This window comes from Paenibacillus ihumii (genome assembly GCF_001403875.1).
GTDB classification, from domain to species: Bacteria; Bacillota; Bacilli; order Paenibacillales; family Paenibacillaceae; genus Fontibacillus; species Fontibacillus ihumii.
Map to the genome: position 1 here is coordinate 3,230,454 of NZ_LN884299.1, position 56,978 is coordinate 3,287,431.

Sequence of the window (56,978 nt, forward strand, 5' to 3'; positions counted from 1 at the left end):
TTTAAACCTAGGTATTTCGCAATCCCGGACACGTGTCCCTGGATAATTGCATCGATCACTTCTGGCCGCTTCAGCCTAGCCGCATCGCTGGCCACATCAATGAACAGGTTCTCGGTAAGCACTGCCGGCATTTTACTCTCCCGGACCATGTGCAGGTTCTTGGACTTTTTACCACGATCGATCACACCAAACGGTTTAAGTGCAGTGAGGATCTCGCCATGCAGCACGTTTTGAAATGAAGTACTCGCTGTTGTTGCCGAAGAGTAACGGAACGTCTCGAAGCCTCCAGCACCGCCGCCGGCATTGCAATGGATGGAGACCAGGAGGTCGGCGCCAGCTTTGTTGGCTAAGTCGGTACGCTCCTTAAGCGTCAAATATACATCTGTACTCCGGGATAGTTGCACCTGAACGCCGTCATATTGCGATTCTAGCTGCTGCTTGATGCCGAGGGACACTGCAAGTACGATGTCCTTCTCTTGTAATCCGTATCCTACCGCCCCCGGGTCCTTACCACCATGGCCAGCATCGATAAATACTTTCTTCATTGTTCTCCACCTTTCCGGGCCTGCTTAATCGCCTGGTGACCAAAGACGGCAAATGCGCCGGCCAAGATGCCCTGGATCACTGTTTCCACGCCCCAACCCAGCAGCCCTACGGCAAATACAACAGCAAGTACCACAACAGCATAGATGATGCTCCAATCGGGTACCCGCGGGGTTTGCTTAAGCACGTACCCCAGCACCCAGCATGCAGCAACTACAATCAGCAACCTCGGGTCAATCAGTTCAAAGATCATGTTCCATTCCATTCAAAATCATTCCTCTCATTTTTTTATTTAAGTCCACCGGCGATAACAAAAGCGGCAATCGCCAAGATGAAAGCTCCTGCAAAGGTTCGCCAGAGCCATTTTTGACCATCTTCGATACGATTTAATCTCTCATGTGCAGATTTAGCAGATGATAGAGCTTTTACCGCAGTTTCGTTCGCCGATATTGCCCTATCTAGTTTTTCATTCATGTTGTCCACAGTAGTTTCTACCCTCGTGATTCGCTGTAACATTTCGGCTTGTACTCCATCCATCCCCCTACCCCCAATCCATTAAAATAGCCCCCGGGTATCCGAGGGCAAAATAAAAACGCCTTGCGGCGCTGCCTCTATGCATATTCAATGTCAGTAATCTGCTGGTACTGCTGCGACGTTATCATTTTGGCAACAACAAACGTTTTTAAGTTCTCAGGTGTATATGCTGGATGGCCGTTGTCGTAAAATCGCTTGATCGATGCAAACCACATTACTCAGCACCTCCCTTCAAGGTCGCTACTTCCAGCAGCAGATTGCCGACCGTGTCTTCCAGCGTGGCGATCGTTGCTTTATCAGCGGCATTTTCTAGGAGTAGGTTGCCCAGGTCGGATTCTAAAGCCGTTACCTTGTCAGCAATTTCGTTATCCGGAATCTGTACAGGCAGAACTTCGTAATTATAAAACATCTCTCCTGTACTAAGATTTATCATCAGCACAGGGTACATTCCTTCTGGCGTCTCGGATATTGGCAGACTCTCCACGTGTAGCCCGTTTTCTTCTATCTGTTCTGGGTACGGATTGTGAATAATAGCTTTAACTTTTGCTATGTCGCCGACCAAATCATGATAAATAGCGAACATATTACATCCCTCCTATTAGGCATATTGTATCCTTCCTGAGATTGATACTCTTGTACCTATCCACTGACTATGTCTATTGCTAAACACAACTTTTAATTGAAGCTGTTCGTTCCAATTAAAGGGGGTTGTTATGTTAATAGGACTAGACCTTATACTGCTACTGTATACATATAGCTGTAAAACCTTGGTTTCTAAGTTTAAAAAAAACGCCATCGTATACGTTGTCCGGCCTGTCTTGCCCATAAGCTGTATAAATTGATTATTACTATCCACAAGGGCTAGGGTTGCAAATGTTTGATATATATCCTCATGTTCTATCGTTTGAAATGTGTTGATAATTGATTCGGTGGCATCCGAGGAAAATGATATATACCTAACTCCTCTCGGTAATGTTAATAAATCTATGGTGCTGAAGGAATTGGGAGGTAAATCTCTCAGTTGATTATGGTATGATAACTCGGCTAGTCCTCCGGGCGAGACGTTACCGCTAACTCCAAAAATATCGATCCCCGATCGGATATTGCTGGAAATTAAGTCGGGGTCCCCGATTACATACCCACTTCCGTTATGGTGCCCTGCCGGGATAGCTTTATTTACCGTGGATGGTGTAATGATTTGTGCCCCGTTGTTGGCCATAGTCCCAGTGATAATCCCGCTTTCAGTTCCAATCGTCTTTCCTTTTAATACGTCCGCTGCTACGGCTGTTCCATACTCCCCCCCTTCACCCTGTAAGATAAAAGCCGTTCCACTGTACACGAGAGTGTAAACAGAATTAGACTTCAAGTTGCCAGCTGCTACCGCATTACCATTCCCTTTAAGTATGTTCCTAGCGCCAAGTCCGTTGACGTTTAGGGTAGCCGCCCCTGTATTGGCCGCATTAATTCGAACTGTAACCCGAAGACCTTCTACAAGAGCAGTCGGGGCCGGGGTTGGTTTGACCGAGTATGCATTCCCGCTGTTGGTTGTTACGCCATATCCCCCGGTCAGCACTCTATTGTCTACATACTCAGTCGTTGCAAATCCCTCATCCTGCACCGACTGCATGAAATCTTGCCATTGCTGTTGGTATTCAGCCGTTTTAGTATTGAGCCACGCCTGGAACTGGTTAAATATTGACGTGGTATCCGCCTGATCTATTAGAGCTGTAACGATCCCGCACACTTGGTTATTCAAACGCTCATCTGTGATGTTTTCGGGTTTAATTATCGAAGTGTTCGCCAGAACCCGTATTTGGGCCAGACTCAGGTCGTAGATATTACCGGATCTCACCAAAGCCGGAGCGGCTGGGGACGTTGCCGGGAGACCCTGCACCACAAGCGCCCGGATCGCCCGTACAGGCGCCGAAGTGTCAAGACGAAGAATCACCCGGTCAATCCGGTCCTGCGTGGTAGCGGGCTGAATCGGCAGCGAGAGGGGCTCGTCGTATACGCTGTACATATACCCATTAATCCAGCCATACCCGAGTTCTACGTTTACATTAGCGTCCTGCCCGCTTGCCGTAACCTTAAGACGAGTTCCACCGAGGAAAACGCCGTTACCTATGAATCGCGCGAAATACTCGGCAAACTCTCTGGCCGGATATTCGCGCATATCGTCGGCTGTACTATCAAAAAAACCTGATTTCTGCGGCAATATCATTCACTCCTTTTTACATTGTTCTCTAGCTTATTCATTGCTGTTTTAATAGTGGGGATTTCATCACCCAAAACAATCTCTAAACTGCTCGCCGGTTCATAAATTTCCTTGACCTCAGTGATCCGGCTGTCCATTGTTAGGCCCCATTTTTTATTTTGCAAAGTGACCCGGTCGCCCAAATCCCAATCCTTTTGATAGACAAAGCTGCCGGTATCCAGCACCTGCCCATTGTAGGTTGTTATGCGTTTCAACTCCGCAAGCTTCTGCTCCCCCATCTCGACCAACTCCAGAATGTCTTCCGCCGAGCTGCAGTCCAGAAATGCTTCCCTGCGATTAAGTCCTGTGCCGCCGCCGACCATTTGGATTAGGCGATCTTCTTCCTCGCCTTTTCCTCCAGCGTAACCAACGTTTTTATATTGCAGATAAGAGTCCATATACTGCTGAGATTTAATGTTGTCGAACTCGTGCGAGAAGATTACTGGAGGTAGCGCAGACTGACCCGCAGTTAGGTTTCGCCCTTCATAAACATCGAATATCCACTTTTTTGCGGCATAGTCCAGACGTACAAACCAACCTATGTCGCACCACTCCGCAATCTCCTGTATCACAACGTCAAGCGGCTCGAATCGCGTCTGCCAAGGCGTCTGCTTTCCCCTCTGCTGATCTGGAGCAATAGAAAAGACCGGGATATTCCGATCTAGATAAATACTATTCGTTAGGTGGTTAGCAATATAGTGCTTCATGACGGTTTCGGCTGGGCCTCGGATACGATCGTATGCATCCGTCACCGTTATTCTACGATTTAGGACACCGCCCAAGGTAGGCCCCTTAACCACCAGTGTCTCTATGCCTTGTTCATCCTGGACAATCTCCCGTTGAATGATGATTCCTGACTTCTCGGGATCCTTACCAACTACAATAATCCGGTCAATCTGCAGAGCGTCAACATTTTGTTTGCCGAGCGCTATATGCATTTCCCATTCACCGGCACGGTAAAAACGCCGCGTGAACTGCAAACTCTCATAGTCGTCGATCTCTCCAAGGAGATTAAATTGGGTATCCAGCACGCGAACCGATGGAGCTGCCATAGTCATCCCCCCAAATACTTGTTATACCAATAGATAGTAACCGTAGCAGCTTGTTGTTCCGACTCGTATTCAGAACCATACTTTAGCATGTTCCGTCCGGGTTTTAGCTGGAAGAAGGTGCTGCCTAAGTCGATCCAGTTAAATACATTCGTCCGGGTTCCGTCATCATTGAGTACCTCGACACGTTTATTACCAAAGGCAGTACTGATGATCAACGTATCTTCTGCTGTTAAGGTATAATTGACTTTGATGTATTCCCCGGTCGTCTCGTTCTCCACAATAGGATTTGTTGCTGGCCCCTTGTAGTGGATCTCGACCGGGGTCTCAACATCTCCAGAGTTTATAAATGTGCCGCGATAAGCAGAAAATGCAAACTGAGTCGGGAGGCGAAGTGCAAAGTTCAACCCTCCCGCCTCGAATCTTAACCCCTTTACTGTCTGATTTTCGTCACGCCAGTATGGATCGTTTGCGATAAAATTAACCACAAAGAGATTGGCATGGACATGTCTTTCTCCAAAGTTGACCCCCTCTTCGGGGATCGCAGGTATGGCATAGTTACGGGCATCATTGGAATAAATCAGCCTGCCGGGCCCCAACTTTGGATTTAAAATTCTAGCCAACTCCCGGCGACGCTCGTATAGCTCCAATTGACTCTTCGCATTAATAAATCCTTGCAACGGAATTAGTCTATCTTCCAGCTGCACGTCAACAAAACTACTACCATCCTGATATGGCGATCTGGTGCTTTTTATCTCCGCCGATACGTTAGAAGTACCATCAATTTTTTGCAGCACAAACGGCCCGGAGCTGTCGAATAACACCGTTTCGCCCCGGGCATTTACAAACGTAACTCTTTGCAATTCGACACCTCCTAGAAACCTGCTAATCTTTGAGCTGTTTTTGTGGCTGCTGCTGAAACCGCAGACGGCGATGTAACTGGAGAGTTGAAATTATTGGTCACAGAAACCACCGTTCCTCTGACCGATGGCGTAGAATCTCCTTTACTAACAGACGTGACAGTTCCATGGATAACAGGAGTTGAAGAATTCGATCCGCCGCCCCCTCCTGATGATGATCCGGATGACCCGCTGCCACCCCCTCCTACAGCTGGCGGTGATGCTGCCAGGGCAAGGGCTGCTGATCTAGCGGCGTCGATTTGTGCAATTACTCCCGCGATCATGGATGATATCTCGTCTACCTTCGGTTTAAATCCTGCCACTAACTTTTCACCCAATGTTTGCCCTGCAGCCTGATAACCTTCGCCAAACTCATCGAGGAGCACCAAAATTTCCTCTTGCTGATTCTGGATGATCATTTTCTCAGCTTCCGCCTGTAGGCTCTTGGCTTCTAGGAGCTTGTTGTAGTGCGCCTGTGTATCGGCGAGTTGCTGGTCTAGCGACGCCTTTTGCGCAGCGTATATGGCGTTAATGTTTGCCTGCTGGGCCTCGTATTCCTGGGCCATGATCTCCTTCTTGGCAATAAGCTGTTCCTTGATGGCCTGGGTTTCTTCGTCAAGCTTCTTCTTTAGGGCGCTTTGTTCTTCCTTTAGCGCCTCTTTCTTATCTTCAAGCTCCTGCTGTCGGTGTCGCTCGTTCATTTCAGCAATAACCTTATTCAGTTCGTCTTGGAGTTGCTTGCGGTTAAAGTCGTCATGCTCGTACTCAATTTTAGCCGATAGCCGATCAATCTTTTTTTGATCCTCTGCATCGAGCTCCTCGCGGCTCCGCTGCTTTTCAGCCTGATTGAGGGCGTCAAGCTCCTTTTGAATCGCTTCAATCTGAGCATTGTAAACAGCATTGATGCGCTCGATCTCGGCGTCCGCCGCCTTCTGTGCGGCTAAAACGCGAGCATTATAGACAGTCTTGATTGCGTCGAGTTGCGACCTCTTCCATTCTTCGTTTGCCTGCTGCTCTGCCTTTAGGCGCTCCTCCTCGGCTTTCCTTTCCGCCTGGTACTTAGCTTTAAGAGCATCTTGTACGGCCTTGGAAAAATTATTAATGTTATCGACCTGTGCCTTCTGTTCCTCTGCTGCTAATTTGAGAGTTTCGAGGTGATATTCCTTCTGTAGCTTCAGCCGTTCATTCGTAGCCTTGCGAATCTCTTCGGTGATTTCTCGTTCAATAGCTCTTTTTTCTGCAGCCGAATAACGATTGTCAGCCAGGATCTTCTCCAGATAGTTTTTATTGCTCCAGATTTGATCGTTCAGCAGCTTATCTTCGGCCTTAAAACGATCCTGCATATCATCCTTGATCTGGTTAATGTACTCTTTATGAAGCAAGATTTGTTCCTGTGTCAGGCCCTCTTCTAGCTTTAAACGTTCCTCGGCAGACAGTCCTTCACGTGCAAGCATGTCCTCATATGCGGCCTGCAGTTGCTGCTTCGCATACTCAAATCCATCCTTTCGCAGCTCTTTTTCACGCTCAGCTATCTGCTTCTTAACATCGTATATTTTTTCCTCGATGGCCATACGCTCATCCGCCGTTTTCACGTGAGCTTTTTGGATAGCCTGCAAAGTCTCCAGCTCGGATTCGAGGGTCATCTTGTCAAGCCGCTTTTTATGTTCAAGTTGCTTGTAAGCTTCGTCCAACGCTTCGTTGGAGTAACTTTTAGATTTAGTTGTAGTAGACTTTTTACCGCTGCTTTTACCCTTTCCTTTATTACCTCCACCGACAGATGGAATAATGATCGGCTCGAACTTGAAGTCTTCCGGTTTCATGTCTAGCAACGCCTGCAGGCTTGCCGCCTCTCCGCGTAAACGAGTTAATTCATCGTTCATTCGCGCTAGGGCAGATTCGGCAATCCCGGAAGATCCCGCTATTTTCTGGATAGATTCCGCGATCTTTATTGCCGACTCCTGCTTGGCAATCGCTGTTTGCTTCTCTTGCAATGCCTCCTGGGCCTTAACTTGTATACTCGCCCATTCCAATTGAATTTCTTGCTGTTTTACAAGTATCAACCCTTCAATTGCCTCCACATTTAACCCGGTAGCTGTAACAAACTGCGGAAATTGACGAGCTAATTCCTTATGCGCTGCTGTCCATTCATCCGATCCCTGCTTGGCAGACTTATATGTCTTTAATAAGTCGTTTACACCTCTTACTTCCTGTTGCCTTACCGCTATTTGTTTTGCTTGATCATTTATCTCTGCTGCGGTTGCTTTTTGTGCATCCTTGATAGCTTCAGTCAGATCATTATGTCTATCAACAAGATCATCCAGAGAGGCGGCAGCCATCTTTCCATTTTCATCTAAATATTGAAGCTCTACACCAAAATATCGAGCCTCTTCTTGTAGCTTTTTAAAAGAAACTCCCAGTTCTTCGGCTGTTAGAATAAGTGCTCTATTAAAGCGCCCTGTTCGTCCCTCATTGGATTCAGCTGCGATTTCAATGAACTTTTGGTATGTCTCAGTCAGTTCTTCGAGTTTATTTATTTCTTCTTGAGTTTGATTGATTTGATCACGGGTAATGCCGTTTTGTTGGATTTCCTGATACCTTAGATTAGCTTCTGCCAGTTCCTCGGTTGCCCTTTTAGCATCTTCCATTGTGGATTTGATTTGAACAAATATATCAATAAGCCCAGCTGCAGCCACGGCCGCTAATCCTATTGGAGTGCCGGCGAGAAACTTTATTTCGGTTCCTAACAACTTAACCACTGGAATGAGGGATGATATGCTGGTTGTTAGCTGTCCGGCAACAATCAGTAATGGCCCGGCAGCAGCTGCCATTCCCAAAATCGTAATGATCGTACGCTGCATCTCTGGGTCAAGATTCGCGAACCACTGGGCCCCAGCCTCAATACTTTCGAATAAAGGCTCCAAGGCGTCTAAAGCTGCCATCAACGCTGGTACAAGAGCATCCCCTAACGTAATGGCCGCGTCAACAATCCGGTTACCGAGTATCTGCAGTTGGGATGCTGTTGTCTCATAGCGTTGGCTGGCTTCGTTGGTCAGCGCCGTGTTTTCTTCCCAGGCCCTTGTTCCAAGTTCCATGGAGTTGCGGAAAAGATCGCCTGCATTAGAAGCACGAAGTAGTGCGTCTCGAACTCGAATCTCGGACAATTGAAGATCGTCCAAGACAGCAAAGGTGTTCTCGCCCGCCGCTGACATCTTGCCTAAACCTTCAATAAACGAGATCAAGGCACCAGCTGCATCCTGCTGGAAAGCTGTTTTAAACTGATCTGCCGACATACCGGCTACTGATGCAAAGGTATTTAGACTTCCGCTGCCAGTCATAACCGCTTGGGACATTTCGATCATTACACGGCTAAACGCCGAACCCCCGGCCTCTGCTTCAATACCTACAGAGGACAATGAGCCAGCAAGGGCGAGTATTTGAGCTTCGGTTAATCCAATCTGCTTCCCGGCCCCGGCAAGCCGTAGCCCCATCTCAACGATCTCGGCCTCCGTTGTAGCGAGGTTATTACCAAGGTCAACGATGGTTGCGCCTAGCCTGTCAAAGTTCTCCTGCGGCATCTGTGTAATGTTTGCAAGCCGCGCTAGAGCTGTGGCCGCCTGTTCGGAGCTCATATTCGTTGCTACACCCAAGTCGCTCATCGTCCGAGTAAAGCCCATGATAGCTTCATTCTTAATACCCAACTGCCCCGCTGCCTCAGCTACACCTGCAATGGCTGTCGCCGTCTGCGGAATTTCCTTTGACATATCTCGGATTTCTTGGCTAAATCGTTGAAACTCTTCTTCTGTTGCATCAACGGTCTTTCTGACGCCTGCAAAGGCACTTTCAAAGTCGATAGAGGCCTTAGTCGAAGCGACGCCAACTCCCAAAATTGGAGCCGTAAGGGTCATTGTTAACGCCTGGCCAGCGGCGTTCATCTGTCTGCCTGCCGCTTCCATTTTCTTAGCTGCTTCATCTACCGCTTTTGATGCTTTTTCCCATGCTGTAGTTTGCTTATTCAGTGCTTCTGTCGTGGTGTTAAGCTCATGGTGCAATTTATTGTATTGTGCAACCGCTTTGTTTAGCTTGATTTCAAGATTCTGTGTTTCCCTCGCATCTGCGCCCTTGGCGGCGGCTGTGGCCTCGTGTTGTTGCTTTAGTTTGGCAACCCGCTGCCCTTGAATCTCTAGTTGTTTACTTAACGAGTCGGCCTTTGTCTTTAAACCTTCCTGTTCCTTGGCGTATTCTCCAAGTTTGCTTGACGCTGCCGCAAATTCAGATTGCACAACCTTCATTTGCCTGCCCAACGCGGCCATGGACTGCTCTACTCCGGTATCATCGACCGTAATTTTCGTGACTAGATTCGATACTTCGATTTCGTCTGACATTTGTTCCTCACCTCCCGATTAGATGTACTGATCTATCCAAGCCTGCGCCCGAGTTTTTTCTGGTGATTCCGTTTCCTCCCAACCGTTCACGCGCTTGTGGATCGCCCACAACGAAAACAACTTGCGGGGCGTACTAGACCAAAAAACCGCCTCGCTCATTCCGAGCAGGACGGTTCCCATATAATAAAGCCAATCCCATTCCCAACCGGAGTCATCTAAACTATCAGGTTGTTGGGTCTGCTGGTTTGTAGTCTGAACAGCGCTTGAATCCGGCAAGGACAACGAAACTGCTTTGATTATTTTTTCGATTACTTCGAATCGATTAGTCACATCAATCAGATGATCTGCAGCGGCGACGCTTAACGTATCGTCCTCATGCCTCAATCCGAAATATAGCACCTTGGCCGTGTCGTCAAACGCATCAAGACGCACGCTTTTAATCGCCTTCGCAAACGATCCGTAAACCTGCTCTAACTCATATACCGCGTCCAGATCATAAACAAGATGACGGCGCTTATCTAAATCTATTGGTACTTTTTCAACCTTCACAACTTCACCCCCGGAATATAAAAAGAGAGAAGGCATATTGCCCTCTCTCTCGGATTTCCTATGGTGTAGGAATAGTGTCTGGTACATCGTCTGGAACAGCACTGAACCACGAAGTAATTAAGTCTGCGCTATCTGGATTGCTGCTATCCGCCCGGAATCTCCAGTTACCGTCATGAATACGTTTAAGGAATTTCGCCTGAATTGTTGGAGTCTGGAATGTAATTTCACCTTGTTTTGTTGTGGCTTCGTCAGTTGGCAATTGAAATTTGCCTTTTAAGAGCCAAATGTAGCGGATACTTCCGTCATTATAGGTACGCTTATACCCTAACGCTACCTCCGGCGCTTGGTCGTCTGCGTTGTCGATCAACATACCCTTATCATTCAGTCTCGCTCCTAACAAAATAGCATAGTCCTCAAAACTGATGTCTGGAACACCTATTTCTACAGTGATCTCTCCTAGGGCGTTAGCTGTTACTACCGGACCGTCATTGGCAAAGAGTGTTGCAGAGTTAATCGTTGGTGTAACATTGGCCGTGATTGCCAGGGCAAGCAATTTAGGTGTATCATACTCAACACCCGATTTATCATCTTTAATGAGTTTTGCATAATATACATCCTGCAATCCGACAGGAACTTTTACGACATCTGCCAAATCAATCAACCTCCAAAATGAGTTTTTGAATAACGTAAAACTTTGTGATAAATACCTTTTTCATTCTCGTTGAAATCCCGAGCTGCCCGCCGAAAAAAACCGAGCTCGTACATCGTCTCATTCACAGCTTGAGCGATTGGAAAGGTATTCCCGTTTGACCACACATCTACCTGAAAATGAATCTCGCTGCTAATAGATCTATCATTCGCAAACTTATTCTCATAGTTTGTGAGTTCGAAATAAGTTACGTAGGGCATTGAGATATCAGGAGATTGCTCTGGATAAACTTTTACATTTCCCTTCTCGTCTCTCCCCAACAAAGAAGCAAGCGCCGCATTGGATCGCAGCGCCTGGGTAATGGTTGATTTAAGATCAATCATCATCCTTGTTGCATCCCCTTTCTCTGGACACTTGCAAGGAGTTGAGCCACGCGAGCCTTATTTTCGTGAAAACTCGGATAGATGAAGGGTTGCGCTGGTGAATGTTTTGTCCCGAACTCTTCAAAATGCGCTCGCCAGGCGGTTTTTTTGCCAGGGCCAATGGAAACAACCCGCAGTCCATCAACCCGACGCACCGGACTGACTCGGATATCATCTCGCATATGCAAGTGATCGATCTTACTGACAGCGACTCTTTCCCGCTGCCCTTCTGCAAAAATTTCACCAGCTTCGCGCATTCCTTGGTTCTCCAGGCGAGAAATACCCGAGGCTAGTTTGCGCCGGATATCCGCAAGCATCTGATCGCCGCCCTGCAACTCTACCCCGCTAGCCATTAGATACCTCTGCAACGGCCAAACATGCGCAGACATTGGTTGATATACAAAACCCCGCTAGCCATTAGATACCTCTGCAACCATCAGGTGCGTCTCTGTGCGGTCATCATATACGTCATCAAGCACAGTCTTGATTTCATATATCCGATTATCCCTCTTATCAACCAGGCGCATATCCGATTTTATCCCTTCGCGGTAACGGATCTTATAGCGGACGGTTATTTCCGACTGCGCAGCATCCGCAGCAAAAAATTCTCGACCCCGTTGTAACGGCTCGCGATTGGCCCATATATCAAATGGAAAGACATCTTCCCACTCTTTAGGGTTAGGGATTGGATAGCCAGCATCATCCTCCGTTCGCCCTTTCTTTTGTATGGCGATCTTACGATTAAGGTCATTCGCCTGCAGCCGCTTCGCCATTCTCATCACCCGGTTTCGTCTGCTTGCTTGATGTTTTCTTCGATCCAGCCGCCGCTCTACCTTCCTGTTTTGGCTCGTCATCCCTTTTCTCTTCAACAACAGAGATAAAACCTTGTTTGAGAAGCTGCTCTGCCCGCTCTTCATTTGGTGGCACATGCGCTTCTCCCTGCCGGCAGTGTCGATGTCCATTGAACCGATCGCGGAAGTCTTTTTCAACCACGTATTTAGCCATGGTAATCACCTCAAATCCCGGTTTTTAATTGCAAGATTATACCTGTTAGCGACCGTTCTACTCGCTCGACTTCCTTCTCATCTCTTGCGCGTTCGCGGTGTACACGTAAGCAAACCGCAAGATTATACAAATTCGAGTCTTCTCCAGGCTTCGGTTTCTTGACCCCTGCATTCGCAAGATACCCCTCTGCGGCACCGACCAAAAGAGCGAGGACATCATCATCCTCGCTCCCGTCGATTCTCAAGTATGCTTTTGTTAATTCAAGTAAGCTCATTGATCATCACCTAGGTTCCGGCGACATTAACTGTCGCTGTTCCTACAACACCGTTAATTGCAGTAGCTGTAATAGTGGTTGCTCCTGGTCCTGCTGCAGTTATTTTCCCTTCTTCGTTGACAATAGCGACTGACTTGTCAGCGCTAGACCATGTAACCGATTGATCTGCCGTTTCTGGCAATACCGCCGCTTTTAAATAACGGATAACACCAATTTCGCTTAAATTATTGTTTTTTGGCGATATTTCCACAGATATCGGTTCACCCTCTGTCTCATCTATCTGTTCTACTGGCTCTAGCTCTGGTTCGGTTGTGGTAGCAATAGGTTCCGATAGTTCACTCTCACCTGTGCTATTTACAGCGGATACTTGATATGTGTACTCGGTGTTCGGCGCCAGATCTGAATCTTTAAAAACTTTCTCTGTCAATCCACTTTTGATTTTCTCTCCGTTTCGATAAACGTTATACGTTATCATGCTATGCCTCCTTTGGCCCTGAGCTCAAGGATAGTCCCAGGACAAGGTTATTTCAGTATCAGTCCTAGAATCTACCTTGAGATTTACGGGCTTGTTAGGGAATATCATTTGTTTTTACTTTAGCGATTCGGAAAGCGGATTTAAGTTTAATTTGGTGGTCAACCCATGCGGTCAGAACGAAATCCCAGATGCCCGTGCGAACGTTCTTGTCACGGTCATAAATGATGTTCGGATCGTAGTTAAAGTGCGAATAGCGGAAGTCACCGACAACCGGATCCACAGCAAGGTCACAGAACTCTACTGGTTTGCCGAGTACCTGCTCTGGCTGTGCACCATACAGCGTCGCATTACCGTTTGCCAGCACCTCGATGATCTCCATGTAGTCAGCGTAGGTCATGGCGATCTTGGCGTTTTCGCGATAGTCTTCGTGAAGATCGGCGATTGCCCTCTTGATTGCTTTGTACTTGGCTTTCGCGCGTTCTGCGTCGCCACCAGTATATTCGACGGTTACTGCTGTAATCGGATTCGTCGTGCGGTAAAAGCTCATGTGTTCCTCACCAGTTTTCGGCGTCTTGGCGAACGCGACTTTTTTCTCTTTGGCGGCAAGACCAGACTGCAGCGCCGCTTCGACCGTTTGAACCAAATTCGTGTCAGTCGCCGCGAGAATTGTCTCCGATACCGGTGCGAAGACCTTGAACTTGTGTCGACCGAAGCTCACGACATCGCCCGTCATTTCAAGTTCTTTTGCCGTCTCTGTGTCTGCGATGAAGTCATCGTCATCGAGTGCAAAATCGACCTTCGGAATTTCGAGATTCGTCACGCTGGTGAAGGTAGAAACGTCTCGCAGAGGGTTCTTCACAAACGGCTCATGCAACAGTTCGTGGGTCATCGTGGACGGAAGAATCTTTTCGCCGCCCGTACTGTTGTTGTCGCCGAGAGCAGCTTTTACGTCATCGGCAACACCCTCACCTCGCATTGTCGAACGAATTAGGCTAGCTTTTGCAGAAACAACCTTCGCCTTTGGATCGGCAGAATTTTTAATAGGGTTCTTATTCAGGCTAGCCATTTGTTCGGCTTCCATTTCGTCATGCTCTTTTTGGAGAATATCGAACCGCGCCTGCAGCCCCGCCGCTTTTGTTTCCATGGCCTTGATATCCTCGATTTTGGCTTCCGGATCAGAAGCTTTCGCCAAGATGTCCTGCTTTGCAGCGGCCAGCGCTTGGCCGATTGTTACCAAATCATTTTTAATATCGAACAGTGTTTTTGCCATGAGTAATTCCTCCAATAATTGATTTTATATTTTGAATTTCTAAAGCAGCCGTTTCTCGGATGCTTTGCAGGTACTTCTCAGCTTCAGCCGCCACTTCCGGCGTTTGAGCTTCAGGTGGCTGGGTATTGCTTGCAGGTGCCTCCAACAACGCCGCAGGCACATTGCGGTACTTAGCAAACAGGTCCTTGCTGATACATGCCGCCGCTTGGTTCGCTTCCCCTACTACTTCACAGAAGCCGTAGTCATAGCACTCCTGAGCAGAGAGCCACGTTTCGGCATCAAGCAGCTCGGTAAGCTTGGTTTCATCCAGCTTGTCGCCTGCTCGGTCGAGATACGTTTGCTTCATGCTTCCGCCAATACGGTCAAGGTCATCTGCAACTTTTCTCAACTCGGCCGCATTCCCCCAGGTGAACGTCCACGGATTGTGAATCATCATCATCGCGTTTCGTGGCATGTGGATTTCGTCACCGGCCATAGCAATCACCGAGGCGATCGATGCGGCCAGACCATCCACATGGACAATGACGCGAGCTTTGTGGCGCTTCAGGATGTTATAAATCGCCACACCTTCGAACACCGATCCGCCTGGGCTGTTGATATACAGCTGCAAAGTATGGATGTCGCCGAGTGCGTCGAGGTCCCGTCTGAAGCCGTTAGCGCTGGTGTCTGACTCATCCCATTCCCATGATGTAATGTCGCCGTAGATGTATAGCTCGCCTTCGCCTTCCCGGGCGGCCGCCTTAAAGCTCCAGTACGGCTTTTTTTCGCCTTTATTAGCACTGTTTTTCATGTCTTGTTCACCCCCTTTCCTCGGTTCTTCCTTTCGGCCACCGGCATGTCGATCGGGTAAAGATCGCCGCTGATATAGAGCTTGTCGCCGCCCGGCTCCGGAGGTAGTTCCTCCCAAGCTCGCACCTCATTCGGCTTAACAGCTCCAGACCGCATGAGCTTGAAGTAAAACTCGCCGCGGGTCTTCATATCCCCACGCAAAAGAGCGTTCACGTTGAACTTGTAATAAAGTCCACGCAAACGCTCTTCGCGGGTAAGCAATTTTCGGTTGAATTCTTGCTCGTACTGTCGGACGATCGGAATCATCGTGTTCGTCACATAATTGAGAGACAGCTGCTCCATGGTGGAGTAACTGACCCCGTCCGTTTCCCCTAGCAAGAAAAGAGGGATGTTGTAGACCATGGCTACTCGGGATTTGGTGATCTTCTCGACCTCAAACACCTTGGAGTCAATAAAATTCCGCTCGATGGGATCGATCTCCACACCATTCTCCTGAATGAGTACGCCGCCGTTTTCCTTGTAAAACTGCTGGAAGTTGGCATATATTTCTTTCTTTTTATCCTCACTGACGTTGGTCGCCATTTTCAAAATGAACGATGCTTTGATTGATGTATCCAATTGATCGAGCGTGAACTTCCGAACTTCCTTGTCGAATTCAATCGTGTTCGAGAGTACGTCAATCGGGTTGATTCCCTTGTAACCCGGTCCGTGAATGTGCTTCACATGAATAATATCCATATTGTGCACGTAATACTGTCCTTTGGGGCCGTATACGCAGTACCAGAGCTCGTTTGTATCCTGCTCCACCACCGGTTCAACGTATGCAGGATCCAGGATGAGCAGGGAACTTACCTGGTAGCGTGCATCGTACATTTTCAAGGCGTAGGCGTTGCCGCTGGTGTTCCGGATAGTCTCCATCGTTCGAATGAAGTCAAAGCCAGTCATGTTGTTGTTAGGGGCATTGGCTATCAGGTCCGCTGTCGGCGAATTGACCGGCTCGAATTCCTTGTAAAGCTTCAGTGGCAGCGATGCCATAGAGTTAGAGAGTCGCGTCACAGCTGCGAATATCGTCTCATTCGATGCCAACGTGCTACCGGGCTTACCTTGAAAGATTGACCTTCCTCTGAAAAACCATTTTTCGAAACCAGTGGCAGCCGACTTGAAACCATTTCGGACAATGTTCCATGCCATCTTGATTCGTTGTGTTAGCTTCAAGTTTCCATCACCCCCTTTGCAGAAGATCATTTATGCTGACAAACTCGACGTTTCCGGTCGGTACCGGAATAGCCATTTTCTTCATCACTTCGGTGTGAGCATTCAAAAAGGCCGCGAACCCGTCGATTTTACGGTAGCGGCCTTGTTTTGTAGGCATCCAGTTTTTCTTTGAATCCTCCACCAATTTAACGTTATTCATGTACCACCTGAATAACTCGTCATTGTTATAGACCACACGACCGTCAATCAAGAGTTCCTTAGCATCCTTAAGTGCGGGGCTAAGCGTCATAGGGCCTTGTCGAACAACAAGCGTATTAAATCCATAGGCCTTGAGGTCTTCTACAAGTCTGTAAGCATTCGCAGGGTCATAGCCAATTAATTCGATGTTGAACCTCTGGGACTGTTCAACAAACCAGTCGTAAACCATCTCATACTTGACGTACCTACCAGGACATATCGTGAGATACCCAGCTTCCTCCCACTCACGATAAGAAATACCTTCGTTATCCAAATCAACTTTTCGTCGAGGCACCCATGAATGAGAAATTACTGCAACCCGTCCATCATCCAATGGAAATTCCAAGCAGGCAGATGTGAAGTCCTCTGTTTCCGACAGGTCAAAACTGCCGATACACATCTTTCCTTCGAGCTCTTTATGATCGATATGGCCATTATTTTTTCGGATGATGTCCAAATCTACGAATGATTGCTCATCGGACTGTACGAATCTATTCAACCGTTTAGTGATGAAATCATTACGTTCTGCTGGGACATGCTTCCGATCCTCCCACTCCTTCAGCATATCTTCCATCTTGATGGTTACACCAAGGTTTGGATTTGCTTTTACCCAGTTGGAAGGATCTTCGACATCATCCTCTGGATCAATCTCTGCCATGAAGTAAAACGCTTGTTCAGCCGAGATAAGACCATCAAGCACATCTGCAGCTTTGTCATAATAATCCATCAGGGGCCCATCAAGTTGATAACCCGCGGTTGTGATGTACAAGATCATTGGTTGAGTACGGGCGCCAGTGGAGTTTTTAATAACGTTGATCAGCTTGTACGTTTTGTATTCGTGAATCTCATCGAATGCGCCCATGCTGCAGTTCTTACCATCGAGCTTTTTACTGTCGGTTGCGAGCGGCAAGATTTTAGACATTGTCCGACGGTACCGGATTTCGTGCAAAGTCTCGTCAAAGTGCTTTCTTAGCAACGGCGACGCCTTTATCATAGCCTTACACTCATCGAACATATCTCTTGCCTGTTCTTTAGAGTTGGCCAACTGATAGACCCTTGCGCCGTTTTCTCCATCCTTAGAAGCAGCATACAACGACAACCCGGACACCATAGACGTCTTACCGTTTTTACGACCCATAAATATAAGCCCCTCGCGGAAGCGACGGAGTCCGGTATCCTTATGAACCCATCCATAAAGGGAGCCAATAATAAAATGCTGCCATGGCTGAAGCTCTAACCTATCAAAGTCACCCATGGATGGCTTACAGAAGCTTTCGATGAATTCGATTGGTCTATACGCCTTTTTCTCATCAAAAACATACGGAAACGAGGCTGTTCCTTGCCTGTTTAGGTCTTTTAAATGACGTTGACAGGCCTGTTTAACCTTTTTTGAAGTTACTATTTTTCCGTTAACAACATCTAGCGCATATTGCGTAGTTTGCAATTTAGGAGGCTCAGAAAGCGGTAAAATCGTCACCTTGATCGCTACCTCCCTGATCGACCACACCGGACACTTTTCTATCTGAGGCAGGAGTCAATTTCAGTTCGGCTTGGAGTTTCCGCTGATGCTCAATAATCTTGATGATAGCGTCCACAGACTTGTTTTGACGGTATATTTCTTGGGTTCCGTTCTTGAATAACTCCACGACTCCTCGCGCTCTTATGTCGTCGATATGCTGCTGTTTGAGTTGTTCGAGTAAGGCTATATTATCCGTGATCATTATCGTACGATCCGATAGGTTATCATCTATCTCCAATTCCCTGATAATGATTTCAAACAGCCTTTTCGCCGCCCGATGCTTGATCTCTTTTTTTGGTTTATGTTCCACTGACACCCCCCCCTCATATAGAAAAATGTCTGCGCGCCGAAAACGAAGGGCCCACGCCGGTCCCAAAACGCTCTGAGGCTCAAAATTCGAGGGAGGGGGGCATGCGTTCGTATTTTAGCATAAAACCCTACCCCTCGACGTCAGAATGCCTCAGAGACCCCTTTGCGGCCGTCTAGCGACGCCCTCTCTTTTTGTTACCATCTCTCTGGGTTCGGCTTCGCCTCAAGGATGGTCGCTCGCCGCTTTCTCTTCGCTTCCATAGGCTGCCTGCTGCCCTTCTCCGGGTGCTTCTTATTGTGGCAGGTCGGACAGATGCTCTCGAGGTTGTCCCCGTCCAGGGCGAGCTCTGGATGCGTCTCCAGCGGCTTGATGTGGTGAACTGTATTAGCTGTGGTGACCTTCCCTTTACGTAAGCAAGGCTGGCACAGGTAATGGTCTCGCTTAAGGATTACTAATCTGCACTTGCGCCACTCCTTTGACTTGTAGAACGGATTGACTTGCTTCATCAGTGACTTACTATTGTCCAATCTTCTGAAAGCATGTCTGTTTGCGATGCCAACCAAGGTACGAATTTATCGTCAGCGGTCTTCATTCCGATCCACGATAACTTCTCGAGTCCTAACGAAGGGACGGAGCCGCTAGGATTGTAGGACCATGCCGGAACTAGCGTCAACCACATGCCTTTTTCATTCCAGCCTTTGCGGGCTACTTTCTCTCCTTGTTTCAACACTTCAATTGCTTGACCAAAATCCATGATCATCATCCTTTCTGTTTCCAGACAACAAAAAAGCCCAGCATCCAGCAGCCGTTGTATTGGCATACTGAACACTGGGCCTCTAGGGTCTCTGGTTCGGTTTATAATACTTTTTTAGTTATGTCCCATAACGCATCACAAAGCTCGTGGTTGATTGCAGCGTGTTCTACATGTGCTACAACTTGCCATTCTCTGTTACGTACCTCAATGGAAATCCGTCTATTCCCATCATTCAATAATTCAATCATCTGCCCGATGGAGAGGAGTGGCAAATCAATTTTTTCCGGTTCAAACATTCCGTATACTCCTGTTGTCCCCGTGGGTGATCGGTAAAACCAGTCTCCATCAACCGGATCATACCATACCCTTAGACGCTCTTGTTGAGCGCCAGTCAATTCTTTCAGCTGTTCAACCGTAATCCGCTGTTTCATGGTCATCTTGCGACTCTCCTTCCAATTCTGAATGTGCCATTGCTATGATCGAAGCAGCGCTGATGTTGTTGGCTTTGCAAAACACTTCGAACTGTCCCAGCGCCTCCTTAAACTTTTCCGAATACCATGCTGGATATCTAAGGGTTTCTTTCCCTGTAAGATTGAACTCATTCAACACCTTACACCTGGTACATACGATCTCTGCCTTGCCATCTATCTTACCAAGCAGCTTATTGCATTTGCTACACCTAAATTCCTGAAGCATGTCCTGCCTCCTTCAGTATTGATCATGGATCCCTATATCGAATCTTCTATGTGAAGCGTGTAGGAATGCGATTATGTTCCCGTTGTTATTCTTGGGCAGATTCTCGAAGTGATCTCTGACCTGTTTTTCCCAATCTGATGCACTTACCTCGTATGACCTCAAATACTCTATCTGATTGATTATCCATTCCCTCTGCTCTTCTGTAACTCTCATGTGCTGCTTGTTCTTCTTTTGAGAGAAGTATCTCAGATAGGTTTTTATATAGGGATCATCTTCTCTTTTCAGAGAGAGGTATTTATTTAATCTTTTATCTTCATTCGTTATTATATAATCATTCGTTATTAGCGTTGGATTTTCCACAACTGGAAAACCCGATTCTGGACGTAGTGACGGGCTTTCGTAAATATCCAGCTCCCAGCTCATGATCTTTCCCCGCTCGTTTTTGAATGGATAGCGGTGTACATAGCCCAGCTGCTCGAGCTCCTTCATTCCAGCACGAATGCTGTCCTTACCCTCGGTGGTGTGTTTGGTCAGCTCATCTATGTAAAACTTGAAGTTGTCCGGTTTGGACAGCATATAGGCGAGCAGTCCGCGGGCTTTAAAGGAGAGGCGTTCGTCATGAAGTGATTCATTGATTATCCTTGTGAATGGTGGCGCTGCCTTGCCTGACTTTTTGATTCGATAGGTCGCCACATCGTTCTAACCCTCTGCCACTTTTATTTTTAAATTTTCCAAAGCCTCGGCTATCAACTTCCCAGATTCGGACGTGTGCTCACCGATTTTCTTCAATAGCTCGTCAAACTCCGGTGTGGTCTCGGCGGTGACCTTAACTATGAGATTACCGACATTTACATCCTTATCAGTAGAAGATTCTGGCATCAAATCCCGTTCAATGCTGTTGATCACGTTGGCAGCTCGTTCTTTAATAAAAGCACCATGAATCGAGTTTCCTTCGCTCTCTGCTATTCTAATCAATCGATCAAGAAGTTGTAATTTTAATTCAACTTGTTCCGGCATCGATAGGATTTCAAAAGACATAACTCAATCCTCCTTATCAGTTTACCTTTCCAATTCAAATCATGATTTTTCCTTAACCACATCCACATCCATTTTCAAGAGCTGGCGAATAGGTCGGCTCTCATATATCGGATTGAGCCAATACTCCCCAACCAACACGATCTGCATTTTCATTGTCATCGGGTTTAGTTCGTCCAGCATATAAGCATTCCTGCTTAAAAATTTTACTCGAACCTCTTTGGGATATTTATCCCTTACGAGTTTCCATAGAGAGTGAGCTTGTGCAGTGTCTTTACCTATGACCAGTATGAGATCGTACTGCTTGGCAACTACTGCTTTATTCATGTGCTGCCCCTCCTTCGATCTCAGCCCGAAGCGCATCCATCTTCTCCTTGATCTTCGCCTGCAGCTCCGCTTCTTTCCTATTTGCATCCTCATGATTGTCGTTCGGATCACTGAACCTTCGTTGCACTCTGCGTATACGCTCCTGTAGCTTACGTATCTCGGCGTCCCGGTAAAAGGCCACGTACTCGCGTTGGCAATGCGGGCATTCGAAACATAGTTTATCTATGCCATCCTCAAGCTTGATCGTCTTAAACGATTCCACTTCAAAGGCTTTCTGGCATCCAGCGTCACAGTGCGTTTTCATACTTGGGCCCACCTTTCAATTTATAATAAAAAAGTGGCGGAACAATATTCCGTCACTATAAAGATAACTCCCCAATTATTTTTGTCATAAGTTCCTTAACTTCAGTGAAAGCCTCTATAACTTTGGGTGCTTTCTCGGCCAGCCTGTTCTCTTCTACTCCAAAATAGACTCCTTTAATATAGTACTTATCAACGTACTCTTTTAAAATTTCCCATGCATTAAATATTATAAAAACTTCTTCCGCAGTGAATGTTTTTGCCAGCTCTTCTGACTCCATTTCAAGTTCAGTTTTTATTTGCTTTAAATTGTTTTGAATAGTCCAACTATCATGGTGCGTGATAGCCATTAATACTTCGTTAGACCTCTTCAATAAAACTATGCTGTTTTGAACCTTCAAAGCATTTTTATGATTAATCACTTCTTTTTGTTGTAATTCATGCACTAGTTTGCTTAATTTAATTGATTCTTCAGTAAGTTCGGCTGTTCTTACAGCTGCATCTGCTGATTTTGATGTTGCTTTTTGAACAAAAATAGCAATAAGTATCGTACAAACAATATTTACTATCGCTATTACATCACTCTTACTTAATGTGAAGAGCCAATCCCATAATAACCTCACCATTCCACCTCCTACATCCAACTCGTCACTTTTAATCCATTGCTAAAGTCAATTATTTAAAAATCTTGCTTATTCTGCTGAACTATCTCATCTATGATTTCATGACACTTACCGCGCATTACCTCCGTATAAAGAAGGAGTTTTTCTTCATACAACATGTAATTATCATGATTACGAGGTTTTTTTGAAAAATCTTTACTAATATCAGACAATCCACCAACAGTTCCTGTGATCAACGTAACCAACCTTGGATCCGTCCCGATTGCCTCAGGGAGATATTCTCGAAGTTGATGGTTAAACTGCATAACATTTTTGAAAAGTTCTGCATACTGAAAGTTCTCGGTTGTAAAATAAGTCCACGCTGAATTTAGATGCTCACTTATCTGTATGCTAAGCTTATAGGTTTTACTTTGCTTTGATGGCTTTTCAGCCTTTTTTTGCAAACTTATTTGCCAGACAGCAATACCATATGCTCCGAACACTCCAATTAAACTGCCAATAAAACCGCCCCAGTCAAAACTCATAATCTTCCTCCCTAACATAAATATTTAATGTTTCTCATCGCCTTAAATCTACATCAGGGAAGCTTTCCCTGTTGTACATAAAAGAAAGCACCCTAAGGTGCTCTCTTTACCTACAGCCTTGAATAATTGTTATCCGCGTATAATCGAACCTTCCATTTTAGAACAATGTCACCTTTATTGTAATATGTATCTATTGTAAGTGTTAGAGGTATAGTCATAACTTCTGTTGGGGTAATATATACTCTTGGAACTTTGACATCTTCCATAATTAGAATGGTGGCTTCACCTTCATCTGAGAACCTCAACTGACTCGAGATTCCCGGACTATTTTCTTTATACTTTTCATAAATTTTTGCATGTTCTACTTTTATCTGATTCTGAATGTAATCTTTAAATGTAACATTACCGCCATTTTGTGTATGTTGCATGTACATCCCGTAAACTCTCGACTGATCTGCTTTACATATAATTTCCCAATATTCTTCGACATTATCACCAAATACAACTTTAAAGAAGCGATGAACTAAATCTAGTTGCTCATTAGTTACATTTCCTTTTTCCACAACTCCCACCTCCGGAAAACGGATGTTTAATTAAATCACTACCGACAAAAAATAAATTCGAATTTAGAGACTTTGAATACTTAAAAACCAACCTGTAAAAAATGTCCCTTCATTTTAAATCTTTGAATGATCTATCTTACTTGGATAAACCCAGTTAGCTGATTTCATCTTATGTTCATAAATAATCTCACCCTTAATCTTTCCATGGAGAACTTCTAGACGTTCTGTGTTTTTTTCAAAATCACGGGTAATTCTCAATCGTTCCCCTTTTAACGTAGAGTAGTCAAAAGTTACCTCTTCAATAAAAATTTTTGTGCCAGGATCAGCCTCTAGTGGTGTAAATGGTATAAATACCTCAACATCTCTTTCTATAACACCAATGCTAATATCTAACTCATCAATTTTATAATCGTTCTTTTCTATGTATCTTATTCTTGCTTTAATAGAGCAGTCTGTTATAATGGGCGGGTTGCCAAAATGGGATACTTTTAGATAAGGAATCTTTGTAGTGCCATATTTCTCTTTTTTTACTGTCTTTCTTAGAATTTCGTACCATGGCGTTAAAATGATTCTACTATTTTCATTTGTAACTACACCAACTAGCATCAACGTAGCATTAAAGTCATGTATTACCACAAAAGATCGATTGTTTACTCTATCCTGTTCATCTTCCTTTTCTTTCTGTTTACGGAACTGATAAAAAGCAATAAAAACAGCTCCAATTAAGCCAAGAAAATTTGCGAAGAAGCCTATCCAAGCTTCACTAGTTCCTTGAACGCCAGGTGCTCGCCAGCTTAAAAGTCCATAATTTATTAAAATAGGTGCCGCCAACAACAAAATAATAAATAAAGCATATTTATTTTTCAAACCATCACCTCCCTGCATCACATTTCGACACATGGAGTTAGTTTCCTGCTATTCCCAATCAATCAGGATAGAGACATCCATATACTAAGCCGGGTTTTTCTGAATTTGGATTCTCATGAGCTGTAAGCTCGGTTTCTCCCCCGCAAAACGGGCATTTTAAAACTTTGCCCTCACCCTTATTCATATTGATCAAGAACGATCCGGAACAATCGTCATCCAGACACTCCCATTTTCCTAGCAAAGGCTGTTCCAAATTACACGCCTCCTGTCATCTTGCATAAATAAAGAGCGGTAATTTGTTTCATGCGCCTACCGCCAATGCGCCATGCCCGGCATGAGTTTGCCCACTACTCCGTAACATACATAATCAATCGTCCCTGGAGATCGATCGGAGCTTTCACCGAAAAAGAAAAGGCCGGCGCTTTGGCCGACCTTGTAAGCAGGGCATACATGCCCCTGCGGTGTCCTTCATTCAATTCTCCATGGTACCAATATATCACGTCCGCTTGCAAATAGCGGACTTTTACGGGATGAGTTTCGAACGACTTTGGGTTGTTCTTTTACTGATTCCGAAACATTTAATTTGCGTGCAGAGAGAATGCCTGCTCCCGACCAAGGATCGTTGTACTTTCTCCCTTTTAATTTGCAGAATTTTCTTTTAGCCTCTGTGCTATTTTGAGCCTCAATGTTGATTCTTCCCGCTTCCCAGCGTATACCTACTTCATAGATCATTATACAAACCTCCTTTAGTTATTTATGAAACAGTCATATCGATGGGCACGTTCGAGAAATACTGCGCCCGCAGCTTCTTCTTCTGGATGACCCGTTTTTTGAGGCGGCAGTATGAAAAGGTCGAAATCGTGTTTCTGGCCCATCACACCGAAGCGAAGGAGGTTAGCGAGGAAGAATTCTTCACCCGCGGCGAAAGCGGAGGCACAATCTGCTCGTCGGTCTATTCTAAAGCGCTGGAAATCATAGATTCCCGCTATCCCTCCTCCAGCTACAATATTTACCCCTTCCACTTCTCCGACGGCGACAACCTGACCTCGGATAATGACCGCTGCGTCAAGCTCATCGGCGAGCTGCTGGAACGCTGCAATATGTTCGGCTACGGCGAGGTCAATCAATACAACCGGGGGAGCACGCTGATGTCGGCTTACCGCCATATCAAGCAGGAGAAGTTCATGTATTATGTCATCAAGGAGAAAGGCGAGATATACAGCGCTTTGAAGCGGTTCTTTCACCGCCAGGAGGGGGGGAAAGCCAGTTGAGCGAGGACTTAAAGAAGCTGGAGTACGCCATTGCCGAAATCATGGAGATTGCCGATGGCTTTGGGCTCGACTATTATCCGATGCGCTATGAAATCTGCCCCGCAGACATTATTTATACCTTCGGTGCGTACGGCATGCCCACGCGGTTCAGCCATTGGAGCTTCGGCAAGCTTTTCAACAAAATGAAGATGCAGTACGACTTCGGCCTCAGCAAAATCTACGAGCTCGTCATCAACTCCAATCCCTGCTATGCCTTCCTGCTTGAGGGCAACTCCCTGATCCAGAATAAGCTGATCGTCGCTCATGTGCTGGCGCACTGCGATTTCTTCAAGAACAATGTCCGCTTCTCGGCCACGAATCGCGATATGGTGGAGAGCATGTCCGCAACCGCGGAGCGCATCAGCAGATATGAGCTGGTACATGGGGCTAAGACCGTAGAATCCTTCATCGACGCTGTGCTCGCCATACAGGAGCATGTCGATCCCCAGCTCATCCGCCCTCTCCGCTACGATAAGCGCCAGCAGACCGAAGAGAAAATCCGCCGGGCAAAGGAGGCTGCACAGCGGCCGGAGCGCAAAGGACCCTATGATGATCTCTGGAGCATCGGAGAAGGCGGCGATGCCGAGGAGGCCGGATCCAGCAGTATCCCTTTCCCGCCCGAGCCTGAGAAGGACATCATGTGGTTCATTCAGGAATATTCGGAGACGCTGGAGGATTGGCAGCGGGATATTATGAGCATGCTCCGGGAAGAAATGCTGTATTTCTGGCCGCAAATGGAGACGAAGATCATGAATGAAGGCTGGGCCTCCTACTGGCATCAGCGCATATTGCGGGAGATGAACCTGACCAGTGAGGAGACGGTCGAGTACGCGAAGCTTAACGCTTCGGTCGTTCAGCCGTCCAGGCACAGCCTGAATCCCTATTATTTAGGCCTGAAAATCTTCGAGGACATCGAACGGCGCTGGGATCATCCGACCGAGGAGGAGCAGCGGCGCTTCGGCCGTGAACGCGGAAAAGGGAGAGAGAAAATATTCGAGGTTCGCGAGCTCGATTCCGACACCTCCTTCCTTCGCAGCTATTTGACCAAGCAGCTTGTGAACGATCTCGATTTGTACATTTTTGAAAAGCAGGGACCGGAATGGAAAATCACCGATAAGGCCTGGGAGAACGTCCGGGATCAACTGGTGGAGTCGCGGATTAACGGAGGAGCTCCTTATATCGTCGTTCAGGACGGCAACTTCAACCGCGCCGGCGAGCTCGTGCTAAAGCATCAATACGAGGGAATTGAACTGGATCTGAAGTACCTGGAAAGAACACTGCCCTATGTGCAGCTTCTTTGGGGCCGTACGGTGCACCTGGAGACCGTTGTTGAAGGCAAGAAAGCGATATTCAGCTATGACGGCCAGAAGCATTACCGGAAGCTGGTTTAATGCAACAATAGCGAAAATTCTTGAAGCAGGATCAGCTATCGCTTTGGAGGGCTTTATGCAATATATCTGACGCTAGTTATTCTCGCGCCGCACGCTCTGACGCAAGCAGCCCGTCTTCGTTAACAAGACGGGTTGCTTCGTTTTATTTCGATTTATTAGCAAGCCAAGAACTAGGACACAGGTTGATTTTCCTGTTGAAGCCGGCTCAAGTCCTCTGCTACCTTCTCGATCATTTGTACGAACATAGATAGCTCTCCCGAGTTCATTGCCTGCTGTCTGGCACTCGTCGCCGTCTTCTCAGATTCCTGCTGGATATGGTCAAGCTTGCTCTTGATATCCTCGACCAAGCCTTGAATCTGCAGCAGTGTTTGCTTGGAGCTCTGGGCCAGCTTGCGGACTTCGCCCGCCACAACCTCGAAGCCCCGGCCGTTCTCGCCAGCATGGGCCGCTTCGATAGCAGCGTTGAGCCCGAGCAAATGGGTACGGTCTGAAATTTCCCGGATTGCGGAGCTCATTTCATCAATTTGCCCGATTTCCTGGTGAAGCTGCTCTATCAGCTGGTGTGCAGTCTCCTGCGAGGCAGCCGTCGCTTGGGCCGCCGAGGCAATAATTTGCGAATTCCCGCTCAGCTCGGCAATCATTCCCGTCAACTCCTGCGTAACCTCTGTTACGGCCCGCAGCAGGTTGTCCTTCTCCGACGCAATGACCTCCAGCTTGTTCTTCTCCTGCTTCTCATAAGCCTCCAATACGAGCTGGGAATCTAGATTGAACATTTTAGATAGAGCATGCGTCACGACCGTCCAACGCTCTCCTGCAAGCGGCTTCAAAAGCTCAATAGCCAAATCTAGGTAAACCATATAGCTTCCCAAATAATAGTCGGTTGGCAGGCCGATATGGGAGTGAATCTGCCCGATGCGTATGCGCTGCTCAATGAACGGCTCCGTCAATATGCCTTCGGCAAGCGACAGCCAATATTGGCGCTGCGTCTGCTTCAGGCGATCAATGGTACTGTGGCGATTAATTAGATCCAGCAAATCGGGATCCTTCTGTAAATGCTCATAGAAACGATCCACTATTTCTTCGACTACCTTTTCAAAAATAGGTCTATAGTCTCTTAATAAGCCGAGATCATTTTCAGTGATGCCAATGAATTCGACCTGTTTAGTTCGTGCTGGAGATAGATCAATCATAGTAACATATACTCCTTCTTGGTAATTTTAGATGTGATATTTTTAATAGCGACTTTTTTACTAGTATACCCCTCTACTACCTAATAATGAAAGGTTAAGATTAAAGAACTTAATGAAAAGATCCCAGATGCATAACTAGCTATACAAAAACTGAACAATTAAAATATAACCTAAATCCTATTTCTATGTAAGTCTAATTAAACCTTATTCTCTTACTCTGCCTTACGGTCATTGCCATCGTTCTCCGCGTTATTCAAATGACGTTATACGGGGCAATGCGCGATATGGGCTTAAACGACCATACAGCTTCGATAGGACGTTTCGAACGGCAGTTGTACTGTTTAATCTATCGCTCAAACTATATAGTTATAGCAAAAATATTTTTGAGCTGCCCTTCTTCTATGCCAATGCAAAAACCGCAACCCATACATAATTAGGGTTACGGCAGGAGAATAAGGGGATAACGGGGAGATGAAATTATGAACTGGTCCGAACTTCGATGCTCCGCGATCCGTCATTTCGTAATTTACGAATTGTGATCTATGACCGACGATCGATGATCCATGGTCCGCGATCCGCGATTCGTGATCCACGATGCGGCGATCCATGATCCATGATTCATAATCCGCGGTACTCCGGCCTTCTAGTACTCTGACTCCGACTCTCTGAATGACTCTCTTTTGAATGACTCCGCTACTCCGCACATATGCATTTTACTTGAAGCAATTGTTCTTGCAGATCAACCAATCGGCCTCACCTAATTTTGGTCACTGTCGGCCTCGCAATTTTGGCCGCTGAATAGCAAATTAGCGGTTCAGCAGGCTGCCGACATACCGCAATAATTCATTCGCGCAAACCGGGCAGTAGCCATGCTCATCGATCAGCCTTTTGCTGACCTCGTTGATGCGCTTGAGCTGATTTTCGTCCGGCGTTTTCGTGGAGGTTGTGATTTTCACAATATCCTTCAGATCGGCGAACAACTTCTTCTCAATCGCTTCCCGCAGCCGGTCATGGTGGTTGTACTCGAATTTCCGGCCTTTTCGCGAGTAGGCCGAGATCCGGATCAAAATTTCCTCGCGAAACGCTTTTTTTGCATTCTCGGAGATGCCAATCTGCTCTTCAATCGAGCGCATCAGCCGCTCGTCGGGATCCAGCTCCTCGTCGGTCAGCGGGTCGCGGATTTTGCTCCAGTTGCAGAATGCCTCGATATTATCGAGATAGTTTTCAAACAGCGTCTTAGCCGATTCCTCGAAAGAGTATACAAATGCCTTCTGCACTTCCTTCTTGGCCAGCTCGTCGAACTCCCTGCGGGCTATGCTAATAAAATTGAGGTAACGCTCGCGCTCCTCCTTCGTGATAGAGGCGTGCTGATCCAATCCGTCCTTGATCGCCCGAAGAATATCGAGTGCCCCCATGCAGTGCAAATCCTGCTTGATCAGAGCGCTGGAGATCCGATTGATGACATACCGCGGGTCTACCCCGGACATGCCCTCCTCCAAATATTCGTTCTGCAGCTCCTTCAGATCGGCGTCCTTATAGCCTTCAACCTCCTCTCCATCGTATAAACGCATTTTCTTCACAAGATCCACGCCCTGCTTCTTCGTTTCCTTGAGCCGGGTCAATATAGAGAATATCGCCGCCGAACGAAGCGCATGAGGCGCTATATGCACATGTCTCATATCGCTTTGGCCGATGAGCTTCGCGTAAATTTTCTCCTCCTGTGATACTTTGAGATTATAGGGGATCGGCATGACGATCATCCGCGATTGCAGGGCTTCATTTTTTTTATTGGCGATAAATGCCTTGTATTCTGATTCATTCGTATGGGCAATGATCATTTCGTCAGCCGAAATTAACGCAAATCGCCCGGCCTTGAAGTTCCCTTCCTGCGTCAACGACAGAAGGTTCCAGAGAAACTTCTCGTCGCATTTCAGCATTTCCTGAAACTCCATAATGCCGCGGTTGGCTTTGTTCAGCTCTCCGTCGAACCGGTAAGCGCGGGGATCGGATTCGGAGCCATATTCGGTAATGGTCGAAAAATCAATACTGCCCGTCAAGTCGGCAATGTCCTGCGATTTGGGATCAGAAGGGCTAAAGGTGCCGATGCCGACCCGATTGTCTTCGGATAGCAGTACCCGCTCAACGGCCACCCGCTCGATATCGCCGTCATATTCCGTTTTCAGCTTCATCTGGCATACTGGGCATAGATTCCCCTCAATCCGGACGTTCAGCGCCTGCTCCACCTCAGGGCGAAGCTCATGGGGCACAAGATGGAGCGGATCTTCATGCATAGGGCAGCCGGATATGGCATACACCGCTCCTTTCTCCGTCCGTGAGAACTTTTCCAGCCCCCTTTTCAAAAGGGTAACCAGCGTAGATTTCCCCCCGCTTACCGGACCCATCAGCAACAGTATCCGTTTACGCACGTCAAGCCGCCGCGCCGCGGAATGAAAATACTCCTCGACCAGCTTTTCGATCGCCTGATCCAGCCCGAATATTTCCTGCTCAAAAAATTTATACCGCTTTCGCCCGTTCACTTCCTCGACCCCGTAAGACTCAATCATTTCATATACCCGGGCATGGGCAGTCATGGCGGGTGAAGGATCCTTGGACAACAGCTCGATATAATCCTTAAATGTGCCGCTCCACGCTAAAGAATCGCTTTCCGCACGGTAAGCTGCAATACGCTTGAAAATATCCATGTTCGGTACCTCCTGTACTTCCGCTTGGGGTAAGGCGCATCCCCGATCGGTGATCCTTGCTGAACTGAATGGAGCCTCCATGTCAAATAAATATTGATTTTTATCGACGCGTTTACTTCGTAAATAACCGCGTTTAACTGTTTTTTCTTGCTTGGAATAAGAAGACTAGAGTGGAGATGTATCATTCTATTTTTTTAGAAAAGCGTATTACATACCTATGCGGCTGACAGGAAGAAGTTGACCATTTTCAGCGCCGAAAAATATTCTTATCGGATAAATCAGAATTAAGCAAAGGAAGCATTGCGCTTCCTTCCGGCGCAAATGTTGGGTTATGATATAATTTAACCCAGAAGTATTCAGCACAGTTGCAGAAAGGAAGATCGGATCATGGCCGTTCAGCATGAGACCGAATTGTACGCTCCGCTTAAGACGTTCTTTGAGGCGCGAGGCTATGTCATCCGGAGTGAGGTTCGCCACTGCGACCTCGTCGGCATCCATCCGGATCAGGAGGATCCGCTGATCGTGGAAATGAAGAAGACATTTAACCTCTCTCTTCTGCTTCAAGGCTTGGAGAGACAGAAGCTCAGCAGCGAGGTGTATTTGGCCGTAGAGCGCAACCGCGCAAAAAAAGGCGCGCACAACCAGAGATGGAGCGAGCTTTCGCTCTTATGCCGCAAGCTGGGCCTCGGTCTGATCACCGTCACTCACTATAAGACGAAAAGCCCGTTTGTAGAGGTGTTGTGCTCTCCGGGCGATAAAATACTTCCCCCCGCCCCAAAGGTCGTCAAGACGCGTGCAGCGAGGCTGCTGCATGAATTTCATGAGCGAAGCGGGGATTACAATGTCGGGGGAAGCCATGGGAAAAAGCTGGTCACAGCTTACCGCGAGCGGGCGCTGCGCGTCGCGAATGCGCTGCGTGCCGGCGGCATCATGGCGCCGCGCGAGGTCCGCGACAGCAGCGGAGTAGGCACGGCGGCGGATATTCTGCAGCGCAACTACTACGGCTGGTTCGACCGGGTAGCGCGCGGGCGCTATGCTCTAACTCCGGCAGGCGTGAAGGCGCTGCAGGAGTATGCCGCCGTCATCGAGAGCTGGCCAGTGGCGGTTGCCCCAGCGGCGGATAGGGCTGCGCAGCAGACGGCGAACGATTAGAGCAGCGCTGGAGGCAGAGACGGCGACTGCGTGCGCTAGGCCAGGAGGTGCACTACGCGCTCCCTGCGTAAGTATCCGCGCACTGCTCACGCGCCTTACACGCTGCCCGCGCACGGACGTATCCCTGCACAGCACCATGCGCGCACACTCCGTGCGGTGTATACGCGACAGCCCTCCTACCTAATAATGAAAGGTTAAGATTAACGCACTTAATGAAAAGATCACAGATTCCTAACTGACTATTCAACAACTTAACAATTAAAAAATAAACTAAATCCTATTTNGCAGGCCTGGTTCGTACGGGCGGCAGCGGTTGTCATGGCTACGGGCGGCTGCGCTTTCTTGAGCAAGGCTCTGGGCTGCAATGTGCTGACCGGGGACGGATATCTGATGGCCGCCGAAGCCGGGGCGGAGTTCTCCGGCATGGAGTTTTCCAATGCCTATGGGATTGCGCCCGCCTTTGCTTCCGTAACGAAGACGGCTTATTACCAGTACGCATCCTTCTATTATGAAGACGGGACGCTGGTCGAGGGGGCAGGCTCCAAGCAGGGCCGCGCTGTGATCGCCCGAAATCTGCTGGAGGGTCGGCAGGTATATGCCCGGCTTGACCATGTCTCTTATACACAGCTCGAGGTGGGTATAAGAGACAGCGTCACGCAGGCTGCTCCCGAAGCTGCTCCAGCACTGCCTCGCGGCGGGCGGCATACTCCGCCGCGAGATGCGCCGCATGCTCCGGCCAGGCAAATGCCGGAGCGCTAAGCAGCGCGTACAGCCGCTGCTCATAGGCCGCCGTCTCCTTCACAGGGGTCTTCAAGCGCCTGATCAAGGCTGACCGAATATGGGCCAGAGCTTGAATAACACGCTCGCTCCCCCGTATCCACGCTACGGGCAAAGACGGGAACGCCGTAGCCTGGAAGGAGCCTATGCCGACTACCTCAGCGCCGGAGTATAAGAGAGGCTCCTCCTCGCGAAGCCGGTAAAGCGTTTTCCATTCTGCATCGCGCTTTCCCTGATCTGCCGCCGCACCTTGCAGCTTTGGCTGTCCTCTTTTGTATAGAGCCTGCCCTTCATGCCCCCCGCCTTCCCCGTATTTGCCGGTCCTTATGCACCCGCTGTCCTCTCTATGCTTAAGCCCGCTATGCCTACCATTTACCTCATGCTCATACTCATACTCACAATTACCTTCGCACTCGCACTTACCTCCATCCTTGCTCCGCTCCCGCCCCCATCCCTCCTGCTCCGCTGCATGCCTTTCGGGCGCGCCATATCCTCCGGCCGCTTCCTGCTTTCCTGATCTCTGCTGCAATTCAGGCGCATCACAATTTACCCGACTCCTTGTCTCCAACCTCTGTTCGCTGCTGTGTCCGCTATCCCTTCCCGTTCCCTGCTTCTCCCCAGCCCTACTCCCATTTCCCAGACCATGGGAAGCCGCAGCCTGACTACTAAACGGAATGGCTCCTGCTGAATCATCCTCGACAAGGAGCAAAGAATGCCGCGCGGCCAAGCGAAGCAGCTCCCGCAGCCTCTGCTCGCTCCACACCCGGCCGGAAGGATTCGAATAGCGAGGGGTGACATAAATCAGCGAGGGGCGAGCCCTCTTGATTTGTTGTTCCAGCGATGCAAGGATCATTCCTTCCCTATCGCACGGGACAAGAATCGCCTGGCCGCCTTGCTGGCGAACCGACTCCAGCATTTCGGGAGACGCGGGCGTCTCCAGCAGCACCGTCCCGCCGATGTTCAGACACCAGCGCAGAAGGAGATTCACCGCATCGGCGCTGCCGCCCGCCAACAGCAGCCTGCCGGGCTCCGTCAGACACCCCTCTTCATCCCTATAAGCGGCCGACAGCCAACTCCGGAGCAGCAAGCTGCCTTGCGGACCGCTGTCACACTCTCTCCCGGCAAACTCCGGCTTCGTCCCGGCCTTTAGCAGCACCGCATCCAGTTTCTCAACGCCTTCCCCGCCGTCTCCTCCGCAAAGCGCAAGGGAGATCATCTCCGTCCCGTCGCTCCATCTGCCGAATTGCTGTCCTAAGGGTAACAGCTGCTTTCTTTGCCCCAAATCCATCCAGCGTTCCAAAATATCCGCCTCCATGCATCGTCGTTTCAGCTATTGTACAGGAGGACAAATTTACCATTCAACAGGCCGCAAATATATCAATCTATCGCTTTGCCATTAAAAAGTGCACGTGATAGAATGTAATCTTGAACTAATAATTGAGGTGATAAATGTGTCTTATTCTACGGAGCCTATGACCACTTCCGAACCCCTCCCCAGCAAGAAAAAGCGAAGGCCTTCCGTAAAAATCGTTCTGCTTACTTGGATTTTACTTATTAGCGCAGGCGTCACCACCGCTTATATGTATAGCAATCATTTAAAGCAATCGATGCTGGAGCAGCTCGATGCCCGCATACAGGACCGGACGGACGTGATGAAGGCCGATTATACGACCCAGCTGGCAGCGTTATCTGAGCAAGTGGAGCAATTGAACAGCAAAGTAGAGACGTTCAACGAACTGCTGACCTTTACCAAGGATAATGCAAGCGATAAAACCGATAACAGCAATAAATTGTATTCTCAGCTCAACGAAGTGAAGAACCAGCTGGCCAAGCTGCAGAAACAGATGGATTTGCTGAAATAATGAGCGATATCAAAGGGATAAATCGGTTTTTTCTGCTTGCGACCGCTCCCCTGTTCGGTCTTCTTATAGCGCTGGCCTTAAGCGGGCCTAAGATTAGCTGGACGACGGAGCAGGATCTGCTCACCGCGGATCCTCAACCATTAGATCGCACCTTCAGCGCTATCTCGTCTGGTCTTCAGCAAGCCGAGGAGACAGCCAAGTTTACCATTTCCTCCATTCGCGAGACGGCTGAGCTATATCACAAAACGACGAGTACCATGACGGCTATCCTGCAGGCATCCAGAAATACCGCGGCCAAACCGGAAATCATTTATAACAAGCGAATTACCGCGAAGCTCGGCACGCCCAAGGAAACTGTCAAGAGCGATCGTATAATCCTTGAGCTGTACAAGGTAAACCCCGGCAGCTACAAAGGGCATGCCCTGAAAGTGAAGCTGAAGTCTCCGGATGCCATAAAAATGACGCTGGGCCACGACAAAATCGGCGGCTCGGAAACAACAAAGCAAGCGGTTAAGCGGTACGGTGCCGTTGCCGGAATCAATGCAGGCGGCTTCGCCGACTCCAAGGGCAAACGCTATCCGCTTAGCACCACCGTATTGAACGGGAAATACGTGAACGGCTTCGAACCGTCCTATAAAGACCTGTTCTTCGTCGGGATGAATAAGAACGGCAAGCTGATCGGCGGCAAATTTCAGGAGCAGGCGCAGCTCGACAAGCTTGAGCCCTCCTTCGGCGCCTCATTCGTACCGATTCTGCTCCAAAATGGACAAAAAACAGAAATACCTTTAAAATGGCAGACCTCTCCTCTGCGGGCACCGCGAACCGTGATCGGGAACTACAAGGACGACCAATTGATTATTCTCGTCATTGACGGTTACGATGAGAACGGGAATTCCGGCGCAACGCTGAAGGAGCTTCAGGACAAGCTTTATGATATGGGCGTCGTGAACGCATATAATCTGGACGGCGGAGGCTCTTCTTCACTCGTCTTGAACGGTAAAGTGATCAATAACCCTTCCGACGGCCAGCTCCGTCCGGTGCCTACCCATTTCCTGTTTTTTAAATAAAAAACGATGTTCAAGCCCGGATTCCATGGAGGACCCATCAGGCGTCTATGAAATAAATCATATAAGGATTTATTTTTTTGACAGAGGCGGGTATAATAAGAGGCAGTTAAATGTGGAGGTGTTCACCTTTGTTTTCATTTTCGCTGACGTTTTGGATCGTGACTTTGGTGTTTGCTCTTTATCTTTGCGGTATTCTGACCTCGTCTTATAATAACGATAAAACAAAAGGTCTGTAAGCAAAGCCCCAGGGAAGGTGCTGTTTAAGTAATCCGGCAGACGTGCCATAGCCGCCAGCTTGCGGCCAGCAGCATTTTTCCGATTTCAGGAGGCCCTTGCTTCGAATGCGATTCGAATGAGGCGTCCTCTGGTCACCTAAATAAGCTTCCCGGAGGGAAGCTTATTTATATTTGGCAGCAAAGAAAATGAGCATCTGCCCACGCAGACACTCATTTCTCCAAATAAACTTATGGGAGTTAAGTAAGACGGTTCATTTCGACGAGGCACTGATTACAGATGCAGCGCTCTTTGAAATCGCTGACACTTTCCATTGAACCGCAGAACACGCATTTCGGGCGATAACGCTCCAAAATGATATGGTCCCCCTGTACTAGAATTTCGACAGGATCCCCCTCGTTCATTTGATACCTCTTACGCAGCGATTTGGGCAAGACGATTCTTCCCAGCTGATCCACTTTACGGACCACACCAGCAGGTTTCATAATTTACTTACACCTCTCCTAAAAAATGGTATGTACATATTTGGACGAAAATGCTACTTCCCTCTCTATATATTTCGCGCTCTATCCTAAGATTCCTGCTTTATTTCGACATATTTTAATATTTTTGCAGGATTTCCTCCTACAACAGCACCAGGAGGAACGTCTTTAGTAACAACGGCCCCCGCTGCTATGACTACGTTGTCTCCGATCGTTACTCCCGGAATAATCACCGCCCGGCCTCCGATCCATACATTGCTGCCAATGGTTACCGGCTTGCCATATTCCAAGCCGGAATTGCGCTCATGGGGATCAAGCGGATGGGTCGCGGTGTAGATGTGGACCCCCGGCGCCATAAAGCAGTTATCGCCGATTCTTACTTCGCAGATATCCAGGATGACGCAGTCGAAATTTGCATAAAATTGGCGGCCTACATGGATATTGTAGCCGTAGTCGCAGCGAAAGGTTGGTTCGATGTAGGTATTGTCCCCCATCGAGCCGAGCAGCTCCTGCAGCAATTCTTTTCTGCGGGACAATTCATCCTCATGCGTCTCATTAAATAATCGGGTTAACCTTCTGGCCCGCGCTCTGTCTTCTACCAGCTGCCGGTCCGAAGCATCATACATTTCCCCAGCCACCATTTTCTCGCGTTCAGTTCTTGGCATGTTCATATCTCCCTCTTTAGTCATGATGTCAGCTGCTCTTACTGCATTCCCGGAAATTCCAGCTGCCGAAGCGCTTCGAATACGATAATGGCCGCTGAATTGGATAGATTCAGGGACCGCACCTTATCCGTCATCGGCATGCGAATCAACTGGTCAGGATGGGCCTGCAAGATTTCATCCGGAAGACCTTTGGTCTCTTTGCCAAATACGAAGAAATCCCCATCCTGATATTCGAAATCGGTATAACGCTTCTTCGCCTTGGTCGTCGCAAAGAAGAAGCGGCTGCCGCTGTACTTCTCTTCGACCTCCTGAAAAGAATCATGATATTCGATGTGCACCGCATACCAGTAATCAAGCCCGGCCCGCTTCAATGTAGCATCATCCGTACGGAAGCCGAGCGGCCGCACCAAATGCAGATGAATGCCCGTTGCAGCGCAGGTACGTGCAATATTCCCCGTATTAGCCGGTATTTCCGGTTCAACAAGTACGATATGCAAAGTCATAACTTCATTCCTCACTAGTCCAGTTTTTGAATTTATTCACAGGTATTTCATTTTTCATCGGCTGTTTTACTTGCTTATTATAACAGTAAATTTCAATTCCCAAAACAAAAGCCTCCCGCCATCTGCATGGCGAAAGGCTTGCTGTATTCAGCCGGAACGTCTGCTATGATGACTTCTCAGGCTAACGGCACAGTATCAGGCATTCCCCGATAAGGCTTACCCGTTGGACTTCTGGAACTCTGCCATGAAATCCACCAATGCCTTGATGCTGTCATAAGGCACAGCATTGTAAATCGATGCTCGCAGCCCGCCGACACTGCGGTGTCCCTTCAGGCCCACGAAGCCCTCCTTCTCGGATTCCTTCACGAATTGCTTCTCCAGCTCCTCCGAAGCGAGGCGGAAGGTAACGTTCATCAGCGAGCGGCTGTCCGAGTCGGCGCATCCGCGGTAGAACCCGCCACTATTATCAATGGCATTGTACAGAAGCGCCGCTTTCTCCCGGTTCTTCTTCTCAATGCCTTCCAGCGAGCCCTGCTCCTCGATCCATCTCAACACCTGGTTTACCATATAGATCGAGAAGGAAGGCGGTGTATTGTATAGGGAGTTGTTGCCTGCATGCGTGTCGTAGCGCAGCATCGTCGGCAGATGCTTCGGCGAATCTTGAAGCAGCTCCTCACGAGCGATCACTACAGTTACGCCGGATGGCCCCAAATTCTTCTGCGCGCCGGCATAGACCATGCCGAATTGTTTAAGATCAAATGGACGGGACAGAATATCGCTTGACATATCCGCAATCAGCGGCACGCTGCCTGTGTCCGGGAAGCTCTTGAACTGGGTTCCTTCGATCGTCTCATTGGAAGTAACATGCAGATAAGCGGTATTGTCCGGCAAGCTCAGATGGCTCAAATCAGGCAGGCTCATGAACTTGCTCTCCTTGGAAGAGGCGGCCTCGAACACTTCGCCAACCAGCTTCGCTTCCTTGATCGCCTTGCTGGCCCAGCTTCCCGTCATAACGTAGCCGGCCGTTTTGCCCTCCGTCAGGAAGTTCATCGGAATCATCGAGAACTGCGTGGAAGCCCCGCCCTGCAGGAACAACACCTTGTAACCCTCCGGATTTCCGAGCAGCTTCAAGAGGCGGCTTGCCGCTTCGTTGTGAGTCTCCTCGTACACCGCTCCGCGGTGCGACATTTCCATGATCGACATTCCCGTACCGCGATAATCCACGAATTCCGCCTGAGCCCGCTGTAATACTTCCAACGGAAGCGCTGCAGGTCCTGCGTTAAAATTATAAGCTCTCTTACTCATTTCTCCCCCGTCCTCTCTTAACACTTGTTTATAGGCTTTCGAAGTTTTGATAAGGTTTATCATAGCAACTATTCTTTTTTCCAGCAAGCTGATATTTCATGAGATTTCATAGTTTGCAGAATTGACACATTAACGCTTCATCTGAATGAAGGATCTATCCCAGCTCACGATAGAATTCATACTCCCTAGACCACGTGACACTCTCTCCAGGCGCAAGCTCGAGGCGGATGAAGATTTCCGGAGAGACGACATGCCCCATACCCCATACCGCGGCCGAGGAGACCGGAAAAGAGCTGATTTCCCGGACGCCGGCCCCGCTGGGCCGATGCTTCAATTCCCATAGCCATGGAGACGAACAGGCTTGAAATCCGTCTACTTGAAAATAAAAGGGCTTCTTCGGCTCGCCTGCCCATGTCACCTCTCCCCCGTCGATCCTTACCCCGTCCAGCGTTCCAGGATCATCGCTCCACGGCCGGATTGCAAAGGGAAATTTCAACTCGTATTCCGGACCGATCGGCTGACCGTCTATCCCCAGAAAGTTGTGATTGTACTCCTCCGTACAGATTCTATTCGTGCCTGTATTGCTTAATTGATATTGTATTCGCAGCCGATTCCCGGCGATGGAGATCACCTTCTCAAGCCGGGCAGCGTATCCGCTGCAATTCTCTGGATGCACCGTAAATGCGAGGCTCTGCCTGTTTTTCATCTCGGCCTCGATGCGGAAAGGCTGCAGCGGATAATCCCGGTAAAATCGATAAGGCTGCTCATCCGTCCGGGTGAGCAGCCCGACCCCGAGCTTTGGAAACTGTCCACCGATCGCAGTATGCTCATACCCGATAGCTTCTCTTATGGAGAACTCGTTGCACAAGCCCTGGCCTCCCGTTCCCTCTCCAGTGATAAGGCTCTCCGGGACGCAGAAGGAATGGTCCCCGTCCCGCAGTGTTACCCCCGTAATAAAACCGCTCCAATCAAAACGCATTCCCTTGTAATCGCCTATGGCGGCTATATCTACGATTAGATATTCATTGCTTAATTGAAATCCCATACTCGTCCCCTCTAATCCCAGGCGTTCTACGCTCTTTCTCTCTTTGGCTTTGGCTGGCGTTAAGGCAGAAAACCCCGGCTCACAGCTACGAGCAGCGGGGTTTTCCACACGAGCGGGCTTAAGGGCCGTTCAGCCCTCGGCCAGCCCCGTCATATTCCGTCTCATTTATGTTCCAATACGATATCCATGTGCTGTATGCCCTCTTTCGGCAGCGAATCCAGCACGGAACGCTGAATAATGGCACCGGTGCCGAAGGCTTCGAACTGCACGGGCTGGCCGTTGACGGCTATCGTTCCGATCCGGTATTGACCGTAATCGAGAAGCCCGGCGTTACGGTACGCTACGCGCAGCATCCGATCGGCAAACAGCGTCTCCACCGATGCATCGCCTTGCCCGTCAAACTGCTCCTTTACGAGCTTAGGCTCAAGATGCAAATGCCCATATCTACCCTTCACGCCATAAACCTCCGTCAGCTCCGTCAGCAGCAGCCAGCTCGCCGATCCTGTCAGGAACGGATACATGCCTCGTCCCTTTTCATTGATATATTCAGGCACGCCCGGATACATGCGGCTCAGCGCAAAATCCGTTGAGAGGCGATAGATTGAATCCAGCACCTCGTAGCCTTCCTTGACGAAGCCGCGCTTATAGAGCGCATTGGCATACATGACCGTCATATGGCTGAACATGGCGCCATTCTCTTTATGACCGAAGGCAAAGCCGAAGGCGCGGCCCAGATTCTGCTGGATGCCCCCGAAATTCGAGTTCAGGCGGTAGCCGATTTTCTCGTCCTTCAGGTACCGGTCTACAGCCTTGGAGATTTTGCCAACCTGCTCTTCCGTAGCAACGCCTCCCATGATGCTGAACACCTGGCCTGTCAGCGTCATGCGCACACCTTGCGGGAAGTCCCCCTCGACCCGTTCAGCGTCGTCGTTGTAATAACCGTTGAACCATTCATAGCCTTCCTGGCTGGAAATCCATTCGTTTCTCCGAAGATGAGCGATAGCCCATTCCGCCTTGTTTCTTAAATCGCTAGCTACCTTCGCGATGTCCAGCTCCAGCTTCTTCCCGCTAACCGCAGGAGTAACGGCTTCATAGTAGCGATGCAGCAGTGCCAGCTTCTGATCGACACTTTCGTAATCTACAGGCTCAGCAAGCGAATCCAGCAGAATGCCCATCTCCTCTGCCAGTTCAATTGAACCGATGCCCGCTTTATCCTTAAGATAGGTTAACAGCTCAGCCAGCTCCAGCAAATTGCTGGCGTAGAATGCCGTGAACGCCACGCTCTCGCCGCGATTCGGCGCAAGGTCAAGCCCGTCGTTCCAGTCTGCGCCCTCCAGCTTGATATTGTTATGCTCCCCGACATGGAAGAACGGAACGATATTCTGCAGCAAAATATGCTCCAGAATGGTGCCTTCATAGATGCTGCCATCTACAGTAGTCAGCTTGTTTCCGCTATCCGCGCTCCAGCTTGAATCCCGCTCGCTGCAGCGCTTGACGAAGATGTCACGGAAATACGTTTGCGGCTGCAGCAGAATGTCCAGATCGCCGCTTTGATGCACGTAGAGCAGCGTCGTCAATAGTGGCCATGCACCGTGATCCATCCAGACCCTTGGTATGTTATTTCGGTCGGCGATGAATTCGCCCGGCTTCGAACCGATAATCGTAGCATTGCTGCCGTCAATGCGAACTCCCGCATAGTTGTTTACGAGCAAATGCCTTACTTCATTGGGCTCCATCACCATAAGCGCCAGACAGTCCTGCCACAGGTCGCGCCAGCCGCGGCCGCCCCGGCCGTAGTCGTGATAAGGGAGGAACGAATTTCCGTACAGGCGGCGCAATATCGGCTGCAATGTAACCCATTTCATCCACAGATCCTGTTCTGCATCACCGGACTTGAATTTGATCGTATCCAGCTTCCCTCGCCAATAGGCTTCATTCTCCTGCAGCAAGGTGTCAAACTGTGCTTCGGACAAATATTGGGACGCATAGTTCCCCTGCTCAATCCGATCCTCTGAAATGACCATGGCGATGACATAGCTCACCGATTGCCCGGGCAATAATTGCACAGGGGCGAACCGGAGCGCCCCGACCGCTTCATAGCCTTCCAGCTCGGCGCCGGCCTTCGCCAGCGGCTCGCGGTTGCGCACGACAGCCTCCGGCCAATCCAGCGCACCGCCTTCCCCGACGAATTCCTCATTGATCGGGAACATGCCGATCGGAGCCTTGCCGCTGCCTTCTGCCCCAAGTACGCTGTAAGTCACTTTATTTATGCGATGGCCCCGCTCGTCAAAGGACAAGGCAGGCTGAACCTCAATGCCATACTCGGTGACGTAAATACGATGCAGCAGGGAAGTGACATGACGATGATCCCGGAGATCATCGGCCGAACGGCCATACAGCGGAATCGCTGCCGTTGGAGTGAATTCAAGCGGGGCAGCGGCGGTATTGGTTATTTTTACCTTCATCAGCTCTATCTTATCGTCCTTCACCGGAACAAAGCTGGTCGTCTCCGCCTTTACTCCAAGCTCTGTATGATGACGGGTAAGCTTGTGCCACAGGAAGCCGGCTTCGATTTCACTCTGTTCTTCGTCAGACACGAATTGAGCTGCGTTCTGCCTTGCCGAATTTCCGCTGGCGGACCAAGCACCCTGGCCTTCGATATGAAGCCAGAAATTACGCGAAGCCTTGGAATTATGCAAATCCTCCACGGACACAGGCTCCATCAAAAATGTGTTGTGTCCAGACGTAATGCCGCCGTGAAGATTCGGAGTGACCGCCGACATCATTCCCGCTTCATTGACCAAGGGAAAATACAAATAACTGTTCTTCTCTGGGTGCTTGAGTTTAAATACGCCCTGTTCTCCTTGAAACTTCCAACCGGACTTTGTCATATCTTTTCTTCTCCCTCTCCTAGTTCCTTTATTCAAAACGAATCCCGCTCCATGTACAGCAGGCGCGGGATTCAACAAGTTACGATTTGACGGCACCTGCAAGAGCTCCGTCCACAAGATATTTCTGGATAAACGTATACAGGATGATCAGCGGAGTCGCCACGATGGTGATTCCGCAGGCAAGCAGCGGCCAATTGTTGCCGTACTGGCCTTTAAACTCCTTCAATCCGAAGGTGATCGGATAATTCGTCTGGCTCGGCAAATACATGATCGGTCCGACGAAGTCATTCCAGATGCCGATCGCCGTCAGAATTACACCCGTTGCGATAACCGGCTTCATCAATGGAGTGACCATTTGGAAGAGGTAACGGATATAGCCCGAGCCATCAATCCCTGCAGCCTCATCCAGCTCGCGGCTGATCGATTTGATGTAGCCGACGAACATCATGAACACTACACCGGTTCCTGTCGTTTTCAGGATGATATACCCAAGCTTCGTATCGTATCCGAAGATGCCGAGCGATTCCTTGAAGCCCAGCATCAGCTTGTACTGCGCAACCATCGGGTTCGGCAGGAACTGCGAGAGCAGGAAGAACATATAGATGAACCCGCTCCACTTCACGTATTTGCGCGCCACCGGAAAGGCGCCCATCACCGATATGATGATGGTCAGTACCGTAGCAGCCCCGGTGTAAATGAGACTATTAATGAAGTAATTCGCGAAGTTCCCTTCCGTCCAAGCAGTAATGTAGTTGCTCCACTGAAATTCCTTGACAAGGCCGATCGGGTTGATCAAATATTCTGGATACGACTTCAATGAAACGTTGAGCACCAGAATTAGCGGCACTAGATATAGAACGAGCAATACAGCGATGACGGCGTAAGATAGTATCGTAAACGATCTGGAATTTTTCATAATTAATATTCCACCTCTCTCTTACGCGTTTGCCGTACGGCGACAACGACAAATACCAGAATGATCAGGAACTGTACGACGGACAGTGCAGACGGTAGGCCCATATCAAGGCTGCCGCGGAAGGTCTCCTTATAAACATCGTAAGCCATCGTTCTCGTATTGAAGCGGCCATCCGTCGTCGCCAGAATAATATCAAAGGTCGACATGGCGCCGATAATCGATAACAGCATATTTACCGTAAAGGATGGAGCGATCAGCGGGAACGTGATATGGCGGAAGGACTGCCATTTGCTGGTTCCGTCAATATAGCCGGCTTCATACAGATCCTTGGGAACGGACTGCAGACCAGCAAGAAAGATGAGCATGGAATAGCCCATATACATCCAGATTTGCACGAATATAATATAGCCAAAAGCATGTGTAAAGCTGGCGAAGAACATATCCTTGTAGCCGAACAGCCAGTCATACAGCATGTTCACAGGGCCGCTCATCGGGTCGAACATCATCCCCCAGATCAAGGCGACGACAGCTACCCCGAGCACGACCGGGAGAAAAAATACGGCGCGATAGAAATAATCGCCGCGCAGCCGCTGATTCAGCAGAACCGCTACGAACAGGGCAACCCCGTTCTGAACAATGGTGACAATAAACATGAAAATCAATGTATTCGTAATGGAGCGCCAACGTTCTCCAGAGTTTCCGGAGTAGAATAGATCATAGTAATTTTCAAGCCCGACGAACTTCATTGTGCTGCCGGGGATATTTTTAACATCGGTAAAGGAATAAATGACCGTCATCACGGATGGTCCGAAATAAAAAACTACGTACAAAGCCATCGGGATCAATAAGAGCAATAAAGGTACGTAGCGAGCCATGCCTTTTCCAAATGGATACATCTCTCTCACCTCGCGGGTTACGAATCAATAAATGATCGGGGTCTGAACAATCAGACCCCGAGACAGTACAGTATGGTTAATGAATTTCGAACTTATTTAGGAGCTGCGGCTTCCCATTCCTTCTGCTGCACATCGGCCAGTTCTTTCGCTGTCTTGAACTCTCCGCCCGGTGCAAGGTATTCCGTATGAACACCCTCAGCGGCAAGATGCTCGCCCACGTTCTCGCGGTTAATCATCATAATTTCATATGCCAGCTCGAAATCGCCAAGATAAGGCGTCAATTCGTTGTCGATAAAATCGCTGTCCGTCGAGATTCCGTCCATTGTAGGGATGAATCCGGCTGCTTTAACGAACGTCGTGTAGTTCTCAGGCTCGGAGAAGAATTCCAGCCATTTCAATGCGCCTTCTTTATTCGGGCCTTTCTCGGCAACGTACCAGGTTACATCGTATTTACCTACGAAAGAAGCGTTTTTCGCTGCGTCTTCAGTTGCTGGTACGGGGAAATAACCGAATTTAAGGTCTGGATTCGCCGTAGCGATCGTCGGAGCGTCCCAGGAGCCGTCAGCCAGCATAGCTACTTTGCCCGTTGCAAAAATCGCAGGCGCGGAAGCATAATCGATACCCATGAAGCCTTCGATCATGTAGTTGTCTTGGAGAGTTTTCATTTTCTCCAGAACCTCAACCGCTTCGGCATCGTTGAACGCTGTTTCGCCTTTCCATACACCTTCGATCCATTTTTGCTGGTCACCGCCGCCCAGGATTTTCGCTTGCAGCGCGAACACAGGCAGCTTCAGCGGCCATACGTCTTTACCTGCTACGCCGATTGGCGTGATGCCCTTGGATTTCAGAGTTTCGTTCAACTGAATGAACTCGCTCCAAGTTTTCGGCACCTCCAGGCCATGCTCTTCGAAAATTTCTTTATTATAGAACAAACCGGACATCGCTACTTTGCCAGTAGGAATGGCGTACACTTTGCCGTTATATGTACCGGCTTTTTCAATATCGTTAGCGTTCCATTTGCTGACGAAAGCCTGATCAGACAGGTCGGCGATCAGACCGGAGTTGATCCACTGCTCCCAGTCAGGCACCTTGGCCCCTGGCGTCCATTCCTGAGGAGACAATCTCATGCCGGACAAGTCGGCAAGAATATCGACGTCATTCGCCGTAAGTCTTGCTCTTTGCGCTTGCTTATACTCATCATCCGGACCAGTCGTCGTGTACTCGATTTTATATTCCGGATATTTCTCTTCAAACTTTTTGTTGATCTCATTCATTGCTTTATTGATGTTGTCTTGCTTCCAGTGCAGAATCTTGATCACTTGTTTCTGTCCGGAAGAAGTCTTAGCGCCTTCGCCTTCGGTTCCAGTAGCTGCATTGTTGCCTTTACCACCGCCGCAAGCCGCCAGGCTTAGCGTCAATGCGCCAGCAAGAACGATGGCAGAAATTTTCTTGACCATGATATTTCCCCCTATTTGTAGTCATTGGTTGGAACCCCGTTCTCGGCATTGCTCTGCCTTGGCCGTTCGAAGCTATGAAAATTCGTCTGCTTATGCGTTTCGTATTTTCGTAATTTCAACGATACCAAAGAGCAAAATCCCGAAAGCGGTTTCGCTCAAAATCATTATTACATCAATTATTTTGTTTGTAAAGACCTATTTTAAATATTTTTGTTTTTCCTGTCGCTTCGAGTAGACTTCCCTCGCATTTTGCAATTAATCCTATATAAATCAGGGTCTTTACCCTTTCCCCAACCTTTATTTTCATTGACCGTGTATAAAAAAAGAGGTAAGATAATTGGCGAAAGTGTTTTCGTTGTTTCGTAAAACCGTGGATTCGGCGCTTTTCTTGGAGGATTGTTTCGCTAATCAAATTTCGTTACTTGCTATTCTCAAAGTGTGCGATCCACAGAAACTGTTTCGCCAACAACCAGCAGCTTACGATCATTGTTCGATTTTGCTTTATCTAGAAGGGGGTTTTGTCTTTGTCGATCAACATCCGAACGATTGCGGAAATGGCCGGCGTTTCGGTATCGACCGTATCCAAAATCATTAACAACTACAGTGATATTTCTGAAGATACTAAAAATAGAGTATTGGAAATCATGAAGCAAACCGGGTATGTTCCTTCGAACTCCGCGAAAACATTAGCGACGAAAAAATCGAATCTCATTGGCGTCATTTTTGCGGGTAAGCTGAATATTGATTTCACCCATCCCTTTTTCGTCGAGGTGCTGAACTCCTTCAAGAAGCAGGTCGGTCTGCTCGGGTATGACCTCCTATTCTTCTCGAACGAGAAATTCTCTGCTGTCGATGGCGAGTATCTCGCCCGTTGTAAGCACTTTCAAGTGGACGGCTGCATCATCGTGACCGGCCAGCAGCTCGAGCCCTCTATCAGCGAGCTGGATCTCAGCGACATTCCATGCATCGGGGTGGATATTGAACTGAAAGGCAAGAACTCCGGTTTTATTATGTCCGATAACTACAAAATGTCATACAAGGTTGTGGAGCACTTCTATCTGCAAGGGTACCGGGAGCTTGGGTATATCGGAAGCACGCAGGAATCGGATATATCCAATATGCGCGAGGCGGGCTACAAAGACGCCATAGATAGCTTCGGACTGCCTCTGAACGAAAACTGGTTCGTAAATGGAGAGAACTTCTTTGAGGGAAGCGGGTATGAGGCGATGAACCGGATCATTCAATCGGGCTCGCTGCCAAGAGCGATCTTTGCTGCCTCGGACCTGATTGCAATTGGGGCCATGCGGGCGCTCAAGGAGCATAAGCTGCGGGTGCCGCAGGACGTGGCCATCATCGGCTGCGATGATATCGAGGCCTGCAAATATACGAATCCGGCGCTGACGACGATCCGGCAGAACAAAGAGAAGATCGGCAGGCTGGCCGGCTTGATGCTGTACGACCTGATGAACAGCCAGTCCGAGACGAGCAGCATCGTGGTGGAGCCCGAGCTGGTCATTCGCGAATCCTGCGGGAGCAGGCTCGATAACTTCTAAGCGCTCAGCTTGAACTTTATAAATGGTCCATAAGGTGTAAATCGCCACTACAATCAGCTAAAAAATTCTCAATATAATCAGCTAAAATAAACACCCCTCCGGCCATCCTTGAGAAGGCTAGAGGGGTGTTATGCGTGCTATAGCTCAGTAGCTCAGTTTTAGGGTCTGTGTGTACAGCGTGTTATGCTGTTTTACGCTTGGACAGCAGCTTTCGGCGTTTCGAAACGTTTGCCGACCAATGGAGCAAGCTGCTCCAGGTCGCGGAGCAATGCGGCGAATTGATCAGGGAACAGCGATTGAACGCCGTCGCCCGTCATCGAATTGTCCGGATCGGTATGCATTTCGATAATGAGTCCGTCCGCCCCTGCGGCAACCGAGGCTTTCGTCATCGGTTCTACGAGCTCGCGGCGGCCTGTGCCATGGCTAGGATCGGAGATGACCGGCAAATGGCTCAAGCCTTGCAGTACCGGAATCGCCGACAGATCCAGCGTATTTCTCGTATATGTCTCGAAAGTCCGGATGCCGCGCTCACAGAGCATAACGTTCGGATTGCCGCCTGCCAGAATATATTCCGCCGCATTCAGGAACTCGTCGTACGTTGCGCTGAATCCGCGCTTTAACAGAACCGGTCTGCCGCAGGTGCCCAGCTTGCGCAGCAAGTCGAAGTTCTGCATGTTGCGCGTGCCGACCTGCAGAATATCTGCGTACTCGGCGCATACATCAACATATTCCGGCGTCATGACCTCCGTAATTGTCAGCAGCCCATGCTTCTTGCCGGCCTCGGCCATCATCACCAGGCCCTCTACTCCAACTCCCTGGAAGCTGTAGGGTCCCGTACGAGGTTTAAAGGCTCCGCCGCGGAGCACTTGACCGCCTGCGGCCTTGACCAGGCGGGCGATTTCATCGATCTGCTCCGCGGATTCCACAGCGCACGGACCGCCCATAACGACGAGCTCCCCTCCGCCAATCTTCACATCGCCAATCTCGATGACCGTATTCTCCGGATGGAAGTCACGGCTGGCCAGCTTATAGGACTTGGAAATTTTGATTACATTCTCTACACCCTTCATTTGGCGCAAATGCTCGGCAAGCTTCGGCTCGATCGCGCCGATCAATCCGATGACCGTACGGTCGCTGCCGCGCGAGACATGCGCTTGCAGGCCTTCCTTCTCAATGACGGCGATAATTTCGTTAATCCGCTCTTCCGGCGTTTGGTTAGAAGTGATTACGATCATGTCCTTCATCCTTTCGTCTTTGCGGGCATTGCCCAATGTTTATATCAAATACCTTGAATTATTTTGCCACTTAAACGCTTGTCCGCTTTTAAGCTTTTAACCGCTAAAGTAAATATAACTGATTCCTCCTGCCTCGTCAAGCATAACATCCGTAACTCAGCGTTTTTCAATATATCATCATGTCCATATATAATAACGCACAAAAGCCGTCTCTACCGGCACCAATATCATCGGTCCCTCAAGACGGCTTCTAAATAATTGCTATAGCGTATTAAGATTTCTTCGCTGCAGCCTTAACGGGCGGCAGCAGCTTCTGCATGTTGACCGTGCGCACGATTTCCCAGGTGTCCGGGTTTGCCGGATCATACTGCTCCAAATAGGCAATTACCTCTTTGGTGATCGGTGTTGGCGTGGATGCCCCCGAAGTGACGGCGACCTTGCCTACGCCTTCCAGCCATTCGCGCTTCAGCTCGGTTACGTCGGAAATCCGGTAGGCTGTTACTCCGGCAATCTCCTCCGCGACTTGAGCAAGGCGGTTCGAGTTGTTGCTGCGAGAATCGCCTACAACGATCACGAGGTCCGCCTGACCGGCCTGCTCCGCTACGGCCTCCTGCCGCACCTGGGTGGCGAGGCATATCTCATTATGAACCTCTGCGCCAGGGAACTTCTCCAGCAGCTTCTTCATGATGTGCTTGATATCCCATTGGCTCATCGTCGTCTGGTTCGTGATAACAATCCGCTCCGCATCGATCTTAAGCGAATCGATCTCCTCTTCCTTCTCGATCAAATGCACGCGATCCGGTGCGACCCCGATCGCCCCCTCCGGCTCTGGGTGGCCCTTCTTGCCGATGTAAATGATCTCGTAGCCGTCGGCCACCTTCTCCTCAATGAGGACATGCGTCTTGGTTACGTCAGGGCAGGTGGCATCCACCGTAGTCAGCCCCTTATCGCGGGCGATTTTCCGCACCTCTGGCGATACGCCATGAGCGGTGAAGATCACCGTGCCGCTCTCCACCTGACTTAATATATCCAGACGGTTTGGCCCGTCCAGGGTAATGATTCCTTCATCCTCGAAGGATTGAGTTACATGACTGTTGTGCACAATCATTCCCAGTATATAAATCGGCCGCGGCAAGTCAAGATTCTTGGCTGCTTGCCGGGCTAGCACCATTGCATCTACAACGCCGTAACAATAACCGCGCGGCGAAATTTTGATCACTTCCATGATTTTGCACCCTCGCTTTCTTGTTCCCTCGCATCCATGCTGGATCCTTACTGAAGGGCAACAATCTTTATTATAGCCTATTCCGGCTGCTCATTAAAGACAACAGGAAGCCATATGACGAAAGTCGTCCCTTCGCCGCGCCGGGTAATTACCTCGACCGACCCTTGATGCTCATCGATAATCCACTTGGCAATGGATAGCCCGAGACCCGTTCCCTGCGTTACTCCCCGGGACGGGTCGGCCCGATAGAAGCGCTCGAAGATTTGAGGAATTTCACTGCGATCCATGCCGATGCCGGTATCTTTAATCCGGATGCCGACCTGTTCCTCCGCTTTGACCGCATCGATGACGACCTGCCCTTCCGGGGTATATTTAAAAGCATTTTCAATAAAAATAAACAGCATTTGCTGCAAGTAATCCTTATTGCCGTCGATATAAGCGCCCTGAATGGCCGATAAGTCCCCCTGCAGCCATAACGCTTTGCGCGGCAGAAAATTGGCTCTCCGCACAACCTCCTCCACGATCGGTTCCAGAAGCTGCGGCTGCTTCTCGATCGTCTGGCCGGCATCCGCCCGGGCGAGAGACAGCATATCGTTGATCAAGCGGCTCATGCGCTCCGCTTCATCGGCGATATCGCTCACGGCCTCCAGAGAGAACTTGCGGAGCTGCTCCTCGTCCATGGCGCCCGGCTCTCCTTCCTCTCTGACCCAAATTTTCTTCAGCAGATCCACATTGCCCCGGATCGTCGTCAACGGCGTTCTCAGTTCATGCGAGGCATCGGATACAAAGCGCCGCTGGTTAGCATACGCCTCGTCCAGCTCCTTATAGAAGCCTTCCGTACGGGCCAGCATGTTGTTAACCGTGCCGATCAGCCTGCCGATCTCATCGCTGGGGCCGTCATATTCAATGCGGACGCTTAAGTCCGTCCCCTTCTGGATACCGTTCGCCGCCTCGATGACCTTGCCGATCGGCGCCATCGATTGGCGGGCCAGGAACAGGCCGAACGTGCTCGCTACGGCAATGGTAATGAAGGAGCCGAACAGCAGCACGGTCTTCAGCTGATCCATAATCCGGTTCTCCGCATTGGTATCCGCGGCAAGCTGGAGCAGGCCGACGATCGTATTGCCATAGACAAGCGGCCTTTCATACAGCAAATAAGAATTTCCGTTGATGTTTATATTCTGAAAGACGCCCTTTTTGCCGATCTGATCGATGTTTGGAACAGGGAATACCATCTCCCTGTTGAGCATTCCTTCAGAAATCCGCGTAGTATTTTTGACGTAATTGTTGAGCTGCCAGAAAATGCGCGCATCCTCCAGGCGCAGAATCTGATTGCGCTCCATCTGCAGGTCCAGTCCCTGGGACAGGCTGACGTTCTGGGCTTTTTCAATCTGAGCCCCATGCTCCTCAACCTTCTTCTTCACTTCCAGAAAAATATTGTACCTTACTATTCCGTATATGGATGCGCCGAACATAATAAGCGTGATCGCCAAGATCCCCGTATACCAAGCTGTTAGACGAAGCCGAATCGACATGCTCAGGAATCCCCTCTCAGAATGTAGCCGGCGCCGCGTATCGTTTGAATAAGACGCTTCCCTCCATGCTCCTCCGTCTTCTGCCTCAGCATGGCAATGTAAACTTCAAGCACGTTGGACTCGCCGCTGTAATCATAACCCCATATTTTATCCATGATCAGATCCCGGGTCAGCAGCCGCTTCGGATTTTGCATGAATAGATGGAGCAGCTCGAACTCCTTGGCAGTCAATTCCAGCCGATGGCCGCCGCGCAGCACCTCACGGGAATCCATGTCCATGATCATGTCTTCAAAGATAAGCCGATGGCCCGCCGCCTCTCCTCCCGCAGATTCCTTGCGGCGAAGCAGCGCGCGAACCCGGGCCAGCAGTTCCTCAAGCGCAAACGGCTTCACCAAGTAGTCGTCCGCGCCGATGTCGAGTCCCTTGACCCGATTCTCGACCTCGTCCTTCGCCGTCAGCATGAGAACGGGAACAGTGCTTCCTCCTTCCCTGAGCCTGCGGCAGACCTCAAAACCGTCCAGCTTTGGCATCATCACGTCCAATATGATCAAATCCGGATCCGCGGTCAGCATCATCGACAAGCCTTCCATCCCGTCATTCGCCGTATATACATCGTATCCTTCAAACGCCAGGCCCCGGCGCAGCATGGATGTAATTTTCTCATCGTCGTCGATAACCAATATTCCCGATCTCACGGCCATCTCTCCTTTATCAAGCCGGCATAACCGTTCATTAGCGGCTTGTACCATAGTCCATATCTATATTGTACAACAAAAAGCAAATTTGTCTCCGCTTGTCCGGACAGCCTGACTGCACTAAGAGGCGGCATGGCAATTCGCCGTGCCGCCTCTCTTAGCTTCTCCAGACCTGGTCTCGCTTCCGGTCTATTACTCTAGGTTAGGAAACTCATTCTTGTCGCCGATCGTAACCTTCAAGTCCATGCTCTTGCCGTCCCGAACGATATTGAAGGTAACGACCGTGCCGACGCTTTGCTTCTGAATATAGGCGATCAGATCTTCCTTCGTCACGTATTTCTTGCCGTCTGCTCCGGTGATGATGTCATACGGACGAAGGTCCGCATTATATGCCGGAGATTTATAGACGATATCCGAAACGACGGAGCCTTCCTTCACATCGGTACCCATCTGCTTCGCCACTTCATCCGTCATCGTCATCAGCGTAGCCCCGATAAACGGTACCGGCTTCTTAGGAATTTCCTCGTTATTCTTCAGCTTATCCAGCACCTCGGACACCGTAGACGTCGGAATCGCGAATCCGATCCCTTGAGCATCAGAGCTCACCGCCACGTTAATTCCTACGACTTCCCCGTTCAGGTTCAGCAGCGGTCCGCCGGAGTTCCCCGGATTAATCGAGGCGTCGGTTTGCAGCAAATGCTCATATTCCCGATCCTTCTCCCCGTTCTCGCCGGCGATGCGAATGCCGCCTCTTTCCTTGGCGCTCAGAACCCCGGCCGTCACCGTATGGTCGAAGCCCTTAGGATTCCCGATCGCAACCAGCCATTCGCCTACTTGCGTATCGTCGGAATTACCCAGCGGAATCGAAGGGAAGTTATTGTCACCCTCGATCTTCAGCACCGCCAGATCAAGCTCGTAGCTGGTACCAAGCACCTTCGCTTCATAAGGCTTCTCGCTGTCCTGGAGCGTAACCTGAACGATATCGGCGTTATGAACCACATGCTCATTCGTTAGAATATATCCTGTCTTGTCGAAGATGAAGCCAGAGCCGATTCCGGTAGGCACCAGCTGGTTGGAATTCGAGGAGCCGCCTCCGCTATTGCCTCCGCCGTAGCTGCCGTACAGGTCATCGCCGAAGAAGAAACGGTAGAACGGATCATTGTTCGGGATGCGCTGGCTTTGCCGGCCGGCCTTGACCAGGGTCTCGATCTTTACGACCGCCGGGCTGGCCTGCTGCACGACGCTGGTAACGTCTCCTGGGTTCGTCATCGGAAAGACCGCTGTCGAGGTCTTGGCCGATGAGCCCCCGTCCCCTGCCGCTGTCTTGGATTCCGGTGTTGCTGCCGCCGGAACATGAGTAGCCGAATCCGGCGTGAAAAGGTTGGTCCGGTCTGCGAAGACCATCGCCCCGGTCAAGATCAGCATTCCTGCCAGCATGCCGGCAAGCACCGACTTGAAGGACGAGCGCTTCGGACGTTCATTGTACTGCCAGTTGGCGTTTCTGGTTGCGGATGAGGCCGGAGCCGAGCTTCCCGTACCTCCGCCCCCGAATGCGCCTCGCTGGCCTTCCGCGGAAGAATAGCCGGTAAAGGAAGACGTAGGAATCGGCTTCACCGGCTGGGGCTTGGTGATTTCGACCTCCCCTGGCTGCCGGCGCTCGTAGGATTGGCCTTGGCCAGATTCCTCATTCGCCTTGCCATAGGATTGAAAAGGCCCGTAAGAATAATAATATGAAGAGGACGAGTCGGACTCCGGAGTTTGCTGCGGTTTGTCATTTCCGTTCTCTCCAAAGCCTTGACCCGGTTTATTTTTTTGATCGTCCATGGTGAATACCTCCTTGCCCCGGTATTGCAGGGGTTCTTGTTTACTTGTTCTTATTTTGTACTATAAACCTTAAACGTACCTTAAAAACAATTAAAAAGGAGATAAAAGCCAAAAACAACCTATACAATCCTGCAGCTGCGGGATCAGGCTGTGGCTAGGCCCCCGTTACCCAGCCCTGGCGGTGGGCATAAATCGCCAGCTGCGTCCGGTCCTCCAGCTCGCATTTCATCAGCAGATTGCTGACATGGGTCTTGACGGTTTTAATGCTGATATGAAGCTCTTCGGCGATATCTTTGTTGCTCTTCCCCTCGGCGATCAGCAGCAGCACTTCCTTCTCGCGCTCAGTCATTCCAGAGCTATCTCCTTGAACCGTACGCTGGCGCAGCCCGCGCGTCAAGGCCTGGGCAACGTCGCCGGTCATGACGGGCATGCCGCGGTATGCGCCCTGCAGGGCGTAGATAAGCTCTGCAGCGGACACCGTCTTCAGGACATAACTGACCGCCCCCGATTCGATGGCCTGAACCACAAGATCGTCCTCAAGAAAGCTTGTCAAGATAACGATTTTCAATTCAGGATATCGACCGAGCACCTCCTTCGTGGCTTCCGCCCCGTTCATCATAGGCATCATCAAATCCATCAGGATGATGTCCGGAAGTCCACCCTCGATGCCTTGGTCAAGCAGCTTGATGACCTGGTCGCCGTCGCCGGCCTCCGCCACAACCTCAAAGCCCGGGTCAAGCATCAAATACGTTTTGAGGCCCATGCGTACCATATCGTGGTCATCCACGATCATCACTCTGATTTTTTTGTCGCTCATCTGCCGTTCTCCCCTTTACTCATCTTCAAACTTCGGAATGTGAACGCGTATGGTCGTTCCTGCCCCGGGCTTGCTGATTATTTCAACATTGCCGCCGAGCTTCTCCGCCCGTTCCTTCATCGTTGTAAGGCCATAAGAGCCTTGGCGGTGCGAGCCGTTGCTGAAGCCCTGCCCGTCATCGCTGATGCTCAATACAACCTGCCGCGGACCTTCCCTGAGCGACAGGCTGACCAGCTTTGCCCCGGAATGCTTGACGATGTTCGCCATCGCCTCCTGAACGATAAGGAACAGCTGATGCTCCTTCGCCTCGGATAAATCACCCTGCAAATCCATGTCCTTCATGCCCTTGAGGCCGTTCTGCCGGCAATAATCCGGGAACCACTGATCCAGCGCCTCGGCGAGCGTCTTGCCTACCAGCTCCATTGGACGAAGCTGTGCAATAAGCGCCCGCATCTGCTTCTGGGCCATGTTGGACATTTGAATCAGCTGGTTCAGCACGACCTCTGCCTGGGCTTCATTCCTCTCGAGCACCTTCGGCAAGGAAGAGGCGGCCATGTGGATCGCGAACAGCTGCTGGCTGACCGTATCATGCAGATCGCGCGCCAGCCTTCTGCGTTCCTCGAGCACCGCCTTTTCGGCTGCCTGCTCCTTCTCGATCACTTCCTGCTCGCCAAGCTGCTGCAGCAGCTTCATCTTCTTCTCGACGGCCTCCGTCATATTGTTAAATTCCTGATAGACCCCAGAGAAGGTCTGATCTGCCGTATCCGGCATGCGGACGGACAGATTCCCCTTCGCCACCTGAAGCATGTTCAGATGCAGAGAATCGAGGCGCCGCTGAATGCGCTGTCCGGCGATATAACCGATAATCAGAATAAACACAAGAATCCCCGCGATGATGTAAATCCATACCCGAGGATCAATGACAAGAATGGCTCCAAAGACAGAGCCGATATAAAGAGCCGCTGCCGTCAGACTTCCCGTTAAGAGGAAGTAGAGCAGCAGCTCCCATTTTGTATTTTTCAATATACGCTGCACGATCATAATCAGCCCACCATGTTCACTTTTACGTCGCCGACAAACACGCTAACGACCAGTTTAATCCGTTTGCCCGCCTCGCCGTAATGCGGCGACTGGGCACTCACATTGCTCATGAATCCTCCACGCTTCTCCGACAGCACCCTCAGGTCGCCAATTAGCGCGCTGGAGGTTGCGGTAATGCCGATATCCATATCCTCGGGAATGAATACCTTCACGTCGCCAATTAGCGCTGACACATTGATTTTAGTCTCTCCGTAGGGGATTTGCGCCTTGGTCAAATCAATAATCGTATCCCCGATAAAATGGGATATATTCATCGGCTGCAGCTGGAAGTAATCCTGCCCCAGATGGACATCCCCGATAAATCCAGACTTGGTGAGCACTTCCCGCTTTCCGGATTTTGGTGCCTCGCCCGCAAATTTATCGTAATTCATCTTGTCCTTGAACGGGTCCTCCCCTTGGCTGGCCCCCGCCTTGTCCGACGTTCCAAAGATCTTATCCAAAGGCGATTCCATTTCGGGATGGAAGGCAGGATCCATTGGAGTTTCAAATGGGCTGTCGACCGGAGGCGGCGGTGTTGGAGGCAGCATCTCCTTGTTTTTACGCTCTCCGCGCGGCTTGAACAGAATGGATAGACCGCCAATAATAAGCATGACCGGGACAAACATCTTAAAGAAATCAGAAGCGCTGATGTCCAAATACCCCAGATTTTTGCCCAGGAAGTACAGGCCGAGCACGATTAGAACAAGACTCCAAATGAAATTGGAACCGCCCCGCTCCCTGTTTACGAGGTTGAGAATCCCCCCTAATATTAAAAATACCGGCCAGTATGTGGAAAATAAATAGCCGAAGCTAATGTCGGTGTAGCCAAGCTGATTGAGCAGAAAGATAACGCCGACTCCAATCAGCACTAGGCCTCCGAATATGCGGCCTGTCATACCGTTCTTCATTTTCATTCCCTCCATCTTAAGAAGCACGAGCTTATTTCGATTTAATCTGTATTTAGTGTACAACATCCTGCTGCGAAGGGACAGCGGCGGCAGATGGAAAGTCGTCTACATCCCGAGACCGATACCGCACCAATAAATGTATGTATTTGAATTAGTTTCTTGGCCTGATGGCAAAAAAAGAGCGTCCTGGTCAGGAC

Annotated in this window: 62 protein-coding genes and 2 pseudogenes (1 of these 64 only partly in view); 8 read left to right on the forward strand and 56 right to left on the reverse strand. The window is 49.3% G+C overall.

The genetic code is table 11. The features are described 5' to 3' along the window. The 36 genes from BN2762_RS21700 to BN2762_RS21870 form a co-directional block, all read right to left on the reverse strand. Positions 1-545 carry the 5' portion of an N-acetylmuramoyl-L-alanine amidase family protein gene (locus tag BN2762_RS21700; protein WP_055108946.1) on the reverse strand. 157 nt of this gene lie to the left of the window's left edge, so 545 of the gene's 702 nt are visible here — the first part of the coding sequence; the start codon lies at positions 543-545; its stop codon lies off the left edge, out of view. Then, entirely contained in the window at positions 542-808 is a 267-nt protein-coding gene (locus BN2762_RS21705) for a phage holin family protein (protein WP_055108947.1), read from the reverse strand. Before BN2762_RS21705 ends, BN2762_RS21700 begins: the two co-directional genes overlap by 4 nt. 23 nt (positions 809-831) lie before the next feature. Next, positions 832-1,080 carry a hemolysin XhlA family protein gene (locus tag BN2762_RS21710; RefSeq protein ID WP_055108948.1) on the reverse strand — a complete coding sequence of 83 codons (249 nt, stop codon included), beginning with the start codon at positions 1,078-1,080 and terminating at the stop codon, positions 832-834. Positions 1,081-1,154: 74 nt separating this feature from the next. Further along, the gene (locus tag BN2762_RS26280) at positions 1,155-1,292 is read right to left on the reverse strand and encodes an XkdX family protein (RefSeq protein ID WP_083485066.1); all 138 of its coding nucleotides are present in this window, start codon (positions 1,290-1,292) and stop codon (positions 1,155-1,157) included. Beyond that, the gene (locus BN2762_RS21715; protein ID WP_055108949.1) at positions 1,292-1,660 is read right to left on the reverse strand and encodes a hypothetical protein; all 369 of its coding nucleotides are present in this window, start codon (positions 1,658-1,660) and stop codon (positions 1,292-1,294) included. The genes BN2762_RS26280 and BN2762_RS21715 overlap by 1 nt, the downstream gene beginning before the upstream one ends. Before the next feature lie 15 nt (positions 1,661-1,675). Further along, a complete protein-coding gene (locus BN2762_RS21720) occupies positions 1,676-3,292 on the reverse strand; it encodes a hypothetical protein (protein ID WP_055108950.1) in 1,617 nt (538 codons plus the stop codon). A 2-nt stretch (positions 3,293-3,294) separates the two neighbouring features. Further along, entirely contained in the window at positions 3,295-4,383 is a 1,089-nt protein-coding gene (locus BN2762_RS21725) for a siphovirus ReqiPepy6 Gp37-like family protein (RefSeq protein WP_055108951.1), read from the reverse strand. 2 nt (positions 4,384-4,385) lie between these two features. Then, a complete protein-coding gene (locus BN2762_RS21730; protein ID WP_055108952.1) occupies positions 4,386-5,243 on the reverse strand; it encodes a distal tail protein Dit in 858 nt (285 codons plus the stop codon). Between the two features lie 11 nt (positions 5,244-5,254). Further along, positions 5,255-9,661 carry a phage tail tape measure protein gene (locus BN2762_RS21735; protein WP_055108953.1) on the reverse strand — a complete coding sequence of 1,469 codons (4,407 nt, stop codon included), beginning with the start codon at positions 9,659-9,661 and terminating at the stop codon, positions 5,255-5,257. 18 nt (positions 9,662-9,679) lie between these two features. After that, positions 9,680-10,210, reverse strand: a complete 531-nt coding sequence (locus BN2762_RS21740; RefSeq protein WP_148499981.1) for a hypothetical protein — start codon at positions 10,208-10,210, stop codon at positions 9,680-9,682. Between the two features lie 58 nt (positions 10,211-10,268). Further along, complete coding sequence (locus tag BN2762_RS21745) at positions 10,269-10,862, reverse strand: major tail protein (protein ID WP_055108955.1); 594 nt, start codon at positions 10,860-10,862, stop codon at positions 10,269-10,271. Positions 10,863-10,867: 5 nt separating this feature from the next. After that, on the reverse strand, positions 10,868-11,245 hold the full coding sequence (locus BN2762_RS21750) for a DUF3168 domain-containing protein (protein WP_055108956.1): 378 nt from the start codon (positions 11,243-11,245) through the stop codon (positions 10,868-10,870). Further along, on the reverse strand, positions 11,242-11,634 hold the full coding sequence (locus BN2762_RS21755; RefSeq protein ID WP_055108957.1) for an HK97-gp10 family putative phage morphogenesis protein: 393 nt from the start codon (positions 11,632-11,634) through the stop codon (positions 11,242-11,244). Before BN2762_RS21755 ends, BN2762_RS21750 begins: the two co-directional genes overlap by 4 nt. Positions 11,635-11,691: 57 nt before the next feature. Further along, entirely contained in the window at positions 11,692-12,054 is a 363-nt protein-coding gene (locus tag BN2762_RS21760; RefSeq protein ID WP_055108958.1) for a phage head closure protein, read from the reverse strand. After that, positions 12,029-12,286 (reverse strand): hypothetical protein, encoded by a 258-nt coding sequence (locus BN2762_RS21765; RefSeq protein WP_055108959.1) that lies wholly within the window; start codon positions 12,284-12,286, stop codon positions 12,029-12,031. The genes BN2762_RS21760 and BN2762_RS21765 overlap by 26 nt, the downstream gene beginning before the upstream one ends. Positions 12,287-12,296: 10 nt before the next feature. After that, on the reverse strand, positions 12,297-12,560 hold the full coding sequence (locus tag BN2762_RS21770) for a head-tail connector protein (RefSeq protein ID WP_074048668.1): 264 nt from the start codon (positions 12,558-12,560) through the stop codon (positions 12,297-12,299). Positions 12,561-12,570: 10 nt separating this feature from the next. Beyond that, entirely contained in the window at positions 12,571-13,035 is a 465-nt protein-coding gene (locus BN2762_RS21775; protein WP_055108960.1) for an Ig-like domain-containing protein, read from the reverse strand. Positions 13,036-13,129: 94 nt separating this feature from the next. Then, the gene (locus BN2762_RS21780) at positions 13,130-14,305 is read right to left on the reverse strand and encodes a phage major capsid protein (RefSeq protein WP_055108961.1); all 1,176 of its coding nucleotides are present in this window, start codon (positions 14,303-14,305) and stop codon (positions 13,130-13,132) included. Further along, positions 14,280-15,095: a head maturation protease, ClpP-related gene (locus BN2762_RS21785; RefSeq protein ID WP_055108962.1), complete on the reverse strand. Its 816-nt coding sequence runs from the start codon at positions 15,093-15,095 to the stop codon at positions 14,280-14,282. Before BN2762_RS21785 ends, BN2762_RS21780 begins: the two co-directional genes overlap by 26 nt. Continuing rightward, positions 15,092-16,339: a phage portal protein gene (locus BN2762_RS21790; protein ID WP_187386569.1), complete on the reverse strand. Its 1,248-nt coding sequence runs from the start codon at positions 16,337-16,339 to the stop codon at positions 15,092-15,094. Before BN2762_RS21790 ends, BN2762_RS21785 begins: the two co-directional genes overlap by 4 nt. Then, a complete protein-coding gene (locus BN2762_RS21795; RefSeq protein ID WP_230202562.1) occupies positions 16,317-18,023 on the reverse strand; it encodes a terminase large subunit in 1,707 nt (568 codons plus the stop codon). Before BN2762_RS21795 ends, BN2762_RS21790 begins: the two co-directional genes overlap by 23 nt. After that, the gene (locus BN2762_RS21800) at positions 18,001-18,375 is read right to left on the reverse strand and encodes a P27 family phage terminase small subunit (RefSeq protein WP_230202563.1); all 375 of its coding nucleotides are present in this window, start codon (positions 18,373-18,375) and stop codon (positions 18,001-18,003) included. Before BN2762_RS21800 ends, BN2762_RS21795 begins: the two co-directional genes overlap by 23 nt. Positions 18,376-18,569: 194 nt before the next feature. After that, positions 18,570-18,881, reverse strand: coding sequence for an HNH endonuclease (locus BN2762_RS21805; protein WP_055108964.1), 312 nt, complete (start codon positions 18,879-18,881; stop codon positions 18,570-18,572). Beyond that, positions 18,881-19,195: a DUF2829 domain-containing protein gene (locus BN2762_RS21810; protein ID WP_230202564.1), complete on the reverse strand. Its 315-nt coding sequence runs from the start codon at positions 19,193-19,195 to the stop codon at positions 18,881-18,883. The genes BN2762_RS21805 and BN2762_RS21810 overlap by 1 nt, the downstream gene beginning before the upstream one ends. Before the next feature lie 35 nt (positions 19,196-19,230). Continuing rightward, positions 19,231-19,566 (reverse strand): hypothetical protein, encoded by a 336-nt coding sequence (locus BN2762_RS21815; RefSeq protein WP_055108965.1) that lies wholly within the window; start codon positions 19,564-19,566, stop codon positions 19,231-19,233. Continuing rightward, on the reverse strand, positions 19,538-19,825 hold the full coding sequence (locus tag BN2762_RS27380; RefSeq protein WP_055108966.1) for a hypothetical protein: 288 nt from the start codon (positions 19,823-19,825) through the stop codon (positions 19,538-19,540). Before BN2762_RS27380 ends, BN2762_RS21815 begins: the two co-directional genes overlap by 29 nt. A 12-nt stretch (positions 19,826-19,837) precedes the next feature. Next, positions 19,838-20,518 (reverse strand): helix-turn-helix domain-containing protein, encoded by a 681-nt coding sequence (locus BN2762_RS21825; RefSeq protein WP_055108967.1) that lies wholly within the window; start codon positions 20,516-20,518, stop codon positions 19,838-19,840. Between the two features lie 6 nt (positions 20,519-20,524). Next, a complete protein-coding gene (locus BN2762_RS21830; RefSeq protein WP_055108968.1) occupies positions 20,525-20,863 on the reverse strand; it encodes a hypothetical protein in 339 nt (112 codons plus the stop codon). A 39-nt stretch (positions 20,864-20,902) separates the two neighbouring features. Beyond that, positions 20,903-21,187, reverse strand: coding sequence for a hypothetical protein (locus tag BN2762_RS21835; RefSeq protein ID WP_055108969.1), 285 nt, complete (start codon positions 21,185-21,187; stop codon positions 20,903-20,905). After that, positions 21,180-21,491 (reverse strand): hypothetical protein, encoded by a 312-nt coding sequence (locus BN2762_RS21840; protein WP_055108970.1) that lies wholly within the window; start codon positions 21,489-21,491, stop codon positions 21,180-21,182. The genes BN2762_RS21835 and BN2762_RS21840 overlap by 8 nt, the downstream gene beginning before the upstream one ends. Positions 21,492-21,546: 55 nt before the next feature. After that, positions 21,547-22,113, reverse strand: coding sequence for a hypothetical protein (locus tag BN2762_RS21845; RefSeq protein ID WP_055108971.1), 567 nt, complete (start codon positions 22,111-22,113; stop codon positions 21,547-21,549). Positions 22,114-22,166: 53 nt separating this feature from the next. Beyond that, positions 22,167-22,634 (reverse strand): hypothetical protein, encoded by a 468-nt coding sequence (locus BN2762_RS21850; protein WP_055108972.1) that lies wholly within the window; start codon positions 22,632-22,634, stop codon positions 22,167-22,169. Between the two features lie 110 nt (positions 22,635-22,744). After that, entirely contained in the window at positions 22,745-23,197 is a 453-nt protein-coding gene (locus BN2762_RS21855; RefSeq protein WP_055108973.1) for a hypothetical protein, read from the reverse strand. Positions 23,198-23,311: 114 nt separating this feature from the next. After that, positions 23,312-24,064 carry a hypothetical protein gene (locus BN2762_RS21860; RefSeq protein WP_148499982.1) on the reverse strand — a complete coding sequence of 251 codons (753 nt, stop codon included), beginning with the start codon at positions 24,062-24,064 and terminating at the stop codon, positions 23,312-23,314. 58 nt (positions 24,065-24,122) lie between these two features. Further along, a complete protein-coding gene (locus BN2762_RS21865) occupies positions 24,123-24,317 on the reverse strand; it encodes a hypothetical protein (RefSeq protein WP_055108975.1) in 195 nt (64 codons plus the stop codon). Between the two features lie 215 nt (positions 24,318-24,532). Further along, complete coding sequence (locus BN2762_RS21870; RefSeq protein ID WP_055108976.1) at positions 24,533-24,796, reverse strand: hypothetical protein; 264 nt, start codon at positions 24,794-24,796, stop codon at positions 24,533-24,535. A gap of 29 nt (positions 24,797-24,825) precedes the next feature. On the opposite strand from BN2762_RS21870, the pseudogene BN2762_RS21875 reads away from it, so the two are divergent. Together BN2762_RS21875 and BN2762_RS21880 are read left to right on the forward strand one after the other, a co-directional pair. Further along, positions 24,826-25,335: pseudogene (locus BN2762_RS21875) on the forward strand (DUF444 family protein); the annotation flags it as partial. After that, positions 25,332-26,765 carry a SpoVR family protein gene (locus BN2762_RS21880; protein ID WP_055108977.1) on the forward strand — a complete coding sequence of 478 codons (1,434 nt, stop codon included), beginning with the start codon at positions 25,332-25,334 and terminating at the stop codon, positions 26,763-26,765. The pseudogene BN2762_RS21875 and the gene BN2762_RS21880, both read left to right, overlap by 4 nt. Before the next feature lie 170 nt (positions 26,766-26,935). On the opposite strand, the gene BN2762_RS21885 is transcribed toward BN2762_RS21880, so the two are convergent. Then, a complete protein-coding gene (locus tag BN2762_RS21885; RefSeq protein WP_055108978.1) occupies positions 26,936-27,955 on the reverse strand; it encodes a globin-coupled sensor protein in 1,020 nt (339 codons plus the stop codon). Positions 27,956-28,761: 806 nt separating this feature from the next. Continuing rightward, complete coding sequence (locus tag BN2762_RS21890) at positions 28,762-30,657, reverse strand: PrkA family serine protein kinase (RefSeq protein WP_055108979.1); 1,896 nt, start codon at positions 30,655-30,657, stop codon at positions 28,762-28,764. Between the two features lie 387 nt (positions 30,658-31,044). On the opposite strand from BN2762_RS21890, the gene BN2762_RS21895 reads away from it, so the two are divergent. Together BN2762_RS21895 and BN2762_RS26285 are read left to right on the forward strand one after the other, a co-directional pair. After that, positions 31,045-31,809: a DUF2161 domain-containing phosphodiesterase gene (locus BN2762_RS21895; protein WP_055108980.1), complete on the forward strand. Its 765-nt coding sequence runs from the start codon at positions 31,045-31,047 to the stop codon at positions 31,807-31,809. Positions 31,810-32,100: 291 nt separating this feature from the next. Next, positions 32,101-32,418: pseudogene (locus tag BN2762_RS26285) on the forward strand (pyridine nucleotide-disulfide oxidoreductase); the annotation flags it as partial. 43 nt (positions 32,419-32,461) lie between these two features. On the opposite strand, the gene BN2762_RS21905 reads toward BN2762_RS26285, so the two are convergent. Continuing rightward, the gene (locus tag BN2762_RS21905; RefSeq protein WP_055108982.1) at positions 32,462-33,886 is read right to left on the reverse strand and encodes an aminotransferase class I/II-fold pyridoxal phosphate-dependent enzyme; all 1,425 of its coding nucleotides are present in this window, start codon (positions 33,884-33,886) and stop codon (positions 32,462-32,464) included. Between the two features lie 172 nt (positions 33,887-34,058). On the opposite strand from BN2762_RS21905, the gene BN2762_RS21910 reads away from it, so the two are divergent. Then, the gene (locus tag BN2762_RS21910; RefSeq protein ID WP_230202565.1) at positions 34,059-34,448 is read left to right on the forward strand and encodes an ATPase B chain family protein; all 390 of its coding nucleotides are present in this window, start codon (positions 34,059-34,061) and stop codon (positions 34,446-34,448) included. Next, a complete protein-coding gene (locus BN2762_RS21915) occupies positions 34,445-35,515 on the forward strand; it encodes a phosphodiester glycosidase family protein (RefSeq protein WP_148499983.1) in 1,071 nt (356 codons plus the stop codon). The genes BN2762_RS21910 and BN2762_RS21915 overlap by 4 nt, the downstream gene beginning before the upstream one ends. 473 nt (positions 35,516-35,988) lie before the next feature. On the opposite strand, the gene BN2762_RS21920 is transcribed toward BN2762_RS21915, so the two are convergent. The 9 genes from BN2762_RS21920 to BN2762_RS21960 all read right to left on the reverse strand — a co-directional run bounded on the left by BN2762_RS21920 (position 35,989) and on the right by BN2762_RS21960 (position 45,909). Further along, a complete protein-coding gene (locus BN2762_RS21920; protein ID WP_055108985.1) occupies positions 35,989-36,234 on the reverse strand; it encodes an AbrB/MazE/SpoVT family DNA-binding domain-containing protein in 246 nt (81 codons plus the stop codon). Positions 36,235-36,320: 86 nt separating this feature from the next. Beyond that, complete coding sequence (locus BN2762_RS21925) at positions 36,321-36,896, reverse strand: maltose acetyltransferase domain-containing protein (protein WP_055108986.1); 576 nt, start codon at positions 36,894-36,896, stop codon at positions 36,321-36,323. A 38-nt stretch (positions 36,897-36,934) separates the two neighbouring features. Then, positions 36,935-37,399 carry a tRNA (uridine(34)/cytosine(34)/5-carboxymethylaminomethyluridine(34)-2'-O)-methyltransferase TrmL gene (gene trmL, locus BN2762_RS21930; RefSeq protein WP_055108987.1) on the reverse strand — a complete coding sequence of 155 codons (465 nt, stop codon included), beginning with the start codon at positions 37,397-37,399 and terminating at the stop codon, positions 36,935-36,937. Positions 37,400-37,615: 216 nt separating this feature from the next. Then, positions 37,616-38,704, reverse strand: a complete 1,089-nt coding sequence (gene serC, locus BN2762_RS21935; RefSeq protein WP_055108988.1) for a 3-phosphoserine/phosphohydroxythreonine transaminase — start codon at positions 38,702-38,704, stop codon at positions 37,616-37,618. A gap of 154 nt (positions 38,705-38,858) precedes the next feature. Beyond that, complete coding sequence (locus BN2762_RS21940; RefSeq protein WP_055108989.1) at positions 38,859-39,749, reverse strand: hypothetical protein; 891 nt, start codon at positions 39,747-39,749, stop codon at positions 38,859-38,861. A 161-nt stretch (positions 39,750-39,910) separates the two neighbouring features. After that, positions 39,911-42,640, reverse strand: a complete 2,730-nt coding sequence (locus tag BN2762_RS21945) for a GH36-type glycosyl hydrolase domain-containing protein (protein ID WP_055108990.1) — start codon at positions 42,638-42,640, stop codon at positions 39,911-39,913. A 79-nt stretch (positions 42,641-42,719) separates the two neighbouring features. After that, entirely contained in the window at positions 42,720-43,556 is an 837-nt protein-coding gene (locus BN2762_RS21950; protein ID WP_055108991.1) for a carbohydrate ABC transporter permease, read from the reverse strand. 2 nt (positions 43,557-43,558) lie between these two features. Then, positions 43,559-44,452 carry a carbohydrate ABC transporter permease gene (locus BN2762_RS21955; protein ID WP_055108992.1) on the reverse strand — a complete coding sequence of 298 codons (894 nt, stop codon included), beginning with the start codon at positions 44,450-44,452 and terminating at the stop codon, positions 43,559-43,561. A 92-nt stretch (positions 44,453-44,544) separates the two neighbouring features. Continuing rightward, a complete protein-coding gene (locus tag BN2762_RS21960; RefSeq protein WP_055108993.1) occupies positions 44,545-45,909 on the reverse strand; it encodes an ABC transporter substrate-binding protein in 1,365 nt (454 codons plus the stop codon). A 337-nt stretch (positions 45,910-46,246) separates the two neighbouring features. Here BN2762_RS21960 and BN2762_RS27880 point away from each other — a divergent pair, with 337 nt between their 5' ends. Continuing rightward, the gene (locus BN2762_RS27880; RefSeq protein WP_222861106.1) at positions 46,247-46,504 is read left to right on the forward strand and encodes a hypothetical protein; all 258 of its coding nucleotides are present in this window, start codon (positions 46,247-46,249) and stop codon (positions 46,502-46,504) included. Then, positions 46,440-47,462 carry a LacI family DNA-binding transcriptional regulator gene (locus tag BN2762_RS21965; protein WP_055110280.1) on the forward strand — a complete coding sequence of 341 codons (1,023 nt, stop codon included), beginning with the start codon at positions 46,440-46,442 and terminating at the stop codon, positions 47,460-47,462. The genes BN2762_RS27880 and BN2762_RS21965 overlap by 65 nt, the downstream gene beginning before the upstream one ends. 191 nt (positions 47,463-47,653) lie before the next feature. Here the strand turns inward: BN2762_RS21965 and aroF are convergent, their stop codons facing one another. The 8 genes from aroF to liaF all read right to left on the reverse strand — a co-directional run bounded on the left by aroF (position 47,654) and on the right by liaF (position 56,781). Then, positions 47,654-48,697 carry a 3-deoxy-7-phosphoheptulonate synthase gene (gene aroF, locus BN2762_RS21970; protein ID WP_055108994.1) on the reverse strand — a complete coding sequence of 348 codons (1,044 nt, stop codon included), beginning with the start codon at positions 48,695-48,697 and terminating at the stop codon, positions 47,654-47,656. A 271-nt stretch (positions 48,698-48,968) separates the two neighbouring features. Then, on the reverse strand, positions 48,969-49,922 hold the full coding sequence (locus BN2762_RS21975) for a 4-hydroxy-3-methylbut-2-enyl diphosphate reductase (protein ID WP_055108995.1): 954 nt from the start codon (positions 49,920-49,922) through the stop codon (positions 48,969-48,971). Positions 49,923-49,999: 77 nt separating this feature from the next. After that, a complete protein-coding gene (locus BN2762_RS21980; RefSeq protein ID WP_055108996.1) occupies positions 50,000-51,457 on the reverse strand; it encodes a sensor histidine kinase in 1,458 nt (485 codons plus the stop codon). 2 nt (positions 51,458-51,459) lie between these two features. After that, positions 51,460-52,152, reverse strand: coding sequence for a response regulator transcription factor (locus BN2762_RS21985; protein WP_055108997.1), 693 nt, complete (start codon positions 52,150-52,152; stop codon positions 51,460-51,462). A 192-nt stretch (positions 52,153-52,344) separates the two neighbouring features. After that, positions 52,345-53,976, reverse strand: coding sequence for a S1C family serine protease (locus BN2762_RS21990; RefSeq protein WP_055108998.1), 1,632 nt, complete (start codon positions 53,974-53,976; stop codon positions 52,345-52,347). A 154-nt stretch (positions 53,977-54,130) separates the two neighbouring features. After that, positions 54,131-54,793 carry a response regulator gene (locus BN2762_RS21995; protein ID WP_055108999.1) on the reverse strand — a complete coding sequence of 221 codons (663 nt, stop codon included), beginning with the start codon at positions 54,791-54,793 and terminating at the stop codon, positions 54,131-54,133. A gap of 15 nt (positions 54,794-54,808) precedes the next feature. After that, positions 54,809-55,834 carry a sensor histidine kinase gene (locus BN2762_RS22000; protein ID WP_055109000.1) on the reverse strand — a complete coding sequence of 342 codons (1,026 nt, stop codon included), beginning with the start codon at positions 55,832-55,834 and terminating at the stop codon, positions 54,809-54,811. A 2-nt stretch (positions 55,835-55,836) separates the two neighbouring features. Further along, the gene (gene liaF / locus BN2762_RS22005; protein ID WP_055109001.1) at positions 55,837-56,781 is read right to left on the reverse strand and encodes a cell wall-active antibiotics response protein LiaF; all 945 of its coding nucleotides are present in this window, start codon (positions 56,779-56,781) and stop codon (positions 55,837-55,839) included. Positions 56,782-56,978: the final 197 nt, after the last annotated feature.

Excerpts from the sequence above, each read along its gene's own strand:
- BN2762_RS21810 (WP_230202564.1), bottom strand. The coding sequence starts at position 19,195 with ATGCCAATACAACGGCTGCTGGATGCTGGGCTTTTTTGTTGTCTGGAA.
- BN2762_RS21835 (WP_055108969.1), bottom strand. The coding sequence starts at position 21,187 with ATGAATAAAGCAGTAGTTGCCAAGCAGTACGATCTCATACTGGTCATA.
- BN2762_RS21815 (WP_055108965.1), bottom strand. The coding sequence starts at position 19,566 with ATGACCATGAAACAGCGGATTACGGTTGAACAGCTGAAAGAATTGACT.
- BN2762_RS21705 (WP_055108947.1), bottom strand. The coding sequence starts at position 808 with ATGGAATGGAACATGATCTTTGAACTGATTGACCCGAGGTTGCTGATT.
- BN2762_RS21760 (WP_055108958.1), bottom strand. The coding sequence starts at position 12,054 with ATGGCGAAGCGGCTGCAGGCGAATGACCTTAATCGTAAGATCGCCATA.
- BN2762_RS21790 (WP_187386569.1), bottom strand. The coding sequence starts at position 16,339 with ATGATCTTCTGCAAAGGGGGTGATGGAAACTTGAAGCTAACACAACGA.
- BN2762_RS21890 (WP_055108979.1), bottom strand. The coding sequence starts at position 30,657 with ATGGATATTTTCAAGCGTATTGCAGCTTACCGTGCGGAAAGCGATTCT.
- BN2762_RS21755 (WP_055108957.1), bottom strand. The coding sequence starts at position 11,634 with ATGGCTAGCGGGGTAGAGTTGCAGGGCGGCGATCAGATGCTTGCGGAT.
- BN2762_RS21885 (WP_055108978.1), bottom strand. The coding sequence starts at position 27,955 with ATGATTGATCTATCTCCAGCACGAACTAAACAGGTCGAATTCATTGGC.
- BN2762_RS21785 (WP_055108962.1), bottom strand. The coding sequence starts at position 15,095 with ATGAAAAACAGTGCTAATAAAGGCGAAAAAAAGCCGTACTGGAGCTTT.
- BN2762_RS21925 (WP_055108986.1), bottom strand. The coding sequence starts at position 36,896 with ATGCCAAGAACTGAACGCGAGAAAATGGTGGCTGGGGAAATGTATGAT.
- liaF (WP_055109001.1), bottom strand. The coding sequence starts at position 56,781 with ATGAAGAACGGTATGACAGGCCGCATATTCGGAGGCCTAGTGCTGATT.
- BN2762_RS21945 (WP_055108990.1), bottom strand. The coding sequence starts at position 42,640 with ATGACAAAGTCCGGTTGGAAGTTTCAAGGAGAACAGGGCGTATTTAAA.
- BN2762_RS21830 (WP_055108968.1), bottom strand. The coding sequence starts at position 20,863 with ATGTCTTTTGAAATCCTATCGATGCCGGAACAAGTTGAATTAAAATTA.
- BN2762_RS21895 (WP_055108980.1), top strand. The coding sequence starts at position 31,045 with ATGGCCGTTCAGCATGAGACCGAATTGTACGCTCCGCTTAAGACGTTC.
- BN2762_RS21990 (WP_055108998.1), bottom strand. The coding sequence starts at position 53,976 with ATGGACGATCAAAAAAATAAACCGGGTCAAGGCTTTGGAGAGAACGGA.
- BN2762_RS21725 (WP_055108951.1), bottom strand. The coding sequence starts at position 4,383 with ATGGCAGCTCCATCGGTTCGCGTGCTGGATACCCAATTTAATCTCCTT.
- BN2762_RS21960 (WP_055108993.1), bottom strand. The coding sequence starts at position 45,909 with ATGGTCAAGAAAATTTCTGCCATCGTTCTTGCTGGCGCATTGACGCTA.
- aroF (WP_055108994.1), bottom strand. The coding sequence starts at position 48,697 with ATGATCGTAATCACTTCTAACCAAACGCCGGAAGAGCGGATTAACGAA.
- BN2762_RS21995 (WP_055108999.1), bottom strand. The coding sequence starts at position 54,793 with ATGAGCGACAAAAAAATCAGAGTGATGATCGTGGATGACCACGATATG.
- BN2762_RS21870 (WP_055108976.1), bottom strand. The coding sequence starts at position 24,796 with ATGATCTATGAAGTAGGTATACGCTGGGAAGCGGGAAGAATCAACATT.
- BN2762_RS21780 (WP_055108961.1), bottom strand. The coding sequence starts at position 14,305 with ATGGCAAAAACACTGTTCGATATTAAAAATGATTTGGTAACAATCGGC.
- BN2762_RS21770 (WP_074048668.1), bottom strand. The coding sequence starts at position 12,560 with ATGAGCTTACTTGAATTAACAAAAGCATACTTGAGAATCGACGGGAGC.
- BN2762_RS21950 (WP_055108991.1), bottom strand. The coding sequence starts at position 43,556 with ATGAAAAATTCCAGATCGTTTACGATACTATCTTACGCCGTCATCGCT.
- BN2762_RS21940 (WP_055108989.1), bottom strand. The coding sequence starts at position 39,749 with ATGGGATTTCAATTAAGCAATGAATATCTAATCGTAGATATAGCCGCC.
- BN2762_RS21805 (WP_055108964.1), bottom strand. The coding sequence starts at position 18,881 with ATGAAGCAAGTCAATCCGTTCTACAAGTCAAAGGAGTGGCGCAAGTGC.
- BN2762_RS27380 (WP_055108966.1), bottom strand. The coding sequence starts at position 19,825 with ATGCTTCAGGAATTTAGGTGTAGCAAATGCAATAAGCTGCTTGGTAAG.
- BN2762_RS21715 (WP_055108949.1), bottom strand. The coding sequence starts at position 1,660 with ATGTTCGCTATTTATCATGATTTGGTCGGCGACATAGCAAAAGTTAAA.
- BN2762_RS26280 (WP_083485066.1), bottom strand. The coding sequence starts at position 1,292 with ATGTGGTTTGCATCGATCAAGCGATTTTACGACAACGGCCATCCAGCA.
- trmL (WP_055108987.1), bottom strand. The coding sequence starts at position 37,399 with ATGACTTTGCATATCGTACTTGTTGAACCGGAAATACCGGCTAATACG.
- BN2762_RS21765 (WP_055108959.1), bottom strand. The coding sequence starts at position 12,286 with ATGGCTAAATACGTGGTTGAAAAAGACTTCCGCGATCGGTTCAATGGA.
- BN2762_RS21750 (WP_055108956.1), bottom strand. The coding sequence starts at position 11,245 with ATGATGATTGATCTTAAATCAACCATTACCCAGGCGCTGCGATCCAAT.
- BN2762_RS21975 (WP_055108995.1), bottom strand. The coding sequence starts at position 49,922 with ATGGAAGTGATCAAAATTTCGCCGCGCGGTTATTGTTACGGCGTTGTA.
- BN2762_RS21710 (WP_055108948.1), bottom strand. The coding sequence starts at position 1,080 with ATGGATGGAGTACAAGCCGAAATGTTACAGCGAATCACGAGGGTAGAA.
- BN2762_RS21910 (WP_230202565.1), top strand. The coding sequence starts at position 34,059 with ATGACCACTTCCGAACCCCTCCCCAGCAAGAAAAAGCGAAGGCCTTCC.
- BN2762_RS21840 (WP_055108970.1), bottom strand. The coding sequence starts at position 21,491 with ATGAAAACGCACTGTGACGCTGGATGCCAGAAAGCCTTTGAAGTGGAA.
- BN2762_RS21920 (WP_055108985.1), bottom strand. The coding sequence starts at position 36,234 with ATGAAACCTGCTGGTGTGGTCCGTAAAGTGGATCAGCTGGGAAGAATC.
- BN2762_RS21735 (WP_055108953.1), bottom strand. The coding sequence starts at position 9,661 with ATGTCAGACGAAATCGAAGTATCGAATCTAGTCACGAAAATTACGGTC.
- BN2762_RS21775 (WP_055108960.1), bottom strand. The coding sequence starts at position 13,035 with ATGATAACGTATAACGTTTATCGAAACGGAGAGAAAATCAAAAGTGGA.
- BN2762_RS21980 (WP_055108996.1), bottom strand. The coding sequence starts at position 51,457 with ATGTCGATTCGGCTTCGTCTAACAGCTTGGTATACGGGGATCTTGGCG.
- BN2762_RS21845 (WP_055108971.1), bottom strand. The coding sequence starts at position 22,113 with ATGGTGAGGTTATTATGGGATTGGCTCTTCACATTAAGTAAGAGTGAT.
- serC (WP_055108988.1), bottom strand. The coding sequence starts at position 38,704 with ATGAGTAAGAGAGCTTATAATTTTAACGCAGGACCTGCAGCGCTTCCG.
- BN2762_RS21850 (WP_055108972.1), bottom strand. The coding sequence starts at position 22,634 with ATGAGTTTTGACTGGGGCGGTTTTATTGGCAGTTTAATTGGAGTGTTC.
- BN2762_RS22000 (WP_055109000.1), bottom strand. The coding sequence starts at position 55,834 with ATGATCGTGCAGCGTATATTGAAAAATACAAAATGGGAGCTGCTGCTC.
- BN2762_RS21955 (WP_055108992.1), bottom strand. The coding sequence starts at position 44,452 with ATGTATCCATTTGGAAAAGGCATGGCTCGCTACGTACCTTTATTGCTC.